At 71.7% G+C, this 56,397-nt stretch carries 52 protein-coding genes (1 of these 52 cut by a window edge); 20 read left to right on the top strand and 32 right to left on the bottom strand.

What is annotated here, in order from left to right; translation table 11 throughout:
- From ACIRQP_RS25400 to ACIRQP_RS25415, 4 genes are all read right to left on the bottom strand, one after another.
- A protein-coding gene (locus ACIRQP_RS25400) for a HesA/MoeB/ThiF family protein (protein ID WP_403893432.1) crosses the window boundary here: on the bottom strand, positions 1 to 1,006 show its 5' portion. It extends 155 nt beyond the left edge of the window; the window shows 1,006 of its 1,161 coding nt (coding positions 1-1,006); the start codon lies at positions 1,004 to 1,006; its stop codon lies off the left edge, out of view.
- Positions 1,003 to 2,298: a M14 family zinc carboxypeptidase gene (locus ACIRQP_RS25405; RefSeq protein ID WP_403893433.1), complete on the bottom strand. Its 1,296-nt coding sequence runs from the start codon at positions 2,296 to 2,298 to the stop codon at positions 1,003 to 1,005. The genes ACIRQP_RS25400 and ACIRQP_RS25405 overlap by 4 nt, the downstream gene beginning before the upstream one ends.
- Positions 2,299 to 2,308: 10 nt before the next feature.
- The gene (locus ACIRQP_RS25410) at positions 2,309 to 2,473 is read right to left on the bottom strand and encodes a hypothetical protein (protein ID WP_403893434.1); all 165 of its coding nucleotides are present in this window, start codon (positions 2,471 to 2,473) and stop codon (positions 2,309 to 2,311) included.
- A 119-nt stretch (positions 2,474 to 2,592) separates the two neighbouring features.
- The gene (locus tag ACIRQP_RS25415) at positions 2,593 to 3,564 is read right to left on the bottom strand and encodes an aldo/keto reductase (RefSeq protein ID WP_403893490.1); all 972 of its coding nucleotides are present in this window, start codon (positions 3,562 to 3,564) and stop codon (positions 2,593 to 2,595) included.
- Positions 3,565 to 3,940: 376 nt separating this feature from the next.
- On the opposite strand from ACIRQP_RS25415, the gene ACIRQP_RS25420 reads away from it, so the two are divergent.
- The 5 genes from ACIRQP_RS25420 (at position 3,941) to ACIRQP_RS25440 (ending at position 7,154) form a co-directional block, all read left to right on the top strand.
- Positions 3,941 to 4,396 (top strand): cyclic nucleotide-binding domain-containing protein, encoded by a 456-nt coding sequence (locus tag ACIRQP_RS25420; protein ID WP_403893435.1) that lies wholly within the window; start codon positions 3,941 to 3,943, stop codon positions 4,394 to 4,396.
- 318 nt (positions 4,397 to 4,714) lie between these two features.
- Positions 4,715 to 5,146, top strand: a complete 432-nt coding sequence (locus tag ACIRQP_RS25425; protein WP_403893491.1) for a fluoride efflux transporter FluC — start codon at positions 4,715 to 4,717, stop codon at positions 5,144 to 5,146.
- Positions 5,143 to 5,490 (top strand): DUF190 domain-containing protein, encoded by a 348-nt coding sequence (locus ACIRQP_RS25430; protein WP_403893436.1) that lies wholly within the window; start codon positions 5,143 to 5,145, stop codon positions 5,488 to 5,490. The genes ACIRQP_RS25425 and ACIRQP_RS25430 overlap by 4 nt, the downstream gene beginning before the upstream one ends.
- Positions 5,487 to 5,861: a fluoride efflux transporter CrcB gene (crcB, locus tag ACIRQP_RS25435; RefSeq protein ID WP_403893437.1), complete on the top strand. Its 375-nt coding sequence runs from the start codon at positions 5,487 to 5,489 to the stop codon at positions 5,859 to 5,861. The genes ACIRQP_RS25430 and crcB overlap by 4 nt, the downstream gene beginning before the upstream one ends.
- A 102-nt stretch (positions 5,862 to 5,963) precedes the next feature.
- Complete coding sequence (locus tag ACIRQP_RS25440) at positions 5,964 to 7,154, top strand: damage-control phosphatase ARMT1 family protein (RefSeq protein WP_403893438.1); 1,191 nt, start codon at positions 5,964 to 5,966, stop codon at positions 7,152 to 7,154.
- A gap of 161 nt (positions 7,155 to 7,315) precedes the next feature.
- On the opposite strand, the gene ACIRQP_RS25445 is transcribed toward ACIRQP_RS25440, so the two are convergent.
- The 3 genes from ACIRQP_RS25445 to ACIRQP_RS25455 all read right to left on the bottom strand — a co-directional run bounded on the left by ACIRQP_RS25445 (position 7,316) and on the right by ACIRQP_RS25455 (position 10,093).
- Entirely contained in the window at positions 7,316 to 7,855 is a 540-nt protein-coding gene (locus ACIRQP_RS25445) for an RICIN domain-containing protein (protein WP_403893439.1), read from the bottom strand.
- Between the two features lie 292 nt (positions 7,856 to 8,147).
- A complete protein-coding gene (locus tag ACIRQP_RS25450; RefSeq protein WP_403893440.1) occupies positions 8,148 to 9,194 on the bottom strand; it encodes a serine hydrolase in 1,047 nt (348 codons plus the stop codon).
- Complete coding sequence (locus ACIRQP_RS25455; protein WP_403893441.1) at positions 9,191 to 10,093, bottom strand: LysR family transcriptional regulator; 903 nt, start codon at positions 10,091 to 10,093, stop codon at positions 9,191 to 9,193. Before ACIRQP_RS25455 ends, ACIRQP_RS25450 begins: the two co-directional genes overlap by 4 nt.
- 174 nt (positions 10,094 to 10,267) lie before the next feature.
- Between ACIRQP_RS25455 and bla the strand changes: the two genes are divergently transcribed.
- Complete coding sequence (bla, locus tag ACIRQP_RS25460) at positions 10,268 to 11,212, top strand: class A beta-lactamase (protein ID WP_403893442.1); 945 nt, start codon at positions 10,268 to 10,270, stop codon at positions 11,210 to 11,212.
- 109 nt (positions 11,213 to 11,321) lie between these two features.
- Here the strand turns inward: bla and ACIRQP_RS25465 are convergent, their stop codons facing one another.
- Positions 11,322 to 12,521, bottom strand: coding sequence for an erythromycin esterase family protein (locus ACIRQP_RS25465; protein WP_403893443.1), 1,200 nt, complete (start codon positions 12,519 to 12,521; stop codon positions 11,322 to 11,324).
- 58 nt (positions 12,522 to 12,579) lie between these two features.
- On the opposite strand from ACIRQP_RS25465, the gene ACIRQP_RS25470 reads away from it, so the two are divergent.
- Together ACIRQP_RS25470 and ACIRQP_RS25475 are read left to right on the top strand one after the other, a co-directional pair.
- Positions 12,580 to 13,320, top strand: coding sequence for a TioE family transcriptional regulator (locus ACIRQP_RS25470; protein WP_403893444.1), 741 nt, complete (start codon positions 12,580 to 12,582; stop codon positions 13,318 to 13,320).
- A 115-nt stretch (positions 13,321 to 13,435) separates the two neighbouring features.
- Positions 13,436 to 14,479 (top strand): zinc-dependent alcohol dehydrogenase family protein, encoded by a 1,044-nt coding sequence (locus ACIRQP_RS25475; RefSeq protein WP_403893445.1) that lies wholly within the window; start codon positions 13,436 to 13,438, stop codon positions 14,477 to 14,479.
- Between the two features lie 55 nt (positions 14,480 to 14,534).
- On the opposite strand, the gene ACIRQP_RS25480 is transcribed toward ACIRQP_RS25475, so the two are convergent.
- The 6 genes from ACIRQP_RS25480 to ACIRQP_RS25505 form a co-directional block, all read right to left on the bottom strand.
- Positions 14,535 to 16,952: a glycoside hydrolase family 65 protein gene (locus ACIRQP_RS25480; protein ID WP_403893446.1), complete on the bottom strand. Its 2,418-nt coding sequence runs from the start codon at positions 16,950 to 16,952 to the stop codon at positions 14,535 to 14,537.
- A 240-nt stretch (positions 16,953 to 17,192) separates the two neighbouring features.
- Positions 17,193 to 17,513, bottom strand: a complete 321-nt coding sequence (locus ACIRQP_RS25485; RefSeq protein WP_403893447.1) for a MerR family transcriptional regulator — start codon at positions 17,511 to 17,513, stop codon at positions 17,193 to 17,195.
- 27 nt (positions 17,514 to 17,540) lie between these two features.
- Positions 17,541 to 17,879 (bottom strand): hypothetical protein, encoded by a 339-nt coding sequence (locus tag ACIRQP_RS25490; RefSeq protein WP_403893448.1) that lies wholly within the window; start codon positions 17,877 to 17,879, stop codon positions 17,541 to 17,543.
- A gap of 147 nt (positions 17,880 to 18,026) precedes the next feature.
- Positions 18,027 to 18,482 carry a DNA-binding protein gene (locus tag ACIRQP_RS25495; protein WP_403893449.1) on the bottom strand — a complete coding sequence of 152 codons (456 nt, stop codon included), beginning with the start codon at positions 18,480 to 18,482 and terminating at the stop codon, positions 18,027 to 18,029.
- Between the two features lie 65 nt (positions 18,483 to 18,547).
- A complete protein-coding gene (locus ACIRQP_RS25500; protein WP_403893450.1) occupies positions 18,548 to 20,935 on the bottom strand; it encodes a protein kinase in 2,388 nt (795 codons plus the stop codon).
- Positions 20,936 to 21,099: 164 nt separating this feature from the next.
- Positions 21,100 to 21,531 carry an ArsR/SmtB family transcription factor gene (locus ACIRQP_RS25505; RefSeq protein ID WP_403893451.1) on the bottom strand — a complete coding sequence of 144 codons (432 nt, stop codon included), beginning with the start codon at positions 21,529 to 21,531 and terminating at the stop codon, positions 21,100 to 21,102.
- A gap of 143 nt (positions 21,532 to 21,674) precedes the next feature.
- Here ACIRQP_RS25505 and ACIRQP_RS25510 point away from each other — a divergent pair, with 143 nt between their 5' ends.
- Both ACIRQP_RS25510 and ACIRQP_RS25515 read left to right on the top strand, forming a co-directional pair.
- Positions 21,675 to 22,940, top strand: coding sequence for an APC family permease (locus tag ACIRQP_RS25510; RefSeq protein ID WP_403893452.1), 1,266 nt, complete (start codon positions 21,675 to 21,677; stop codon positions 22,938 to 22,940).
- Positions 22,941 to 23,113: 173 nt separating this feature from the next.
- Entirely contained in the window at positions 23,114 to 23,800 is a 687-nt protein-coding gene (locus ACIRQP_RS25515; RefSeq protein ID WP_403893453.1) for a CBS domain-containing protein, read from the top strand.
- Positions 23,801 to 23,893: 93 nt separating this feature from the next.
- Here the strand turns inward: ACIRQP_RS25515 and ACIRQP_RS25520 are convergent, their stop codons facing one another.
- From ACIRQP_RS25520 to ACIRQP_RS25530, 3 genes are all read right to left on the bottom strand, one after another.
- Positions 23,894 to 24,646, bottom strand: coding sequence for an FAD:protein FMN transferase (locus ACIRQP_RS25520; RefSeq protein ID WP_403893454.1), 753 nt, complete (start codon positions 24,644 to 24,646; stop codon positions 23,894 to 23,896).
- A 116-nt stretch (positions 24,647 to 24,762) separates the two neighbouring features.
- Complete coding sequence (locus ACIRQP_RS25525; protein WP_403893455.1) at positions 24,763 to 25,212, bottom strand: FMN-binding protein; 450 nt, start codon at positions 25,210 to 25,212, stop codon at positions 24,763 to 24,765.
- Positions 25,213 to 25,222: 10 nt separating this feature from the next.
- The gene (locus ACIRQP_RS25530; protein ID WP_403893456.1) at positions 25,223 to 26,596 is read right to left on the bottom strand and encodes a ferric reductase-like transmembrane domain-containing protein; all 1,374 of its coding nucleotides are present in this window, start codon (positions 26,594 to 26,596) and stop codon (positions 25,223 to 25,225) included.
- A gap of 171 nt (positions 26,597 to 26,767) precedes the next feature.
- Between ACIRQP_RS25530 and ACIRQP_RS25535 the strand changes: the two genes are divergently transcribed.
- From ACIRQP_RS25535 to ACIRQP_RS25545, 3 genes are all read left to right on the top strand, one after another.
- Positions 26,768 to 27,502 (top strand): response regulator transcription factor, encoded by a 735-nt coding sequence (locus ACIRQP_RS25535; protein WP_403893457.1) that lies wholly within the window; start codon positions 26,768 to 26,770, stop codon positions 27,500 to 27,502.
- Positions 27,502 to 29,010 (top strand): sensor histidine kinase, encoded by a 1,509-nt coding sequence (locus tag ACIRQP_RS25540; protein WP_403893458.1) that lies wholly within the window; start codon positions 27,502 to 27,504, stop codon positions 29,008 to 29,010. The genes ACIRQP_RS25535 and ACIRQP_RS25540 overlap by 1 nt, the downstream gene beginning before the upstream one ends.
- Positions 29,011 to 29,349: 339 nt before the next feature.
- Entirely contained in the window at positions 29,350 to 30,069 is a 720-nt protein-coding gene (locus ACIRQP_RS25545; RefSeq protein WP_403893459.1) for a response regulator, read from the top strand.
- A gap of 60 nt (positions 30,070 to 30,129) precedes the next feature.
- On the opposite strand, the gene ACIRQP_RS25550 is transcribed toward ACIRQP_RS25545, so the two are convergent.
- From ACIRQP_RS25550 to ACIRQP_RS25565, 4 genes are all read right to left on the bottom strand, one after another.
- Entirely contained in the window at positions 30,130 to 31,863 is a 1,734-nt protein-coding gene (locus ACIRQP_RS25550; protein WP_403893460.1) for a GAF domain-containing protein, read from the bottom strand.
- A 168-nt stretch (positions 31,864 to 32,031) separates the two neighbouring features.
- Positions 32,032 to 32,799, bottom strand: coding sequence for a helix-turn-helix domain-containing protein (locus ACIRQP_RS25555; protein WP_403893461.1), 768 nt, complete (start codon positions 32,797 to 32,799; stop codon positions 32,032 to 32,034).
- A 76-nt stretch (positions 32,800 to 32,875) separates the two neighbouring features.
- Entirely contained in the window at positions 32,876 to 33,508 is a 633-nt protein-coding gene (locus ACIRQP_RS25560; RefSeq protein WP_403893462.1) for a hypothetical protein, read from the bottom strand.
- A gap of 50 nt (positions 33,509 to 33,558) precedes the next feature.
- Complete coding sequence (locus ACIRQP_RS25565) at positions 33,559 to 34,941, bottom strand: phosphoribosyltransferase family protein (protein WP_403893463.1); 1,383 nt, start codon at positions 34,939 to 34,941, stop codon at positions 33,559 to 33,561.
- A gap of 304 nt (positions 34,942 to 35,245) precedes the next feature.
- Between ACIRQP_RS25565 and ACIRQP_RS25570 the strand changes: the two genes are divergently transcribed.
- A complete protein-coding gene (locus ACIRQP_RS25570) occupies positions 35,246 to 35,866 on the top strand; it encodes a DNA polymerase ligase N-terminal domain-containing protein (RefSeq protein ID WP_403893492.1) in 621 nt (206 codons plus the stop codon).
- Positions 35,866 to 36,873 (top strand): non-homologous end-joining DNA ligase, encoded by a 1,008-nt coding sequence (gene ligD / locus ACIRQP_RS25575; protein ID WP_403893464.1) that lies wholly within the window; start codon positions 35,866 to 35,868, stop codon positions 36,871 to 36,873. Before ACIRQP_RS25570 ends, ligD begins: the two co-directional genes overlap by 1 nt.
- Before the next feature lie 45 nt (positions 36,874 to 36,918).
- Here the strand turns inward: ligD and ACIRQP_RS25580 are convergent, their stop codons facing one another.
- The 7 genes from ACIRQP_RS25580 to ACIRQP_RS25610 all read right to left on the bottom strand — a co-directional run bounded on the left by ACIRQP_RS25580 (position 36,919) and on the right by ACIRQP_RS25610 (position 43,757).
- The gene (locus ACIRQP_RS25580) at positions 36,919 to 38,373 is read right to left on the bottom strand and encodes an MFS transporter (RefSeq protein WP_403893465.1); all 1,455 of its coding nucleotides are present in this window, start codon (positions 38,371 to 38,373) and stop codon (positions 36,919 to 36,921) included.
- A 91-nt stretch (positions 38,374 to 38,464) separates the two neighbouring features.
- On the bottom strand, positions 38,465 to 39,436 hold the full coding sequence (locus tag ACIRQP_RS25585; protein WP_403893466.1) for an aminoglycoside phosphotransferase family protein: 972 nt from the start codon (positions 39,434 to 39,436) through the stop codon (positions 38,465 to 38,467).
- 61 nt (positions 39,437 to 39,497) lie between these two features.
- A complete protein-coding gene (locus ACIRQP_RS25590; protein WP_403893467.1) occupies positions 39,498 to 40,619 on the bottom strand; it encodes a beta-propeller fold lactonase family protein in 1,122 nt (373 codons plus the stop codon).
- A gap of 223 nt (positions 40,620 to 40,842) precedes the next feature.
- The gene (locus ACIRQP_RS25595) at positions 40,843 to 41,607 is read right to left on the bottom strand and encodes a methyltransferase domain-containing protein (protein ID WP_403893468.1); all 765 of its coding nucleotides are present in this window, start codon (positions 41,605 to 41,607) and stop codon (positions 40,843 to 40,845) included.
- Between the two features lie 63 nt (positions 41,608 to 41,670).
- The gene (locus ACIRQP_RS25600; protein WP_403893469.1) at positions 41,671 to 42,696 is read right to left on the bottom strand and encodes an MASE1 domain-containing protein; all 1,026 of its coding nucleotides are present in this window, start codon (positions 42,694 to 42,696) and stop codon (positions 41,671 to 41,673) included.
- Between the two features lie 76 nt (positions 42,697 to 42,772).
- Positions 42,773 to 43,207 carry a hypothetical protein gene (locus tag ACIRQP_RS25605; protein WP_403893470.1) on the bottom strand — a complete coding sequence of 145 codons (435 nt, stop codon included), beginning with the start codon at positions 43,205 to 43,207 and terminating at the stop codon, positions 42,773 to 42,775.
- Between the two features lie 22 nt (positions 43,208 to 43,229).
- Entirely contained in the window at positions 43,230 to 43,757 is a 528-nt protein-coding gene (locus ACIRQP_RS25610) for an ATP-binding protein (protein WP_403893471.1), read from the bottom strand.
- 221 nt (positions 43,758 to 43,978) lie between these two features.
- Here ACIRQP_RS25610 and ACIRQP_RS25615 point away from each other — a divergent pair, with 221 nt between their 5' ends.
- The 3 genes from ACIRQP_RS25615 to ACIRQP_RS25625 all read left to right on the top strand — a co-directional run bounded on the left by ACIRQP_RS25615 (position 43,979) and on the right by ACIRQP_RS25625 (position 47,200).
- The gene (locus tag ACIRQP_RS25615) at positions 43,979 to 44,827 is read left to right on the top strand and encodes a DUF5753 domain-containing protein (RefSeq protein WP_403893472.1); all 849 of its coding nucleotides are present in this window, start codon (positions 43,979 to 43,981) and stop codon (positions 44,825 to 44,827) included.
- 36 nt (positions 44,828 to 44,863) lie between these two features.
- Entirely contained in the window at positions 44,864 to 45,655 is a 792-nt protein-coding gene (locus tag ACIRQP_RS25620; protein ID WP_403893473.1) for an SAM-dependent methyltransferase, read from the top strand.
- Between the two features lie 90 nt (positions 45,656 to 45,745).
- Positions 45,746 to 47,200, top strand: coding sequence for a helix-turn-helix domain-containing protein (locus ACIRQP_RS25625; RefSeq protein WP_403893474.1), 1,455 nt, complete (start codon positions 45,746 to 45,748; stop codon positions 47,198 to 47,200).
- 46 nt (positions 47,201 to 47,246) lie between these two features.
- On the opposite strand, the gene ACIRQP_RS25630 is transcribed toward ACIRQP_RS25625, so the two are convergent.
- Positions 47,247 to 48,713 (bottom strand): protein kinase, encoded by a 1,467-nt coding sequence (locus ACIRQP_RS25630; RefSeq protein ID WP_403893475.1) that lies wholly within the window; start codon positions 48,711 to 48,713, stop codon positions 47,247 to 47,249.
- On the bottom strand, positions 48,710 to 52,381 hold the full coding sequence (locus tag ACIRQP_RS25635) for a protein kinase (protein ID WP_403893476.1): 3,672 nt from the start codon (positions 52,379 to 52,381) through the stop codon (positions 48,710 to 48,712). Before ACIRQP_RS25635 ends, ACIRQP_RS25630 begins: the two co-directional genes overlap by 4 nt.
- A 708-nt stretch (positions 52,382 to 53,089) precedes the next feature.
- On the opposite strand from ACIRQP_RS25635, the gene ACIRQP_RS25640 reads away from it, so the two are divergent.
- Complete coding sequence (locus tag ACIRQP_RS25640) at positions 53,090 to 53,605, top strand: GNAT family N-acetyltransferase (protein ID WP_403893477.1); 516 nt, start codon at positions 53,090 to 53,092, stop codon at positions 53,603 to 53,605.
- Positions 53,606 to 53,612: 7 nt separating this feature from the next.
- Here ACIRQP_RS25640 and ACIRQP_RS25645 read toward each other — a convergent pair whose 3' ends face one another.
- A complete protein-coding gene (locus ACIRQP_RS25645) occupies positions 53,613 to 54,224 on the bottom strand; it encodes a TetR/AcrR family transcriptional regulator (RefSeq protein ID WP_403893478.1) in 612 nt (203 codons plus the stop codon).
- Between the two features lie 192 nt (positions 54,225 to 54,416).
- On the opposite strand from ACIRQP_RS25645, the gene ACIRQP_RS25650 reads away from it, so the two are divergent.
- Complete coding sequence (locus ACIRQP_RS25650) at positions 54,417 to 55,106, top strand: SDR family NAD(P)-dependent oxidoreductase (RefSeq protein WP_403893479.1); 690 nt, start codon at positions 54,417 to 54,419, stop codon at positions 55,104 to 55,106.
- A gap of 126 nt (positions 55,107 to 55,232) precedes the next feature.
- On the opposite strand, the gene ACIRQP_RS25655 is transcribed toward ACIRQP_RS25650, so the two are convergent.
- A complete protein-coding gene (locus tag ACIRQP_RS25655) occupies positions 55,233 to 56,369 on the bottom strand; it encodes a PQQ-dependent sugar dehydrogenase (protein ID WP_403893480.1) in 1,137 nt (378 codons plus the stop codon).
- Positions 56,370 to 56,397: the final 28 nt, after the last annotated feature.

Consider the following 56,397-nt stretch of genomic DNA (forward strand, 5'->3'; position numbering starts at 1 on the left):
CCGCGTGGACGAGGAGATGTCCGGAGAGGCCGGCGGTCACGGCGTTGACGGGGTTCCACTCCATCCGGGGCGAGGCGGCCTCCTCGTCCTGACCGGCGGCGAGGCGCAGATCGCGGCGGTCGACCTCTCCCGCGCGGTGGCACTCCCAGCACGCCCCCCGGCCGGGCGTGTGGACGCCGACGGTGACGAGCGGACCGCGGTAGCCGGCGTCGAGCCAGGGGATTCCGGCGGCCAGACAGACGCGGTTGGCCCAGCGGCGGATCTCCGGCGGCCGGTCGGCGCAGAGCAGCAGCAGATCGTAGCCCGGTGCGAGCAGCGTGGCGATGTCGTCGGGACCGCGGACCGCGCGGTGTTCCGTGGTCAGTGCCACCCGCGAGTTGACCGCCCGCAGGGCCGCGTCGGCGGCGGTGGCCTTGGACCGGCCGATGTCGCTCTCGTGGTAGAGGGGCTGCCGGTTGAGATTGGAGAGCTCGACGACGTCGCCGTCGACGCAGTGCATCCGGCCCACGCCCGACGCGACCAGGCCCTGGGCGGCGAAGCCTCCGGTACCGCCGAGGCCGAGGAGCAGGACACGGGCCGAGCGCAGCCGGGCCTGCAACTCCCAGGCGGTCGCGTGCGGTGACAGATCCATCCACCGCAACAGCGTCACCCCGCGGCTGTACCGTACGCGGTCCTCGTCGGTCAGGGTGTCCGGCGGCTCCGCCTCCGCGTCCTCCAGGAACCCGGCCTCGTACAGCTCGGCGATCGCCTGGACGACCGCCCCCCGTTCGACATCCGGGTGACGGGCGAGCACCTCGTCGACCGACTCGGCCTGGCCCAGGGTCCCGTCGAGCGCCTCGGCCAGCGTCCAGATCCAGCCGTCGGGGTCGGCGACCTCGGCCCCGATCCCGTACACCACGCTCCCGATCCGTACGTTCCCGTCAACGGTGCGGTAGGCCCGGTGTTCGGGCTTGACCCGGGGGCGTCGTAAGCCGGACACCGGCGGCGGCGGCCCGTCCGGCTTCACGCCCGTACCGCCCTCGGCTCCCTGAACCGGGCGGCCAGCTCGGAGGCGGCCAGGACGATTCTGAACTGATGCTCCACCTGGTCGTGGACCGGGATCCAGCGGGCGCGGCAGTCCGCTTCGAACGCGTCGCAGCGCCGCGTGAGGAACACATCCAGGGAGGCGCGTACGTCGGTCACTTCCGCGCCGTCGGCGCCGAGCATCTGGTGCAGCAGCCCCGCCGTACGGACGACCAGCCGCCGGGCGGCGATCCGGAGCGCCATGATCCGCGCCCGGTTCAGCGGCGGCAGTCCGCCCGTCTCACGCAGGGCCGCCTCCGGCGCCCATTCGTCCGCCAGCCCGCCGCAGATGGCGAGGTACTCCTCGACGGGTGCGAGCAGCGGACCCACGGTGGCGGGCAGGCCCGGCCGCACCCGCTCCAGCAGGCCGGCGAGGAACAACGCGTCCTGCCGGAGCGTCTGGCTGATGGTCTCCAGCGCGCCGCGCGGGTCGGGGTGGACCGAGGTGTCGCCGACCTCCTCGACCCCCCACATCGGCGCTTCGACGACCGCCGTGACGGTGCCGTACGCGTGCGGATGGAACCAGGTGGAGGTGGCGGTGGCGGCGGGCAGTGAGTGGAACTGATCCGTCTCCTGGGGCCGTGGCATGTCATAGACGCCCGGCCCCGGGCTCGGCCAGAAGAAGGCGTCGTACGGTCCCAGCTCCAGCGGTATCCGCAGATCGGCGGCGGACCGGCCGAGCCGTTCCGGGAGGCCGGGCAGCCGGCGGGTCAGCTGGACGAAGCTGCCGCCCACGTCCACGCCGTGCAGCGAGCACTGGAGGTAGGGCCGCAGCTCGTCCTGGAGGTCGAGAAGGGCCCGGGTCTCGGGCATCGGTTCCGCGCCGGGCTCCGTGGGCAGCCACTCGGGCTGTTCCGCGAAGCCGGGCCGGAAGAAGTGACGGTAGTGCTGGTCGAAGGTCATCGGGCCCTTGAGCCAGCGCTCGTTGCGGCGGGCTCCGTCGGGATCGAGACAGAGAACGAAGTGCCAGGTCGTGTCCATGGCCCGGCCCGGCCCGTGGGGCCGGGCGAGATACCGGGCCAGTCGCAGGGCTGTCATGCCGCCCACCGGTTCATTGGCATGCGGCCCCGCGACCACCAGCGCGTGCCGGCTCCCCCGCCCTATGGACAGCAGCCGTATCGGCTCCCCGGCCCGTGAGTAGCCGATGCGCCGCAGGACGGCGCGGTCCGGGTGCGCCGCGGCCAGGCCACGGGCGCGAGAGGTCAGTTCGTCGACGGTGAGATAGCGACCCGGCACAGCGGCCCGTTCAGGAACCGGTCGAGTTACTGTCGCCCGTGGTCTCTCGTCGGTCGAGACGTCGGATCTTGATGGTGGTCGGCTTGGGACGTGATGTGCTGTCGCTCTTGGCCATTTTTCGCATGGACCGCTCCTTCGACACCACGGCGCCCAACTCCCCGTTGAGCACCCTCATGTGATGGTCCGTCACGGATTGGGAGCACGTCAACACCTGGGATGACGTGTAATGCGATGGGGGGATACGTGCCAGAGGCACCTGTCCGGCGGGTATCTCACTGTCCGTCAGCGGGCCCGTCAGGCAGATTCGTCGAAGTCCGTCAACAGGGCCTCGATCGCGGCCAGTTCCGGTTGTTCGAGCGCGGTGGCGGTCACCACTTCGAGGTTCTGGTCCAGTTGCCGGACACTGCTGGCGCCGATGAGGACGGAGGTCACGCGCGGATCGCGCAGCACCCACGTGAGCGCCAGCTGCGCCAGGGTCTGTCCGCGTTCGCCCGCGAGCTTGTCGAGCGCGCGCAGCAGGGTCAGCTTCCGCTCGCTGAGCGCGTCCCGCTTGAGGAAGTGACCCACGGCCATCCGGGAGTCGGCGGGCACCCCGTTGAGGTAACGGTCCGTCAGCTGCCCCTGGGCCAGCGGCGAGAAGGCGATCACTCCGGCGCCCACCCCCGCGGAGGCGGCGATCAGACCGTTGTGCTCGATGCCGCGGTCCAGCATGTTGTACGGGTGCTGGTTGATCAGCAGCGGGGTACCGAGGTCCTTGAGTATCCCGGCGGCCCGTTCCATCTGCTCGGGCGGGTAGTTGGACAGCCCGACGTACAGGGCCTTGCCCTGCCGTACGGCCGTGTCCAGCGCCCCCACCGTCTCCTCCAGCGGAGTGTCGGAGTCGAACCGGTGGGAGTAGAAGAGATCGACATGGTCGACGCGCATCCGGGTCAGTGACTGGTCCAGGCTCGCCAGCAGATGCTTGCGCGAGCCGAACTCGCCGTACGGCCCCGGCCACATGTCGTAGCCCGCCTTGGTGGAGAGGAAGAGCTCGTCACGGTAGGGGCGGAAGTCCTGCGCGTAGAGCGCGCCGAAGTTCTCCTCCGCGCTGCCGTAGGGCGGGCCGTAGTTGTTGGCGAGGTCGAAATGGGTGACGCCCCGGTCGAAGGCACGGCGCAGCACGGCACGCTGGTTCTCCAGCGGCGCGGTGCCGCCGAAGTTGTGCCACAGGCCGAGGGAGACCTGCGGCAGCCGTACCCCGCTGTGACCGCAACGCGTGAAGCGCATGCTCTCGTAGCGGTCGGCGGCGGCGAGATGGGGAGGCTGCTTCAACGAACTCTCCTGCTTCCATGTTCACGGCGAAAATCGAGGCCGCGACCCGGTCAGGTCACGACATGTCGAGGTCACGACGTGTCCATATGATCGCGCAGCCCAACGGGACCGGACTCGGCCGGGTCCGCGTTTCCGCGGCTCCCGCGCTGTCCGCAGCGAAGCGGTCACGCACGGTGGCCCTATCGGTGACCGTCGCGGCCCGAAGGGGAAAGCTGACGGAACCAGCACTTCCGAGCAGGCCACACGGTGGGGATACCATCTGATGTATGGCCGTACGTGCCGTATGTCCCGTCCGGCCCGGTCACACGGTTCGGCAAGGAGGTACCCCGCCATGGCTCCCGCGACGCGTTTGTTGACGGTGCTTCCCACCGGCCACAGCGAGCTGCTGATGCGACAGGCCCGCTATGTCTCCTTCCCCCAGGACACCAGGATCTTCGAGGAGGGCGATCCCGCGGACCGGTTCTGGGTGATCCGCTCGGGCGCCGTCTCCCTGGACATGTTCGTACCCGGCCGCCGGCGGGTGATGGTCGAGACGCTCGGGGTCGGGGACCTGCTCGGCTGGTCCTGGCTGTTTCCCCCGCACCGCTGGCACTTCGGGGCCGAGGCGTTCAGTCCGGTGCGCACCCTGGAGTTCGACGGGCGCGCGGTACGGGCCTTGTGCGAGGACGATCCGGCGCTCGGCTACGCGCTGACCCGCTCCATCGCGGAGATCCTCGCCCGCCGTCTTGAGGTGGCGCGTACGAAACTTATCGACCAGTACATGCGCCACGGCGGCCCCGGGCTGTGAGCTGTCGCCGTACCCGCGCACGGCCGGGGTCGTCGGGGCCCGGGTCGGCGCGGCCCGCGCCCCGGCGCTACCCTGGAATCAGTGGTGGCCCCGGCGGGCGACCACACGGCGGTGGGGCCCGCCGTACCCGAACCGCGGTGACCTACCGCCAACGGTCCCTACTTGCGAAGGAGCGCGCCCGCGTACGGGCGCCCGGCGAGTAGGAGACGTATGCCCAGGGAAAGCCCGCGGCCCCGAGCGTTGAACGAGCCCGGCGAGCCCACCGAGCCCGCCGAACTCACCGAGCCCACCGAGCCCGAACCCGGTCCCGGTCCGTCCATGGCCAGGGCCCGGCAGTGGCGTGCGCGGGCCGGAGCGCTGTGGCCGGTGGTGGCCGTCGTATCGCTCGGCGGTTCGATCGGCGCGGCCGCCCGCTACGGGGCTTCCCTGCTGTGGCCCACCGCGTCCGGCACCTTCCCGTGGACGACCGTGACCGTGAACGTGGTGGGGTGCGCGGTGATCGGCGTCTTCATGGTGGTGATCAGCGAGGCATGGGCCGCGCACCGGCTGGTGAGGCCGTTCTTCGGGACCGGCGTGCTCGGCGGGTTCACCACGTTCTCCGCCTACGCGGTGGACATCCGGCTCCTGGTGGGCTCCGGGCGGCCCGCCACGGGCATGGCGTATCTGGGACTGACGCTGGTGGCGGCCCTCGCCTCGGTGTGGAGTGCGGTGTGGCTGGCACGCCGCGTAGTCGCGTGGAGGCAGACATGAACGGGCTGATGGGCAGCGCCCTGCGGCTGACGGTCCTCATCGGCGAATCCGATGTGTGGCACCACAGGCCCCTCTACACGGAGATCGTGCACCGCGCGCACCGGGCGGGGCTGGCGGGCGCGAGCGTGTTCCGCGGGATCGAGGGGTTCGGCGCGTCCTCGCTGATCCATACGCAGCGGCTGCTGTCGCTGAGCGAGGACCTGCCGGTCGCGATCGTGATCGTGGACTCGGAGGAGAAGATCCGGGACTTCCTGCCGCGGCTGGACGAACTGGTCCGCGAGGGGCTGGTCACGCTGGAGAGCTGTGAGGTCGTCCGTCATGCCGGCCGGCGGGAGGCGCGATGAACTGGCTGCTGGTCGTGGCCGGGGCGGCCATCGGTGCCCCGCTGCGTTTTCTGACCGACCGGAGCGTGCAGCGCGGACATGACACCGTCTTCCCGTGGGGAACGTTCGCCGTCAACGTCGTGGGCTGTCTGATCCTCGGGCTGCTGACCGGCGCGGTCGCCGCCGGTGCCGCCTCCTCGCGGACACAGCTGTTCCTCGGCACCGGACTGTGCGGCGCGCTGACGACGTACTCGACGTTCAGCTACGAGACGCTGCGGCTCGTCGAGGACGGTGCGAAGCTCTACGCCGTCGCGAATGTCCTCGGCAGCGTGGTGGCCGGGCTGGGCGCGGCCTTCGCCGGGGTCGCCCTCGCCGGGGCGCTGTGGGCATGAGCCGCCACCGGTACGGTGCGGTGGTGGTCCCCGGGACGGCCGACGACGGCAGCGGCTCGACGGGTCCGCGCCGGACGGCCGATCGAGGAGTATGTGAAGGCGATGCCCACAGCAGACGACGCACCGGTGATCCTGGGCGATGAGCCCGGCTCCTTCGCCCGGGGAGTACTGGCCGACCGCCATCCGGCGCTCATCCAGCAGGTACGCGATGCCTTTCCCTGCACCCCCGCGCAGCACCGGGCGCTCGACGCCCTCCTGCGCTCGGTCACGGACGGGGTGATGGAGCCGCTCGCCCCGGACGCGCACGACCGCGCGCAGTGGGAGATCTGGGGGCATGACTCCGCCGGGGGTTCCTGGTTCGGCCGGTCCTGGTTCGACGTACCGTTCCTGTGGGCCGAGAGCTATTTCTACCGTGTGCTCCTCGACGCCATGGGCTACTTCACCGACGGCCCGTGGCGGGGCGTCGACCCGTTCGCCCCCTTCAAGGACGCCGAGCTGCGCGGCACGACGGTGGACGACGAACTCGCCGCTCTCGACGCTCTCGCCGGACGGGCCGCCGACGAACAGGCGCGCGCGCTGACGCACGCCTCGCTCTGGGGCAACCGCGCCGACCTCGGCTTCCGGATCGCCTCGGGCGCCGTCCCCAGCGACAGCGGTACGGACCCGCGCCTCGTCGCGGACGACGGCCCTCTGCTGTGGTCCCTGCTGCCCGTGGGCGCGGTGGCGACGGTGCATCTGATCGCCGACAACGCCGGCCGGGAGCTCATCCCCGATCTCGTGCTGCTCGACCATCTGCTCCACACCGAGCGCGCCTCCCGCGTCGTCCTGCACGTCAAGCCGTATCCGTACTACGTCTCCGACGCGACGATGACGGACGTCATCGACAGTCTGCGGCGGCTGGGCGCGGCGTCCGGATACGCCGCCGAGACCGGCAAACGGCTCTGGTCCGCCATGGCGGACGGGCGGCTCGCGGTGCGCGCGCACGGCTTCTTCCGCGCGCCGCTGCCGTACAGCGCGATGCCCGACGATCTGCGCCGGGACCTCGCGGGCGCCACCGTGACGATCCTCAAGGGCGACCTCAACTACCGGCGTCTGGTGGGCGATCGGTACTGGGCGCCGACGTCCTCGTTCGCCGGCCGTACCGCGTACTTCCCCGGCCCCGTGGCCGCGCTGCGCACCCTCAAGTCCGATGTGATCGTCGGCCTCGACGCCCACACGCTGGACAGCCTTGAGGCGAGCGGGAAGCCGTGGCGTACCAGCGGTACGCACGCGCTCGTCCAGGCCCGCCGCTGAGAGAGCCGCCGCACTGGTGCTCAGCAACGCGCTGGTGCTCAGCAACGGAGAAGGGCCGCCGACGGTGTCGGCGGCCCTTCCGAAGGCCGGTCCGGGGGTCACCCGCGACGGCCGTCCCGCCGCTCGTCAGCGTGCCGGACCGGTACGGCGCGTGGTGGCCGTCAGCGCTCCCAGACAGGCAGCCAGATGTCGTTGTCGGCGCCGGCACAGGTGTACTGGATCAGGGCGTGCCCCTTGCCGACACCGCCCTTGACGTTCAGGCACTTCTGGCTCGACTTGACGACCAGCTGGTAGCCGATGCCCTTCCGTACGAACTTCCACAGGGCGTTGGCGTCGTTGCCGCAGGGCCACTGGATCACCGGGGTGCTGTTGGCGTTGCCACCGCCCTTGACGTTGAGGCACTTTCCGCTTTCCCGGGACGCGAACTGGTAGTAGCCGCCGCCCTTGGCCGTGGCCTCCCAGCGCTCGTTCGAGGCGCCGGCCCAGGGCCACTGGATGACCGGCGTGCCGTTCGCGCTGCCGCCGCCCTTGACGTTGGCTGCCTGGCCGGGGTCAGAAGCCAGGCGCAAGCTGAGCTGCTGGACGGTGACCGCTCGGTCCGTTTCGGGCTGCGCCGACGCGGTGGGAGTCATCGAGGCGACAAGCATCGTTCCCGCGAGAGCGGTGGCTGCGACGGCCCAGTTCAGCTTGTATGCCGACATAAATTCTCCTGACACGATTCGGGCCGGACTGTCCGGCCCGGGAGGAGACTGCCGGATGGCGTCGCCGCGGAAGAGAGGCGGCAACGCCAAACCACCTCTTCGGGTGCCCGGTGTGGGCCGGACGAGTGAAACGACCGTTTACATCCGCCCCAACCGTCCCAATCCGAACGCACTCGCGACCGCGGTGCCGCGATCACACGTGTGCTCCTCGCCGCTCGCGGGCCGGAGGACCCGGCCCGAAGGTGGGAAGCTGGGAGGAGAGCCCGACGGCGAAGGGAGCGCGGTGTGGCCATCAGGGCCGACGAGCCCGCGGATCCGGACCACCCCCGGCTTCGCTGGCCGTCGAACGGCGCCGTCCTGCTCTGGGTCGTGGGGCTGACCGCCGCAGCAGAGCGGGGGCGAAGAGCCCGGTGACGGCCAGTCCGAAGACGCTGACCGAGGTGAGCGTCAGCGCCGCGCTCCAGTCCCAGCTGAGGGTCCGGGCGCCGACAAGCGCGGCCAGCACCCCACCGACCGAGAAGAAGGCGTGGAAGGCGGACATGACGGGCCGTTCGTAACCGCGTTCGACCTGGACGGCATGGGTGTTCATGCTGACGTCAAGACAGCCGTTGCCGAAGCCGAACACCAGCAGGGCCACGGCCAGCGAGTCCGGGGTGAGCCGGTGCCGCAGCATGTTGTGGGCCATGAGACCGCGCACGCGCTCGGCCGCTTCGGGGTGGATCGCCGAGGGCGTCCACAGGGCCTGGAGCAGTTCGACGTAGGCGCGTGCGCTGCCGCTGTTGGCACGGGTGGTGTCGAGCTGCGGCACCCGGTGTCCCCGGCCGCTGGTGCCGGCGTCGATGGCGAGAGAGTGGGCAAAATGGGCCTCGGCCGCGTCGAAGCGTTCCACGGGGGTGTCGGTCAGTTCGAGCATGCCGTGCCGGACGGTGAGTCCGCGGAGGCCGAGTTCGTGGAGGATGTCGGCGACCCGGGCGGGCGGGGTGAGATCGAACAGCGCGTCGGCCGCCGTTCCGTCACTGATGCAGGTGCTCAGATAGAGCAGATCGTCGATCGCGATCCGGGTGGGGTGGCGGAAGCGGCTCAGCCCGGTGGGGCCGGGTGTGGTGATCCGCCCGGGTTGAACGTCGAGCATCGTCGCCCCGTCGAGCTCGCCCCGTCGGATGCGCTCCGCCGTCGCCAGCGCGAGCGGCACCTTGACGAGGGAGGCGGCGGGCAGCTGGGTGTCCGGGTCGATCCCCAGTTCTTCTCCCGTGTGCAGATCACGCACGAGCAGGCAGCCGCGCAGGCCGCCGTCACGCAGTTGCCCGCGCATGTCGCTGAGCAGCGCCTCGGTGTTCACGCCGCCGCCCCTCCCGAGGCACCCGCCCGGATGCCCGCGCCGAGGAGGCGGGCGAGGGCGTCGCCCAGACGCGCTTCGATGTGCTGCGGATTGCCGTCCGCGGCGGCGGCGAGGGCGAACCCCCGGCTGAGTGTGATCTCACCGATGGGCCGCCAGTTCAGGGCGAGCTCGTCGGCCTGTGCGGGGGAACACAGCAACAGGTCGCGTGTGCACAGGACTTCCGCCGTGGCGGTCGTCAGGTCGGCCGCGGGAACGAGCTGCGCGGGCCGCAGGCCCACCGCGTCGCGCAGTCGCGTCAGCGGGTCACGGATGTGCGGCACGTCGTCTTCCGGCTGGATCCAGATACGGCGGGCCGGGCCGGCGAAGGCTCGTCCGATCCGCAGCGTCTCGACGTACACGCGCTTGACGCCGGGATCCTGGGCACCGGCGAGCCCGAGCGGGACGGACCACGTCGCCTCGTCCGCGGGCACCGCGAGCACGGCGGCACGCACCTGTTGGGCGTGGATGAGCTTCCCGCGCTCCGCCGGCGCCGCGACGCGGAGTTCGAGCGTGACCCCGTGACCCCGTGCCTCGGCGACGAGGCGGGCGAGACCGGCCGTGGAGCAGACGCCGGGCACGGCGAGCCGCCAGGGTTTGCGCTTGGCGGCGGCTGCCTCGTTCAGCAGCACCTCGGCCGACTGTACGAGCTGTCTGGCCGCCGGCAGCATGTCCCGGCCGAAGGGGGTCAGGACGGCCCGCCGTGACGTGCGCTCGAACAGCTGCTCACCGAAGCGCTCCTCCAGCGCGGCGACACGACGGCTGGCCACCGACTGGGACATCCGGGCAGCGGCCGCTCCGACGGTGAAACTGCCGTGCTCGCTGACGCTGACAAACGCGTGACACGCTCCCACCAGATCCACAGCCGCACCCTATGCCAGATCGGCATGGAACAGCGCATGAGCGTATTGGACCGCATGGCAGCCCGGAGGTGAGGGTGGTGCTGGCACTCACGATCACGACCACGCACCGGGATGGGGCCGTGTCACCCCATCCCCTATGCGCCTCGCGTGCGGGGCGCCCCGGAGGTTTCGACCATGCAGCACAGCCGTGCCCGACGCACCGTTCTCGGTGCGCTCGCCACGCTCGCCCTCGTCCCGCTCGTGGCCTGTGGCCAGGACAGTTCCGCGGCCTCGCCGTCCACCTCCGCCGTGTCGCCCCCGTCCGCCACGGCGACAGAGCCGAGTGCGGCCGCGAAGCCGTTCGCCGGCGAACTCAAGGAGCTTGAGCGCACGTTCGACGCGCGACTGGGTGTGTACGCCGTCGACACCGGCACCGGGCGCGAGGTGGCGTACAACGACGGCGAGCGATTCCCCTTCGCCTCCACGGTCAAGGCGCCGGCCGCCGGTGCCGTGCTGCGGAAGTACTCCCTGGGCGGCATGGACCGGGTGATCACGTACTCCAAGGACGATCTGATCGCCAACTCTCCCGTGACCGAGAAGCACGTCGAGACCGGGATGAGCCTGAAGGAGCTGTGTGACGCCGCCGTCCGCTTCAGCGACAACACCGCGGCCAACCTGCTGTTCGACGAGCTCGACGGACCCAAGGGCCTCGAAGCCGTACTCAGGGGCATCGGTGACGACGTCACCCTGATGGAGCGCCGCGAGCCCGAGCTGAGCCGATGGGTCCCGGGCGACACACGGGATACGAGCACGCCGCGGGCGCTGGCCACGGATCTGCGCGCGTTCGTTCTCGGAGACGTCCTCGGCAAGGACGAACGCGCCCAGCTCACGACATGGCTGCGGACCAACACCACCGGGGACGCGCTCATCCGAGCCGGGGTGCCCAAGGGCTGGGTGGTCGGCGACAAGACCGGAACCGGCAGCTATCACGGCGCCCGCAACGACATCGCCGTGGTGTGGCCCCCCGGCTCCGCCCCCATCGTCATGGCGATCATGTCGAACCGCGGCGACAAGGACGCCGAGCACGACGACAAGCTGATCGCGGAAGCGGCATCCGTGGTCGCGGAGGCGCTGTCGTAGCGGGAGACGCTGTCGCGTCAAGGAGAACCACGCGATGCACGCCCCCCGCCCACGAGCCCGCCCATGACTCCGGGCGCGTCTCCGGGCACGGTCCGGGCAGCAGCTCCGTTTACCGACCCACGTCCTTGACGAACACCATCCCGTCGTTTCCGGCCAGGTGGGCCGGGTCACACGCGGAGTATCCGAACCAGCCGGACACGCGGGGGGCGGGCCGCGTGTCGCCGAGGACGGTGGCCAGCCGGCGGGTATCGACGACGTAGCTGTTCTCCGGGAGCGCGTACAGGAGTCCTTCGACGGTGTCCGCCGGCGGGGTGTCCACCCCCTGGTGCCGGATCGTGCCGAGGGCCGTGGCCAGGAAGGCGTACTCCTCGCCCAGGTGGGCGCTCACGATCGCGCCGGCGCTCCACCACTCCAGCAGCGTTCCGCCCATCCGCATCGTGCTCTTCTCCCGCTGGAGATGGGAGTTGTGGGCGTGGACCATTGCCGGGCCACGCGCGGCGACGGCGAGGAGGTTGTCGGCCATCATCCGGTCCCGCAGGCCCACCAGCCGCGTCATGCGGCTCGGTGATGTGTCGGCCATCCAGAAGTGGTAGCGCAGCAGGCCGGTCGCGGTGCGCCCGTAAAGGCGCGCCCGGTCCCAGTCGTCCCGCGAGGTCGCGCTGATCACGTGCGGCGTCTGCGCGTCGAGCAGCGCCACCAGATCATCGGCGAGCAGCCGCAGCTCCCTGGCCTCGGCCGACTGCCCCACGGACCGGGACGGGTCCATCATCGCGGCGGGCTCGGTCCACCGGTCGTCGGCGCCGAGCAGACGGTCGAGCGTTTCCTCGGTGCAGGGGAGCAGGTCCGCGTCCACCCGGGCCGCGAGGCAGCCGTGGAGTGCGGTGAGGGCCTGCCGGGGGCTCGCGGCGCCGCTGATCTCCAGCGGGCCGTCGAAGCCGGCGAAGCGGAGCCGCTCGGACGCGGGCCGGCCGTCGTTGTACGCCCGTATCCAGCGCACGAGTTCGCGGTTGGCCGCGGACGCGCCGAACCCGTGGCTGAATCCGCGTTCCATGACCTCGTCGAGGGTGCCCGTACCCGAGGTGACGTAGTCGTCCACGACCAGACCCATCAGGCAGTCGCTCTCGATCGCGATCGTCCGGTAGCCCTCCTGCTCGACGAGCTGGCGGAAGAGCTCGTTGCGCAGGTCGAGCAGAGTGTCCTCGCCGTGGGTGGGCTCGCCCACGGCGAGCAGGCGCGGCCGGGCCGGAAGCAGCTTCATGACGGCCGCGGCCTCGACGGCATGGGTGGTGTCCTTGATGTCAGTAGCCATGCCTTCAACGGTATCGTTGAACCTTCGGTGGAAACTTTTCCGCGATATCGTCGGGCCCGTGGGACGAAACCTTCAAAACGTTGAACGGCTCAGGCCGATTGACCTGGCGCGCGGGCACGGTCTGTCCACGCAGGCCATCAGGAACTACGAGGAGGCCGGCATCCTTCCGGCCGCCGGTCGCACACCCCACGGTTACCGCGCCTATACCCCGCTGCACGCGCGGGCCCTGGACGCGTTCCTCGCCCTCGTGCCCGGCCACGGCCACTCGACGGCGACGTCGATCATGCGGGCCGTGAACCAGGGCGCGGTCGATGAGGCGTTCCGCCTGATCGACGAGAGCCACGCCCAGCTGCTCGACGACCGGCGGACTCTCCAGGCCGTGGAGGGCGCCCTCCGAGACCTGGACCCGGCACCCACCACGGCGTCCGGACCCGACGCGGCGGTGTCCGGGCCCGGCGGCACGTTCATCGGGCCGCTGGCGGCGGAGCTCGGCATCCGGCCCGCGACGCTGCGCAAATGGGAGCGCGCCGGGCTGGTGCGCCCGCGCCGCGACCCGCTGACCGGGTACCGCGTCTACGACGAGGCCGATGTACGGGACGCCCGGCTGGCCCACCAGCTCAGGCGGGGCGGCTACCTGCTGGAGCGGATCGCCCCGCTGATCGCCCAGGTGCGGACGGCTGGCGGGCTGGAGCCTCTGGAGGCCGCGCTGAGCGACTGGCACGGCCGGCTGGCCGCCCGCGGGCGGGCGATGCTGACCGGGGCCGCCGAGCTGGAGTCGTACCTCCGCGAGCGCGGATGAGACTTCGGCAGCCGGCCGAGGAGAACAGGGGGCACCAACGGTTCCGTCCGGCTGACCCGTCCGCGCCCTCGGGTGCCCGCTTGCCGCGGGTCGGTGTGCGCCGCACGCTGGGGTTATGGCTGTTCCCGCGTCCGCCGCGCCCGCCACGGAGACCTACGGCGGCTGGGCCGTCGAGACCCCAGGACCGATCAGCACCGGGCGGCCGCTGGTCCGCGTCAGCCGCCGCGTGCCCACCCCCGGCCCGGGCGAACTGCTGCTGCGGGTGGAGGCGTGCGGCGTCTGCCGTACGGATCTGCATCTGACCGAGGGCGATCTCGCCCCGCACCGCCCGGCGAGCATCCCCGGCCATGAGATCGTCGGCCGGGTGGCCGCCGTCGGCGAGGACGTGACGCGGTTCCGTACCGGCGACCGGGCCGGCGGTGCCTGGCTGCGCGGTACCTGCGGGACCTGCCGCTACTGCCGGGCGGGACAGGAGAATCTCTGCCCATGGTCCCTCTATACGGGATGGGACGCGGACGGCGGCTTCGCCGAACTGGCCATCGTCCCCGAGGCGTTCGCCTACCGGCTGCCGGAGAACCACGACGCCGCGCACCTCGCGCCGCTGCTGTGCGCCGGAATCATCGGCTATCGCTCGCTGCGCCGCAGCGCGCTGCCTCGCGGCGGGCGGCTGGGGCTCTACGGGTTCGGTGCCTCCGCCCATCTGGCCGCGCAGGTGGCGCTGGCCGAGGGCGCCACGGTCCATGTGCTGACCCGGTCGGAGCGGGCACGTGAACTCGCCATGGAACTCGGCGCCTCCTCGGCCGGTGACGACCGGGACCGGCCGCCGGAGCCGCTGGACTCGGCGATCCTGTTCGCTCCGGTGGGTGACCTGGTGCCGGTGGCGATGGAGGCCCTGGACCGGTCGGGCACGCTGTCGATCGCCGGAATCCATCTCACCGACATTCCGGTACTCAACTACCAGCGCCATCTCTTCCAGGAACGGAATCTGCGCAGCGTCACCTCCAACACCCGCCAGGACGGGCACGACTTCCTCGCCCTGGCCGAGCGCATCGGCATCCGCGTCACCGTCAGCCGCTATCCGCTGAGCCAGGCCGACCGGGCGCTCGCCGACCTCGCGGCCGGCCGGGTGAACGGCGCCGCGGTGCTCGTACCCGACTGACGCGCGTGCCGACCGACGCCCGTACCCGACCGGTTCACACCGCCACCGCGCCGACTCACGTGGTACCGGTACCGGGCAGTTCGAGCCGGCGCGTGGTGCCGGGGGCGATGACGGACTCGACCCCGCCGAGCACCACACGTACCGGACCCTCGCCCGCGTCCGGCACGACGATCCGTACCCACTGGGCGCGGATCCGCAGATCCACGTCCCAGTGATTGCGGTAGCGGATGCCCACCCCGAACTTCGACAGCTGGGGCAGCGGCGCCGGATCCAGCCAGAGCGCGTTGTCACGGGTCTCCAGACCGGTCAGCCCGCGCTGCACGAAGTCCAGGGTGCCCGCCATCGCGCCGAGATGGATGCCCTCCGCCGTGGTGCCGCCCTGCACATCCGCCACGTCCCCGGCGAGCGCCTCCTCGGCGAAGGCCCACGCGTCCTCACGGCGGCCCCGGGCCAGCACCCACGCGTGGACGAGGGAGCTGAGCGTGGACCCGTGGCTGGTGCGGGCGAGGTAGTAGTCGACGGTGGCCCGCCAGGAGTCGTCGTCGAGCCGGTGACCGAGCTGCCGGAAGAGCCCGGCGAGTTCCCGGGGCGAGAAGAGATAGCCGAGCATCAGCACATCGGCCTGCTTGGACGCCTGGTAGCGGTTGGCCGTGTCGCCCTCCGCCTCCAGGATCCGGTCCAGCCGCCGGATGTCGCCGTACCGCCGCCGGTACCCCTCCCAGTCGAGTTCGGCGAGGTCCCCGTAGCCGGCGAACTGGCTGATGACCCCCGCGTGGTACGGCACATGGAGCCGGTGGGCGATGTCGTCCCAGCCGTCCTGTTCCGACGGCGCGAGCCGGATGCGGTCGAAGAGCTGATGGCGGTGCGAGAGGGGCAGGGTCCGGCAGAGTTCGAGGGCCCGGGTCAGTACCCAGGCGGCGGTGACGTTCGTATAGGCGTTGTCGTCCAGTCCCGGCACCGTGGCCTCCGGGTAGCCGTCGTGGTACTCGTCGGGACCGACGACACCGCGGATGCGGTACCGCTCCAGCACCGGGTCCCAGACCGCGCTGCTCGCCCAGAACCGCGCGATCTGGAGCAGCATCTCCGCGCCGTCGGTGTGCAGGAACTCCGTGTCGCCGCTGGCCTGACAGTACTGCCACACGTTGTACGCCACCGCCGAGCCGACATGGTGCTGCAACCGGGAGTAGTCGGGCAGCCAGCGGCCGGAGCGCGGATTGAGGTGGAGTTCCTGAGTCTCCTCGCGCCCGTCGCTGCCGCTCTGCCAGGGGTACATCGCGCCCCGCCGGCCCACGCTGCGCGCCGCGTGGATGGCCGCGGGCAGCCGCCGGTAGCGGTAGCCGAGCAGGGACCGGGAGACCTCCGGGAAGTGCAGGTTGAGGAACGGCAGGACGAACAGCTCGTCCCAGAAGACATGCCCGCGGTACGCCTCGCCGTGCAGCCCTCGGGCCGGTACGCCGACGTCCAGTCCCGCCGTGTGCGGGGAGAGGGTCTGGAGTACGTGGAAGAGGTGCAGCCGCAGGATCCGGCCCGCCTCGCCGGGCACGTCCAGCGCCGCCTCCCGCCAGATGCGTTCCCAGGCACGGTGGTGCGAGGCCAGCAGCCGGGGGAAGTCGGCGGCACGCCGTACCTCCTGGACGGCGGTGGTCCGCGGGCCGCTGATCGCCGGGTCACGGGAGGTGTACAGCGCGACCGTCTTGTCGACGGCCACCGTCTCGTCGCGCCCGACGGGGATCGTGAGGGTCTGGACGGCCTGTCCGGCGGTGAGCCGCGCACGGGGCGTGAGGGTGCGGTGGTCGGTGACGCGGATACGCGCGGCGAGCGCGATCCGGATGTCGGAGTTGACGGTGCGGCACCGCAGCCACACCACGGTGTCTTCGTGCTCGGCGCCGCTGCGCACGTGGGTCAGATGCCGGCTCGCCAGCTCGCTGTACCGCTCCACTCCCGCGTTGCGCACATCGCCGTCGAGACCCGACTCCACCTCCACCTTCCCGGCCCAGCCCTCCGCGGTGAACGAGGTGCGCTGCGCGGCGAGATGCGGCTCGCCCATGTGCACCAGCCGGCACTGCTCCACGCGCAGCCGCCGGCCGGCGTCGTCCTCGTACACCGACCAGCGGGTCAGGGTGCCGTGCCGCAGGTCCAGGCTCTGCCGGTGGGTGAGGAGGTGGGGGCCGTCGGGTGAGAGCCACGGTCCCGGTGCGGCTCCCTCGGGGCGTACGCGGTAGCGCAGCGGAAGCCAGTTGGGCAGATTGACCATGTCCTCGTTCTCGACCTGACGGCCCGCCACGGTGGAGATCAGCCGGTTGTAGCAGCCCGCCGCGTACGTGCCGGGGTAGTGCGCCGGTCCCTCGGAGGTCTCCGACGCGGCGCCGCGGGTGCCGAAGTAACCGTTGCCCAGCGTGCAGAGCGCCTCGCGCAGGCGCTCCGCTTCGGGGTCGTACCCCTCGTAGGTCCAGGTCCAGGCGCGTGCGGTCACCCGCTTCTCCTGTTCACGCTTCCCCTGTTCCTCGCGGGACCTGGGAGATGGCCCATGGACCCATGGCACCACGGCTGACGGCCATGAGCACGGCGGGGCCGGGGTGAAGGTGCGAGTAAGGACCTCTCCCGGCGCCGCCGCCGGGCGCACCGGCTCGGGGTGTACGAGGACGGGCGGCTGGTCGCGTTCGCCACGAGGTTCGCTACGAGGTTCACCACGAGCGATTGCTATGAGCGATTGCTACGACGACGATCCGGGCGACGGCGACAGATAGCCGGCGAGGGTGCCGCGGCTGCGCCGGAGCTTGTCGATCCGCTCGTCCGTGGCCGCCAGCTCGCGGCCCAGGACGGCCCGCAGGTCCACGCACATGTCGAACTCCGGCGCCTCGCCCCTGGCGCACGGCAGCACCACGCGGATCACCTCCGTGGACAGGCCCGCGTCCAGCAGCGCACGCACCTGCCGCACGGTGACCACGGCGTCCTCGTCGTAGTCGCGGTAGCCGTTCGGACCGCGCCCGGCCTCGAACAGTCCCTGCTCCTGTCTTTCGTGGAGCTGCTGCACCGCGCCTACCGGGCCGAACCGCTCACCTCACCGTGAGCGCCCGTCAGCCCCGTCAGCCCCGTCAGGCCCTTCATCCCCGTCAGGCGCTCCTGCGCGTCCTACGGCAACGACGGAGTGCGCGCCGCTGCGGGCCGTCGGGCCCGCGCTGTGGTTCGCGGGCACCAGCAGCCGTCCCCGGTGGGGGCCGCGGCGCAGCGCCACCGCGTGCCCCGGACCCACCGCGTACCAGCGCCAGTCCGCGGCTTTGACCGACTCCGTGATGTCCCGCTGTGGTGACCAGCTCCGGCCGCCGTCCGGGCTGCGCTGCATATACACCCGGCGGACGGATCCGGCGACCGCGCCCGCCACCACCCGGCGCTTGGTCACGCCACCGATCGTCCGGCAGGTCACGAGCACCACATCCCGCCGAGCGGGCGGTGGGCGGCGCGCCCTGACGCTCCGAGGCGGCCCTGGGACCTGTCCTCAAAGTCCCGCCCGCCCCTCGGGCGGACGGCGCCACTTTGAAGTCACGCCCTAAGACTCCCCCGCCCCGTCCGCGTCGGCAGCGGTACGGCCGGCCAGCCGCTCGTACCGCTGCCGCGCCGCCTGCGGAGTGCCGAGACCGAGACCGAAGGCGATCTCCTGCCAGGTCATCTCGCGACCCCGGGCCATCTTGAGGAGCCCGGCTTCCAGTTCGTCCATTTCGCCGCGCGCCAGGGGGATGAGGCTCAGAGCGGCGGTGATGTCGGCGTGGTCCACCTCAGGCTCGCCGTCCTCGGACCGCGCGGCGCCGCTGAGCAGGAACGACACCAGTCTGATGGCCTCGTGCGGCGCGATGACGGAGGGATGGACCTGCCGGCGGCGCTGCTCGTCACTGGCCGCGTGCCGCTCGGCGATGCGGAACAGGGACGCGTGGACGCGGTGCGCGCGCGCCTGCTCCGGGTGCGGGGGTGTGAAGGGGTCGGTGGGCCGACCGGAAGTCGATGACATACCCCCAGGATCAGCGACACACAAGGTGATGTCAACCGATCATTGTGAACAGAACGTTCAATCCGTCAGCCCGTCTTCCCGTCCAGCCGGAACGCGTGGATGTCCGTCCCCAGGGAGACCGTGTACACGGCACCGCCGAGTGTCATCGGGCGGCTCTCGGCGCCGTCCGCGGTCTTGCCCTTCGGTGTCGCGGTCCACAGCAGGCTGCCCGTGGTGGCGTTGAGCACCGCCACCTTGCCCTTGCCCACGGGCACCAGAAGCCGGTTGCCGGGTGCGGCGGCGGGCGCGGCGGCGCCGACGCCCTTGGGCAGTGCACGGCGCCACATGAGCTTGCCCGTACGGAAGTCGTAGGCGTACGCGGCCGATTCGTCGGAGCCGTAGAAGACATCGTCGGCGAACGTGCCGGTGCGGAACTTCCCGTCGACTTCGATGCGCTCGTAGTCGCTGTCCTTGGGCTTCTTCGGGTCCCACCGCAGGACGCGGCGCGGCCCGTCGTCACCATCACCCACCAGGAAGTACGCCTTGCCCGCCCGGACTTCGCACGCCAGGACGGAGCCGGGGAAACTGATCTCCCGGAGCTGTTCGTTGCTCTCCGCCGCGTACAGCGCGGCGAGCGTGCTCTCCCCGTACGCCTCGGTCGTGACGAGGATGCCGTCCCCGGCACACAACACCGGTCCCACACCCGGTGAGGGACCGTCCGCGGCCCATTTCTCCTTGCCGGTGGTCGCGTCGAGAGCTCTGAGCACTGTCGGCCCGCCTTGGGGGGCGTCGGCCATGAAGACCGTGTTCCGGCCGTCGTAGGCGGGGATGGCGACCTGCGTGTAGTGCTTGGCCCAGCGCGGCTTGCCGTCGGTGGTGGCGAGGCCGGTGAGCCGGGACGGGCCGCCGGAGACTCTGACGGAGGTCCAGCCGATCACGGTGCCTCCGCCGACACCGGCGATGCCCCGGTACACATAGCCGTGTCCGTCGGGGTAGTCCTGCTTCCAGCCTTCGGCGCCGGTGGCGGGGTCGAGCCTGACCGCCTGGCGGTAGGAGGTCGCGCAGTAGACGCCGCTTCTCATCGTCGCACAACTGCCGCTGCCCAGCTCGTACATGCGCCCTTCGAGGGTGATGCGGGTGGTCCACTCACGGAATCCGCCGGGCGGGTCGGGGACGGGGCCGAGGACGCCGGTTCTGGGCGACGGGGACGACGAGGGGGTTCCGGGCGAGGCGGTCCCGGCCGACTTGCCCGTGTCACCGGCCTGTTCGTCCGTGCCCCTGTCCTGGTTCACCACCCACAGCGAGCCCGCGACGACGGCCGCCAGCGTGACGAGGGCGAGGGTCAGGGTACGCCGCCGGGGGAAGCCGCCCCAGGGTTGTTCCGGGCCGGTCCGCGTCTCGGGGGACGGGGACACGGGTGCGGGCACGGGGGCAGGGGCGGGCGCCGGAGCGGGTGCGGGCGCGACGTGTGTCTCGGCCCGCGCGAAGGCGGTGAGCCGCGGCGCGGGTCCGGGCTCGGCGACCGGCTCGGACTCCCGCGCCGGTGCGCTCACGGTGGTGACCTCCGCCTGAGGCCGTACCTCGGGCCGTACCTCGGGCGGCGCCTCCGGTGGCGCCGGGGATTCCGTAACCGCCGCCTCGATCGACGTCGTCCCCGTCGCGACCGCCCCCGACATCCCCTCCTCCGTCTGCTTGAGGAGGTCCCCCACCGTGGGGCGCTCGCTCGGCTCCTTCGACAGACAGGGAACGATCAACTCCCGCAGCTCGTCCGGGAGTCCGGCCAGGTCCGGCTCCTCGTGCGTGACCCGGTAGCCGCACACGAACGGGTCCGTCGCATCGAAGGGGCCGTGCCCGGTCGCCGCGAACACCAGCACCGAACCCAGCGCGAAGACATCCGTGAAGGGCCCCGTCGCCTCACCCGCGCGGAACTGCTCGGGCGCCATGAACGGCGGTGTGCCGACCACCAGACCGGTGCGGGTGAGCGGATCGCTGTCCACGGCCCGCGAGATCCCGAAGTCGATGACCCGCAGACCGTCCTCGGCGAGCAGCACATTGGCGGGCTTGAGGTCGCGGTGTACGAGACCGGTGCGGTGGATGTCGCGCAGCGCCTCCGCGAGGCCGGCCGCAAGGATCCGTATCTCCCCCGGGGTCAGCGGACCGTCGTCCGCCACCCGCGCGTGCAGCGTGCGTCCGGGCACGAACAGCGTGGCCAGCCAAGGCTGTTCGGCCTCCGGATCGGCGTCCACCACGGGCGCGGTGAAGGCCCCGCTGACCCGCCGCGCCGCGTCCACCTCGCGACGGAACCTGCTGCGGAATCCGTCGTCCTCGGCGAACTCGGGCCGGATCATTTTCACCGCGACCTGGCGTCCGGAGAGGGATCGTCCGAGATAGACGACGCCCATGCCGCCCGCGCCCAGCCGCGACACGAGCCGGTACGCGCCGACGGAGCGTGGATCGTCCCCCCGCAAGGTCACCACTGGCCCCCATGAGTCGTTCGCCGCGGTATCGAGGCCGGCCGTGGAAGCGGGCCCCGAGCGGAACCACCCTACCGGTGGGCGAGTCGTGCGAGGGCGGGAGGAGCGCACTCATCGACGATCGCGGAGGCCCGCTCCGGCCTGAGGCGCCGACGGGGTCGGTGTCAGCGCTCGGCGGTGGCGGACCGTGCCGACGCCGTCGCGGCCGCCGGTTCGGCTTCCTGAGGGACGCCGCCGGCCACGGCGATGTCGCGCAGTCCGAGACGCAGGTGTTCGACGTGGAACAGCGCCTGGTCGAGGAGCTCGGCGACGTGATGGTCGTACAGGGCGTAGATGATGGAGCGCCCCCGGCGTTCGCCGGTGACCAGGCCGAGATTGCGCAGCAGGCGGAGCTGGTGGGAACAGGCGGACTGCTCCATCCCCACCGCTTCGGCCAACTCGCCGACCGCGCAGGGGCCCTCCTGGAGACGGGCGAGGATATACAGCCGCGAGGGGGTCGCCAGCGCCTGGAGGGTGGAGGCGACGTCCGCGGGCCCCGCGGCGTCGAGACGCTCGCGGGCGCTGGCGTCGTTCCTTCTCTCTGTCCCATGGCCCATGTCGGCCATCCTACCGACGACCGGCGAAGAGCCGCCGGGCCAGGATGCGGCGGGCGGGGTCCGCCGGCTGTTCGGCCATCGATATCGTGCGTGCGCGGACAGGCAGTGCGCGGTGTTGCCCGGCAAGGGGCGAGGAGCGAGCGATGGGTACGTCGGCGAGGTCTGCCGGAGCGGGACAGCTGAAGCGGCATCTGGGTGTGTTCGACGCCGTGGTGATCGGGCTCGGAGCGATGATCGGCGCGGGAATCTTCGCCGCGCTCGCGCCGGCCGCCTCGGCGGCCGGGTCCGGGCTGCTGCTGAGCCTGGCGGTGGCCGCGGTGGTGGCGTACTGCAACGCCACCTCCTCCGCGCGACTGGCCGCCCGCTACCCGGAGTCCGGCGGCACGTACGTCTACGGCCGCGAGCGCCTCGGGGATTTCTGGGGTTATCTGGCCGGCTGGGCCTTCGTGGTCGGCAAGACCGCCTCCTGCGCGGCGATGGCCCTGACGGTGGGCGCGTACGCATGGCCCGGCCAGGCGCACGCGGTGGCGGTGGCGGCGGTGGTGGCGCTGACCGCGGTGAACTATGCCGGCGTACAGAAGTCCGCGTGGCTGACGAGGGGCATCGTCGCGGTCGTGCTGGCCGTCCTGGCCGCCGTGGTCACGGCCTGTCTGACCGGCGGCACGGCCGATCCCGCGCGGCTCGACCTCGGCGCGGACGCCACCTTCGGCGGGGTGCTGCGGGCGGCCGGGCTGCTGTTCTTCGCGTTCGCGGGCTATGCGCGTATCGCCACCCTCGGGGAGGAGGTCCGCGACCCGGGCCGGACCATTCCCCGAGCGATCCCGCTCGCCCTGGGCATCACGCTGGTCGTGTACGCGGGCGTCGCCCTCGCGGTCCTTTCGGTCCTCGGGCCCGACGGTCTGGCCGGGGCCGCCGCGCCGCTGGACGAGGCGGTCCGGGCCGCCGGGGTCCCGGGGCTGGTCCCGGTGGTGCGGGTCGGGGCCGCGGTCGCGGCGCTCGGCTCGCTGCTCGCGCTGATCCTCGGTGTCTCCCGTACCACGCTGGCGATGGCCCGTGACCGGCATCTGCCGCACGCCCTGGCCGCCGTCCACCCGCGCTTCGAGGTGCCGCACCGCGCCGAACTCGCGGTCGGCGCGGTCGTCGCCGTCCTGGCCGCCACCGCCGATGTGCGGGGTGCGATCGGGTTCTCGTCCTTCGGTGTGCTGGCCTACTACGCCATCGCCAACGCCTCCGCCTGGACGCTCACCCCGGCGGAGGGCCGCCCCGTCAGGATCGTGCCGGTCCTGGGCATGGCCGGCTGCCTGGTCCTGGCTTTCGCCCTGCCGACGGCCTCGGTGCTGTGGGGAGCCGTGGTGCTCGCGCTCGGCGCCGCCGCGTACGGCCTGCGCAAGGCGGCCGTACGCCGCTGACCGGGGGCTCCGGCTCCCGCGGAGCTCCGGGACCGCAGGATCCCCGCAGCCCGTGGGGGCTGCTGGGCCGCTCGGACGGGAGGCAGGGCCGGTCAGCCCCTGGGGCGGCGCGTCCGGCGGGCTCACGCTTGACGTGGGGGAACACGTCACGCGGCCGGATCGCAGGAGGGACCATGCACCACACGCCGCACACCGTGAGCGAGGTGATGACGCGCCCCGTGGTGGCGGTGAGCCCGCTGGCCGGATTCAAGGAGATCGTCGCGACCATGGCGCGGTGGAAGGTGAGCGCCGTGCCCGTGCTGGCCGGCGACGGTCGCGTGGTCGGGGTGGTCTCGGAAGCCGATCTGCTGCCCAAGGAGGAGTTCCGGGACGCGGATCCGAGCCGTCTGGAGCAGCTGCGCCGTCTCGATGATCTGCGGAAGGCCGGAGCGCTGACCGCCGAGGACTTGATGAGCGTCCCCGCTGTCACGGTCCGGGAGGACGCCCCCCTGCCCCGGGCCGCGCGGACCATGACCCGGGGGAAGCTGAAACGGCTGCCCGTGGTCGATGGCGAAGGCATGCTCCGGGGGATCGTGAGCCGTGGTGATCTGCTCAAGGTGTTCCTGCGGTCCGACGAGGATCTCGCGGAGGAGGTACGCGCGGAGGTGGTCGAGCGCCTCTTCCTGATGTCCCGCGAAAACGTCCGGGTCAGCGTCACCGACGGCGTCGTGACGCTCAGCGGCCGCGTCGGCGACACCGCGCTGGTGCCGGTGGCGGCCCGTCTGGTGCGCGCCGTCGAGGGGGTCGTGGATGTCGAATGCGATCTGGTGGGGCCGGGTGCCCCGTCCACGCCGTCGCCTTCGGCGGGATCGCGACTCTGAACCACGAGAGACGACACGAAAGACGACGCGAGTCGACGAGAGACGACGGGCTCGACGGGCTCGACGGGAGACAGCCGGGACCGGGCGGCGCGTTCAGCGCCCCGATACGTCGGCGCCCGTACCCGGCGGCGTTTCGCCGGGGAATCCGCTGGTGCGCCACGACCCGCCGTCCGGTGTCACCGCGAACCCTTCGTAGCCGTCGAGGGATTCCAGCCAGTCCCGTGCCGCCTCCCCCATGGCGAAGGCCGCGGTCGCGTACGCGTCGGTCATGGTGAGCCGGGCGCCGACCACCGTGACGGACGCCGGGCCGTCCGCCGGCGTGCCGTGGTGGGGGTTGAGGATATGGGTTCCGCGTTCCGTCTCGCCCGAGGTGGCGATGGCCAGGTCGCGGCCGGTGACGACCGTACAGAGCTCACCGGGGCGCAGGGGGTCCGCTATCCCGACGCGCCACGGGGAACCCAGCGCCGCCTCTCCCCCGAGTTGCAGGTCCCCGCCGCCGTTGACACAGGTGTTGTACGCGCCCGCCTCGCGCAGGATCCGCGAGGCACGTTCGACGGACCACCCCTTGACCAGCCCCGACGGGTCGAGGACGCCGCCCGCGAGATGGCTGAACCAGCCGCCGGTGTGCCGTACGGCCCTCTTGCAGAGGCTGAGGACCTCGTGTACCTCCGGGGAGCAGTCGTCGAGTCCGATCTCTCCGCGCGAGAGACGGCAGATGATGCTCTCGGGACGGTACGTGGAGTACACCTCGTCGACGTGGTGCAGCCAGCGCACCGCCTCGCGCAGCGCGGCCTCGACGGCGGGCGTGCGCGGGTCGCGTATGTCGAAGGTGAAGACGGTGCCCATCACGTGCTCGACACGGCGCCACGGGCCGCGACGTCCCGGTGCTCCGCCCCTACCCGCACCCGCACCCGTACCTGTACTCGTACTCGTACCTGTTTTCCGATCCGAAGGGGACACCATCAGACACCGGCCTTGTCGAGTGCGCTCTGCAGGGACTGGATATAGCCCTGACTGGTGTAACTGGCGCCCGAGACCGCGTCGATGTGCGCGCTGTGGGCGGCGAGCGCCTCTTGGGTCAGTCGTGGCACCGCGAAGGCGGCGATCTGCTGGTCGCGGCCGGATCCGGACGGTACCTGGAGAACCTTGACCTCGGTGAGCTTCCCGCCCTGGACGGTCGCGGCGACCTGCACCGTGCCGTACTGGGTGTCTACGGGATCACCGGTGTAGGTGCCGCTGACCGGATGCGCGCCGCCCGCCGGGGGCACGGACCGCGTCGGCGACGGGGTCGTCCCGCTCGGCGGTGTGCCACCGCCGAGCGCGGAGGTCACGGCGGTGTGGTGCGGCTTGAGCGCGAGCAGCACGACGACCAGGGAACAGGTCGACGCGGCGGTCAGGACGGCTCGTCGCACGGCGGTCTCCTCAGAACTCGAACGACTCGTGATGGATATGACGGCGCGGCACCCCGGCGCCGCGCAGCGCGCGTTTGGCGGCGTCGGTCATGCCGGGCGGACCGCACAGATACACCTCGTGCGCGGCGAGGTCGGGCACCAGCCGGCTCAGCGCACGGGCCGTCAGCGGCGAGGAGTACGCGGCCGGTTCGTCGACGACGTAGCGCACGACAGCGCCGCGGGCCGCCGCTATCGTGTCGAGTTCGGCGCGCAGGGCGAGGTCCTCGGGGCGGCGGGCGCGGTAGATCAGTGTCACCTCGCCGGGGAGCGTCTCGAACAGCGCCCGCAACGGCGTGATCCCGACACCACCCGCCAGCAGCAGCGTCTTCCGCGATGCGCTCCGGGCCGCGGTGAAGGAACCGTACGGCCCCTCGGCCCACACCCGGGTCCCCGGCCGCAGCCGGGCCAGCGCCGCGCTGTGCCCGCCCGCCTCCTTCACCGTGATCCGCAGATGGCGGGCGAGCGGCGGCGCGGAGAGGGAGTAGGGGTTGGCGGTCCACCACAGGCCCGGTGCCAGGAAGCGCCAGCGGAAGAACTGCCCCGGCCGCGCGCCCAGTTCATCCAGGTGCTCGCCGGTGAGATGGACCGACACGACGCCCGGCGCCTCGTATCTGAGGTCGGCGACGCGCAGCCGGTGGCGCAGCGCCCGGCGCACCGGGACCAGGAAGCGGTACCAGACGATGAGCGCGGCGACTCCCAGGTACAGCGTGTACCAGGCCGCCTGAGCCGGCCGGTTGGCGACGAAGTCGGCGCCGTTGCTCAGCTGGTGGAAGAAGGCGAGGAAAATGGCCAGATACGTGGCGAAGTGCAGGTAGTGCCAGGTCTCGTAGCCCATCCTGCGCCGCGCGGCCCGTGCCGAGACGATTCCGGTGCCCACCAGCAGCACGAAGGCGGCGGTGGCCTTGAGCATGTCCGGGTAGGCGCGCAGGAATGTGGTCGTCTGGTCCACCACCCCGGAGTGTGCGGTGAGGGAGAAGCCCCAGATGATCAGCAGGGTGTGGGCGAGCACCAGCGAGATGGTGTACCGGCCGCCCATCGCGTGCCAGCGCGCGAGCCGGTCGGTGCCGAGGCTGTGGTCCAGGAGCGGTATCCGGGCCATCAGGGCCACCAGCACGGCGCAGGCGTAGCCCGCCAGGAGCCCGGTGATCCGACCCGCGCCGGTCAGCCACTCGCCCGCGCCCACGACCGACGCCGTGTCGCTCCACCACAGGGCGAGGACACCGGCGGCACCGGCCCAGATCGCTCCCAGCGTCACCACGGGTACGGCCGGACGCGGCCGTCGCGGCAGCGGCACGCGGTCCGTGGTGCGGCGCGCGTGGGCGGCGCCGGTCGTCACGCTGGTCATGGGACCTCTTTCCGCCGGTGGCCGCCGGCGTCGTTTCCACCGGCGATCGCCCAGCCTGGCAACCCAACCTCTGAGGACCCTCTGAGTGCCCTCGCTCCGGGCGTATTCAGAGGAAACTCAGAGCGAGCCCCGAAGCACACGCCCCGTATCGCGGGAGATGCTGTACGGACCATGGACAACCACAGCCACCCGCCCCGTCTGTACGGCGCCGACGGAGGCCCGGTACGGGTCCTCGTCGTCGACGACGAGCCGGATCTCACCGAGGTCCTCTCCGGCGTGCTGTCGGGCGAGGGCTGGGAGGTGCGCACCGCGGCCGACGGCGCGTCGGCCGTCGCCACCGCCCGCGCGTTCCGTCCGCACGCCGTCGTCCTGGACTGGATGCTGCCCGACATGGACGGTCTGGGGGTACTGCGTGGGCTGCGCGGAGAGCTGGAGCACGTGTGTGTGCTGTTCCTGACCGCGCGCGACTCCATCGAGGACCGGATCGCCGGGATCACCGCGGGCGGCGACGACTATGTGACCAAACCCTTCAGCCTGGAGGAGGTGCTGGCCCGGCTGCGCGGGCTGCTGCGACGGGCCGGTATGGCGCGCGAGACGGACGGTGACCGGCTGCTGGTCGTGGGAGACCTGGTGATGGACGAGGAGGCCAGGGAGGTCACCCGCGGCGGTGATCTCGTGGAACTGTCCCGCACGGAGTTCGAGCTGCTCAGGTTCCTGATGCGCAACCCCCGCCGAGTGCTGTCGAAGGCGCAGATCCTCGACCGGGTCTGGTCGTACGACTTCGGTGGCCGCGCGCATGTCGTGGAGCTGTACATCAGCTATCTGCGCAAGAAGATCGACGCGGGGCGGCCCGCGATGATCCATACCGTGCGCGGTGTGGGCTACGTACTCAAGCCGGAGCCCTGATGCGGGCCCCGTCGCGACAGCTCTTGTCCCGCGCCTCGCTGTCACCCCGTACGCTGCGCGGTCAGCTGACCGCCGGGCTCGTCGTGCTCCTCGCCCTCGCCTGTCTGACGGTGGGCGTCACCACGGCCTTCGCGCTCGAAGGTTTCCTCGTCGGCCGTATCGACCAGCAGCTTTCCGCTTCCGGGGGGAAGTTCGCGGTGAGTCTGGAGCACGAGGCCACTCCGGACGGCGACAACCGCCCCGACACCCGTGGCCAGGCGAAGGGCACCTTCGGAGCCCGGCTGCTGCGGGGTACGCCCACCCGGGCGGCCGTCGTCAGGAGCGAGGGCGACGTCTCGGAGGTACGGCTCACCATGGGCGACCAGCGCGCACTCGCCGCGCTGCCCGTCGGGGGAGCCGCGCATACGCTCCGGCTGTCCGAGCTGGGGCACTACCGTCTCGCCGCCGTCAAGGGCGACGAGAGGGATGTGCTGATCACGGGGCTGCCGCTGCGCCCCGTAGAGGAAACCGTGCACCGGCTGGAGCGGGTGGAGGCGGCGGTCTTCGGCGTGGCCCTGATCGTCACGGGAACCCTGGCGGCCCTGTGGGTACGGCTGTCGCTGCGCCCGCTGCGCCGGGTGACCAGCACCGCGGCGAACGTGGCCGAGCGCCCCCTCGCCAACGGAGAGGTCGCCATGCCGGACCCCGTACCGGTCACGGACCCGCGCACCGAGGTGGGGCAGGTCGGAACCGCGCTCAACCGGATGCTCGGCCATGTCGGCAACGCTCTGGAGCGACGGCAGGCCAGTGAGGAACGCCTGCGCCACTTCGCGGCGGACGCCAGCCATGAACTGCGCACGCCCGTGGCCAACATCCGGGGCCACGCGGAGCTCGCGCTCCGGCACAAGGGCCCCGTACCGGGCGAGGTCCGGCGGGCGCTGGACCGTATCCAGTCCGAGTCGGAGCGTATGAGCCGGCTGGTGGACGACCTGCTGCTGCTGGCGCGTATCGACGCCGGGCGCGCCCTCGACCGCGGTCCCGTGGACCTCACGCGGCTCGTACTCGACGCCACGGACGACGCGCGGGCCGCCGGACCCGGCCACCGGTGGCTGCTCGATCTGCCGGAGGAGGCCGTGACCGTGACGGGCGACGAGCACCGACTGCACCAGGCCGTCGGCAACCTCCTCGCCAACGCCCGCTCGCACACGCCCCCCGGTACGCGGGTCACGATCCGGCTGGCGGCCGACGGGGACGGCGTCCGGCTGAGCGTGGCGGACGACGGCCCCGGCATCCCCGAGGAACTCCAGCCGGAGATCTTCGGCCGTTTCGTACGCGCGGACGTCAGCCGCTCGCGGGCGGCGGGCAGCACGGGGCTGGGGCTCGCCATCGTGTACGCGGTGGTCTCCGCGCACGGCGGCACGGTCGGCGTGGAGAGCGCCCCCGGGCGCACCGTGTTCACGATGGCTCTCCCCGCGTCGCCGCCCTGGAATCACGGCGCGGCGAACCGTGACGGCGCCCCCGGCGCCTGAAGCCGCACGCCTGACGCCTGACGCCTGAGACCGCACGCCTCACGCCTGACGCCTCACGCCTCACGCCTGACGCCTCACGCCTGACGCCTCACGCCTGACGCCTGACGCCTGACGCCTGACGCCTGACGCCTGACGCCTGACGGGCGAACGCGCGATGCCCGGTCTCGCTCCGCGTCCGGGGCCGGTCGGGGCCCGGTCAAGGGCCCCGCCCGGCCCCGGGGGACCTGGACGGCCCATGTGCGGGCCCCGTTCGGCCCTGGTACGCCCGCCGGGGCCCGCGCCACGATGGAGGAGCGGCGCCACGATGGAGACGGGCCCACGACGGCGCGGAGGACGGGCATGGACGAGGTACGGGACTTCTCGGCGCGGAAGCCGATCCGGGTGTTCCTGCTCGACGATCACGAGGTCGTCCGGCGCGGGGTGCGGGATCTGCTCGACGCGGAGCCGGACATCGAGGTCGTCGGCGACGCGGGCTCGATGGATCACGCCCTGGCCCGGGGCCCGGCGCTCCGGCCCGATGTCGCCGTTCTCGACGTACGGCTGCCGGACGGCGACGGGATCACGGTCTGCCGGGAGCTGCGGTCGCGGATGCCCGGCCTGGCCTGTCTGATGCTCACGTCGTTCGATGACGACGACGCGCTGCTCGACGCGATCATGGCCGGGGCGGCGGGCTATGTGCTCAAGGAGATCAAGGGGTCGGATCTGGTGGACGCCGTGCGTACGGTCGCCTCGGGCCGGTCCATGCTCGACCCGGCCACGACGACCCGGCTGATGAGCAGTCTGCGAGGCGAGGACGAGAAGGAGGAGCGGCGGGAGCCCGACGCGCTGTCCGGGCTGTCCCCCCGCGAGCGCGAGATCCTCGGGCTGATCGGCGAAGGGCTGACCAACCGGCAGATCGGTGAACGGCTCTATCTCTCCGAGAAGACGGTCAAGAACCACATCTCGCGGCTGCTGGCCAAGCTCGGTGTCGAACGGCGTATCCAGGCCGCCGTCCTCGCCACCGAGGCCGCCCCGCACTCCGGAGGCCCCGGCCACGGCCACGGCCCCGGGAGCCACTGAGCCGCCGCGCACACGGGGTCCGACACACGAGGTCCGACACACGAGGTCCGGCACAGGAGGTCAGCAGGGGTCGACGGGCACCGTCCACACAAGGCGAGTGCCGCCACGACCAGTGCCCTTGTGGTCACCCGCTTCGACCGTCATCCGGCCGCCCAGCGTCTCCGCTCTCCCGGCGAGGTTGTCCAGGCCGCTTCGGGGAGTGTCCGGGGCCATGCCGACCCCGTTGTCCGTGACGGTCACGGTGAGCCGGTGACCGCGGACGACGAGAGACACCTCCGCGCCGGTGGCGCGCGCGTGACGCGCGATATTGCAGAGCGCCTCGCCCAGGACGGCGAGGACATGGTCGGCGACCGCCGACGGCACATCCGTGTCGATGAGCCCCTCCATGCGCAGCGACGGCGTGAAGCCGAGGGAGCGTACGGCCTGCTCGACCACCACAGTGGCGCGGACCCGCAGCCCCTGCCGGGTACGCCCCGTGTCATGGGCACGCAGGCCGAAGATCGTCGACCGGATGATCTTGATGGTCTCGTCGAGATCGTCCACGGCGCGCAGCAGCCGCTCGCGCGCCGCGGGATGGTCCACGAACCGCAGGGTGCTCTGCAGGGTCATGCCGGTGGCGAAGAGCCGCTGAATGGCCAGATCGTGCAGGTCACGGGCGATCCGGTCACGGTCCTCCAGCAGGGTGAGCTGCTCGGCCGAGCGCCGTCGCCCGGCGAGTTCCATGGCGAGCGCCGCCTGTCCTGCGAAGGCCAGCAGCGGCGCCGTCTCGGCCTCGGTGAACGGGACCTTCCCGCGGAGCCTGGCCAGCATCAGGACGCCGCGCACTCCGTCCCGCGCGACCATCGGCACCGCGACGGCGGGCCCCAGACCGTCCCGCCGCGCGGGGACCGCGGTGCTCCTCGGATCGCTCTCGACGTCCAGGCTGATCAGCGGTTTTCCCGCATGCAGGGCGGCTCCTACGAACGAGCCCTCCCGGGGCAGCACCAGTCCGTCGTGCGCTTCGGCGTGGACTCCGGTGGCGAACGCGACGCGCAGGACATCCCCGCCGCCGTCCGGCAGTGCCAGCGCCCCCAGGTCGACCGAGAGGATACGGCGCGCGTGGTCGACGACCAGCGGGAGCACCTGGGTCTCGTCCGCACCGGACAGCAGACTGGCGACGATCTCCGCGTTGGCCTCCAGCCAGCGCTGCCGGTCCCGGGCCTTCTCGTACAGCCGCGCGTTCTCGATGGCCACTCCGGCGGCCATGGCGAGGGTGGACAGGACGGTCTCGTCCTCGTCGTCGAAGTCCTCGCCGCTCCTCTTCTCGGTGAGATAGAGGTTGCCGAACACGGTGTCACGCACGCGGATCGGCACGCCGAGGAACGAGTGCATGGGGGGATGGCACGGCGGAAACCCGTAGGACTCCGGATGGTCCGAGATCTCGGAGAGCCTGAGGGACTCGGGGTGACGGATGAGTTCGCCGAGGATTCCATGGCCTTCGGGCAGCCGGCCGATGGCGTCCATCTCGTCCGGGGTGAGGCCGACGGGCAGGAAGCTGGAGAGCGTCATCTCCTCGCCGATGACGCCGAGCGCGCCGTACTCGGCGTCCACGAGCACCACCGCGGCCTCCACGATGTGCCGCAGCACCTGCGAAAGATCCAGCTCCCGCCCGACCGAGAGCACGGCTTCGAGCAGGCTCTGCATCGATTGCGGTGTCCCGTGCCGGACAGCGTCGAGCTGTGCCTGCAACTCCTCCGGGAGGACGTCCAGCCGTCTCGGGGCACCCTCGGCCCACTTGTTCCCGTCGTCGCCCACGGTCCCTCCGTCGCGGCCGGGCCTCGAACCGCTGACCAGCCGCACTTCCACCCTAGGTCCTGTCCGGCCGGGCGTCGCGGGCCCGCGACGCCCGGCACGGCACCTCGCCGCGTTGTCGCCGCGTTGTCGCCGCGTTGTCGCCGCGTTGTCGCCGCGGGGAAGGACGGCTCAGACGGAAGGCCGGTGGCGGTGGCGCACCTGGATCCGGCGGCCGGTGACCTGCGTCGGGCTGACGGCGATCCACAGACCGCGGTCGCCCCCGGCCCAGGCGGTGGTGTGCGCCAGTTCCTCCAGCCGCAGCACCCGGTCGGGGTCGGTGACCGGCTGTGCCATACCGACGACGAGAACGCTCCAGCCCTGGCTGAACGCGTCGTCGATGTGGTCCACCTCGAAGGCGATCTCATGACCGGCGGCCGCCGCGGGCGCGGCGTCCGGAGCGGTTCTGAAGGCGACCAGATCACCGTCGACCGTGTAGTTCACCGGAAAGATCGCGGGCTCGCCGTTCCGCGTCACCGCCACTCTGCCCACCCCGTGGGTGGACAGCAGGGCCCAGGACTCCGCGGAGTTCAGCGTGATCAGTTCTGGGTGGTACCCGGCCGCACCGATTCCGGGCGGGAGATCCGTCGTGGCGCCGGTCAGCTCCGGGACGCTGGTCTCCAGCGCGTCGGCGAGGCGCAGCAGGAAACCGGTTCCGGGCGCCGCCGAGTGCTCCTCCAGATACTGGATGTAGCCGGGTGCCGAGCCGGCCCGTACCGCCACGTCCTCGCGCGTCAGCCCCAGTTCCCGGCGCCGTGCCACGACCCGCCGGCCCAGGTCCGCGCGGTGCGGCACCGGGTCTCCGGGCCGGAAATCGTCTTCCGGTGCCCCGTCCGTCGTCCGGCCCGTCGTCCGGGGTGTCGTGCCGCCCGTCGTGCCGTCCGTCGTCCTGTCCGTCATGGTGGCTCTCCAGCGGGTCGGGGATGATCCTCGTACGCCCCGGCCCGTGGGACCGGGTCATTTCCGCGTCGGCGTCTCAACGGTCGCTCCGGTGGGACCACTTGGGCTCGACCAGGGACCATTCCTTCTCCCACCGCGCGTCGAGCCGGCGGTCGAGCGACCGGCGGAACCCCGCCCGCGCGCCGCTCACGAGCGCGCCGGCCGTGGCCGAGGCCACGATCCCGGCGGTCACTCCGGTGATCAGGCCCGCGGACGAGTTCTCCGGGGGCAGGGTGACCCGGTCCGCCCTGTCCACCCAGATCCGGATGGACGTCCCCTTCTTCTGGCCCTCGAAGGCGACGGTCCGTCCGGTGTGTGTCCCGCTCGCGTCGGTCCAGGTGACCGGCGCACTGCCCACCGCGCCTCCGGGGAGGGTGACCGGTACGAGATGGCTCGCGTTCGCGGTCAGACGGGCCGTGACCCGGTGCTTTCCGGCGTCCTGGGAGTGTGCGACCGCTTGGTAGTGGTCGTAGGTGAGGGTGCCCGCCGCCCATCCCGCGAGCGGGAGGCCGATGATCAGTACGACCATCAGGAGCAGTTCGACGCAGAACCGCAGCCGGTCGACCGGCCGGCGCAACGGATTGCCTTTCCCGGCGGCTCGCGGATGTCCCGGCATGTGCTTCCGGTGCTTCCGGTGGTTCCTGGGGTCCTGTGGATCCGGCGTCCGCATGGTCCGGCCTCCTGAACTCGACTGGATGAGTTCCCGAGTTCCCCGTGGTGTCAGTGGCCCGCACGCTGCGCACTCGGCGACAGATGTTCCGTGAGCCAGTCGCGGGCCAGATCCGCCACGGTTTCGAGAGCGCCCGGCTCCTCGAAGAGATGGGTCGCTCCGGGCACCACGTCGAGACGGTGCTCGCAGTGCATACGTTCGGCCGCCCGGCGGTTCAGGTCGAGCACCTGTGTGTCGGCGCCGCCCACGATGAGCAGGGTGGGTGCCCTTACGTCCGCGAGCGCCTCGGCGGCCAGGTCGGGACGGCCGCCGCGGCAGACCACGGCCTTGATGTCCGCGTGCGGCTCGGCGGCGGACAGGAGCGCCGCCGCCGCTCCCGTACTGGCACCGAAGTAGCAGACCGGCAGCGCGTGTTCGGCCCCCAGCCATGCGGTGACCAGCGTGAGCCGCCGGGCCAGCAGCGGGATGTCGAAGACATTGGTCCTGTCGCGTTCCTCCTCGGGGGTGAGCAGGTCGAACAGCAGGGTGCCGAGGCCCGCCCGGTTCAGCCGCTCGGCCACCGACCGGTTGCGGGGGCTGTGCCGGCTGCTGCCGCTGCCGTGCGCGAAGACCACCACGCCCGGCGCGCCGTCCGGCAGTGTCAGATGTCCGGGCAGCCCGCGGCCGTCGATGGTCATCTCGATGTCCCGTTCGACGGCCCGGAGGTCGGACGACGGGTCCGCTGCGTGGCTGCCGCCGGCCTCCGTACCCTCCGTACCCTCCGTACCCTCCGTGGCGATCTTCGTGGCGCCCCCGGAGGAGACCAGGCGGTCGTTGAGCAGCTCGACGACCTCGGCGTCGCTGGTCTGGGCGAAGTCCGTGTACCACTGGCCGACCGAACCGAAGTAGTCCGGTGAGTACAGGCACACCACTTCGTCGGCCTCCCCGCTCAGCTCCGCCACCGCTCCGGGCGGGGCCACGGGTACGGCCAGCACCACCCGGGCCGCACCGCGTACCCGCGCCACCTGGCAGGCGGCGGACGCGGTGGAGCCGGTGGCGATGCCGTCGTCGACGATCACCACCGTGCGCCCGGTGAGCGCGGTGGGCGGTCGCTCCGCACGGTAGGCACGGAGGCGCCCGTCCAGCGCGGTCCGCTCGGTCAGCTCCACCGCGGCGCGCTCGCGCGGCCCGAGCCGGGCGGCCCGGACCACATCGTCGTTCAGGATGCGTACCCCGCCCTCGCCGATGGCGCCGAAACCGAGCTCGGGCCTGGACGGCACTCCGAGCTTCCGGACGGCGATGACGTCCAATGGCGCGTCGAGGACCCGGGCGACCTGGTGCGCCACCGGGATCCCGCCACGCGGCAGCCCCAGCACCACAGGGTCGTCGAGCTGCAGCCGCGCCACTTCCGCGGCGAGCTGTATACCGGCGGTCGTTCGGTCGGCGAAGCGCATGCCCGCCTCCTCTCCCGAAGCCCCGCTTCCACCGCACCACGCGGACCATCCGCCCCGATAGGGGCCAAGAGGCCCATGGGGGTACCGTCCGGCCCTGTCCCCAGGTACGGGCGCTGTTCCCCGGCACGGGCGACCGGTCCCCGGTATGGGCACCCCGGGACCGGCGGTGACCGCGGTTGCCGATGAGGAAGCGCTCCCCGATGCTCGGACTCAGGGTCGCCCGCGCGACACGCGGGGCCCGGAAACCTGCCGGAGCGAAGCCGTCATGGAGGCAGGACGCCATGAGTGACCATGAATGACGACCATGAATGACATGGACCGGCTGGCGCGGTACCGCGCCAAGCGGCACTTCGACCGCACGGACGAACCTCCCGGTGAGGGTGACCGCCCCGGGCAAGCGCCGTCGTTCGTCGTCCAGATCCACGAGGCGAGCACCACGCACTTCGACTTCCGGCTCGAAGTGGACGGCGTACTGAAATCGTGGTCGGTGCCGAAAGGGCCGTCCGACGATCCGCGCGACAAACGGCTGGCGGTGCCCACGGAGGATCACCCGCTGGAGTACCGGGAGTACGAGGGCGTCATCCCCGGCGGCCAGTACGGCGCCGGCACGGTCATCGTCTGGGACCAGGGCACCTACCGGCCGCTGAAGGACACGGACCCGGGCGCCTTCGCGCGGGCGTTGGATCGGGGCCACGCCTCCTTCTGGCTCCACGGGACGAAACTGCGTGGTGGTTACGCGCTCACCCGGTTCAGGAACGGCGAGGGCGGTGAGCGCGAGGCCTGGCTGCTGGTCAAGGAGACCGACGCCGAGGGCGCCCGTCGCGGACGGACCGCGCCCGATCCCCGGCGGGCGCGTTCCGCGCGTACCGGCCGTACCCTCCGCCAGGTGGCCGAGGAAGAAGTGCCCGGAAGAGGCGAGCGGTGATGACCGGACTCCTGGAGACGCTGCCGGCCGCCGAACGCCGGAGGCTGACCGACGCGCGGCCGGGTGCCGAGCTGGCGTCCCGGCCGATGCTGGCCACCCTGAGCGACCGGCGGGCGTTCGACGACGAATGGATCTTCGAGCGCAAGCTCGACGGGGTCCGTGTGCTCGCGGTACGGGACGCGGGCGGCGTACGGCTGCTGTCGCGCAACGGCGTACGGCTGAACAGCACCTACCCGGAGATCGTGGACGCCCTCGCCGCGCAGGACCGCGCCGACTTCACCCTGGACGGCGAGATCGTCGCCTTCGCGGACAGCCGTACCGACTTCGCCCTGCTCCAGAAGCGGATGGGCGTCTCCGACGCCCGTAGGGCCCGCGCCACCGGGGTGGCCGTCACGTACTGTCTCTTCGACCTTCTGCGGCTCGACGGCGCCGATGTCACCGCGCTCCCCCTGCGCTCACGTAAATCCCTGCTCCGCAGAGCCCTGGCCCACCGGCCCCCGCTGCGGTTCATCACGCACCGCAACCACGGCGGCCAGGAGTTGCTGGACGAGGCGTGCGCCCGGGGCTGGGAGGGGCTGATCGCCAAACGGGCCACCAGCCGCTACCAGCCCCGCCGGTCCCCCGACTGGCTGAAGCTCAAGTGCCTGCGCGCGCAGGAGTTCGTCATCGGCGGCTTCACGGAACCGTCCGGTTCGCGCATCGGCTTCGGAGCGCTACTCCTCGGGTACTACGAGGGGGGCCGGCTGCGCTACGCGGGCAAGGCCGGTACCGGGTACGACCGCGCGACGCTGCGGGATCTGCGCCGTCGGCTCGACGAACTGGCCGTGGACCACTCGCCGTTCGCGACCCCCGTCCGTGAACGCGCCGCGCACTGGGCGAGCCCCCTGCTCGTCGCCCAGATCGAGTTCACGGAATGGACGCGGGACGGGCTGCTGCGCCACCCCCGGTTCCACGGAGTGCGCGACGACAAGGATCCGGCCGAGGTGGTACGGGAGCGAGCCGCGTGACCGGTGACGGACGCTCACCCCCGCCCCGCGTCCGCGGTCAACCGGTCACCGCACCGTCGACAGGGGCGTCGCGATGTCCTCCAGCGCCCGGCGCTCGGCCCGTACCGCGAGGAACGCCGCCACCAGCCCCGCCGCGCACATGAGTCCGGCGCCGATCCGGAAGGCGAGCGCTGTGTCCCCGACCACCCCGGACGCCGTGAGGTCCGCGAAGACCAGCGGGCCGCTGATACCGCCCGCCGCCGTACCGAGCGCGTAGAAGAACGCGATCGCCATGGCGCGGGTCTCCATCGGGAAGATCTCGGAAACCGTGAGGTACGCACTGCTGGCGCCCGCCGACGCGAAGAAGAGCACCACGCACCAGCACGCGGTGAGTGTCGTGGCCGTCAGCGAGCCTCGGTCGAAGAGCCACGCGGTGCCGAAGAGCAGGACGCCCGACAGCAGATAGGTGCCGGAGATCATGATGCGGCGGCCGACCGTGTCGAAGAGCTTGCCGAGCAGCAGGGGGCCGACGAAGTTGCCGGCGGCGATGACCGCGAAGTAGTAGCCCGTGTGTCCCGTCCCGACACCGAAGAACGTGGTCAGGATCGTGCCGAACCCGAAGGTGATCGCGTTGTAGAGGAACGCCTGCCCGATGAAGAGCGACAGGCTCAGCACCGCCCGCCCGGGGTACCGGCGGAAGACCGTCCTGGCGATGAGGCCGAAGCCGATGCTCTTGCGCTCATGGATCGTGATCTCACCGGCCGGCGGAGGGAGTTTCCCGTGTTTCTCCGCCTCGATGCTCCGTTCGACGGAATCGACCAGCTTCTCCGCCTCCTCGCCGTACCCGTGGATGAGCTGCCAGCGGGGGCTCTCCGGTACGTGCCGTCGTACGAGGAGGATGGCCAGGCCGAGGACGACGCCGAGTCCGAAGGAGAGGCGCCATCCCAGGTTCTCGGGGAGCAGCTCGGTGTTCAGCATCACGATGGACAGCAGCGAGCCGCCCACGGCCCCCAGCCAGTAGCTGCCATTGATGATCAGGTCGACACGTCCCCGGTAGGTGGACGGAATCAGCTCGTCGATGGCCGAGTTGATGGCCGCGTACTCGCCACCGATGCCGAATCCGGTGAGGAAGCGGAAGACGAAGAACCACCAGACGTCGAAGGACAGCGCGGTCATCGCGGTGGCACCGAGGTAGACCGCGAGGGTCACCATGAACAGCTTCTTGCGGCCGTAGAGGTCGGTGAGCCGGCCGAAGAACAGCGCGCCCGCGCACGCGCCCGCCACGTACAGAGCGGCGGCGACGCCCGTGACCTGTGCCGATGTGATCGCCAGACCGCTGCCCGGCTCGGACAGGCGCCCGGCGATATTGCCGACGATCGTGACTTCGAGGCCGTCCAGAATCCAGACGGTGCCGAGACCGATCACGATCATCCAGTGCCAGCGCGACCAGGGCAGCCGGTCGAGCCGGGCCGGTACGGCCGTCGTGATGGTGCCCGGCTCCGGAGCGGCAGGCGGCGTCATCGCTTTCCTCCTGCCGTCGCGTACGTCCGTGCGTCGCGTCGCGTACGTCGCACTGAACCACTATCCGACGGCTGTCCCCGCCGCGCCGGTTCTATCCGCGCGCGGACAGCCAGCGCAGGGACGCCAGTCCGAGCCCGGTCATCATGCCCTCCAGCCTCGGATCGCCCGTGGAGTCCATGGAGCAGGCGGCGGCCAGGAGGAACCCCGCCTGCGCCGAAATGAGTACGTCGACCGACTCGGGGTCGACACCGGTCAGCAACGGATGGCGTGCGGCGTACGGTTCCGGATCGATCCCGGAGAGCGCCACGCTGCCGAGCAGCATCACCACATCGGCGTGTGCGGGCCCGATCCAGGCGTGCGGCCAGTCCACGACGACGACACGGTCGTCGGTGAGCAGGACGTTGAACGGGTACAGGTCTCCGTGCGTGAGGGTGTCTCCGGCGGTCGCCTCGCCGAGCCGCGCCTCCAGCGACAGGTGCTTCTCCAGTTCGCGGGCGGCCCGGGGCGCGATCTCGGTCAGCTTCGCCAGCGCGCGGGGTTGGTTCGTCAGCCGCTCCCAGCCGCCCAGCCGTGGCGCCGGGAGGGTCACCGCGAGACGTGGCGCCGGGGTGAGCCGTCCGGCCAGGTCGGTGAGGGCGTCGAGGACCCGCTCCAGTTCGGGCTCGCGCCACGGCTGCGCGGGAAGGCTTCCGTCGATGTCCTCGAAGACGAGCGCCACCCATTCGCCGTCGTCGTAGCTGCCCAGCAGCCGCGGCGCGGGCACCCCGGACGGCAGCCCGGCCGCCACGGCGCCTTCCCGGCGGTGGAACGCGCCCACCGCGGTCGCGGCGACCGTATCGACGGCCTTGGCGAACGCCCTGCGGCCGTCGGACAGTTCCAGCCGGACCGCGAGGCCGTCGGAGAATCCGCCCTGCTGGCTGGTGGCGGCGGTCACCGTGCCCTGGAGCACGTTTTCGATCCCCGCCTTCACCGCTCTCGGCAGGCGCTCCCAGGGAATGCGCCGGCTTCCGGTATGTGAGGGAAGAGGCACAGGTGTGCCCCAGGAGGTGTGGTTGGTCGGCATGGACCGACCCTAACCGTTCGCCGGATGCGGCCCGACACCACCGCCCCCGCCCACGGACCCGCTACCGGCCGCCGGTCCGGGTCAGGGAGACGGACCCGGCCCCGGGCCCGGCACCGGTCGCGGAGCCGGACGAGGCCACCGCCATGCCGTACGGGCTGCTGCCGAGCATCAGGGTCGCGGTGACCTTGAGGGTCTCGGGGTCGATCACCGTGAGGGTGCCCGCTCCCTGGTCCGTGACGTAGACCGCGTGCGAGGTGACCGCGATGTCGAACGGCTCCGTTCCCGGCGGGCCCACATTGACGGTGCCCGTGACGCGGTGGCTGCCGGTGTCGATGACGGAGACGTCGCCCGGACCGAGGACGGCGACGTACGCCTTCTTTCCGTCCGGTGCGAGGGTCACGCCGAAGACCCCCTCGCCGACCGGAACCGTGGCCGTGACCTTGCCGGTGCGGGTCGAGAGGACCGAGACGCGGGCGGTCGTCTCGTTGGCGACATAGACGGACGTCCCGTCCGGGGTGACGGCGACCCCCACGGGCGAGCGGCCCGCCGGGAAGGTACCGACGGCCCGGTGGGTACGGGTGTCGATGCGCGAGACGCTGGCCGAACCGGAGTTGGCGACATAGGCCGTCCCGCCGTCGTGGCTGACGGTCACGGCCACCGGGGAGACACCGACCGGGATGGTCGCGGTCACCCGGTTGGTCCGGGTGTCCAGTACGGAGACGTTGTTCGAGCCCCCGTTGGTGACATAGAGGGTGGAGCCGTCCGGGCTCAGCGCGACACCGCTGGGCTTCTTGCCGACCGGGACGGTCGCGACGATCTTGTTGGTCCGGGTGTCGAGCGCCGAGACCTCGGCCGATTCACTGCCCGCGATATAGGCGCGCTTTCCGTCCGGGGTGATGGCGATGCCGTCGGGGCCGGTCCCGGCCGGCACGGTCGCCACGATCCTGTGGGTGCCGGCGTCGATCACGGAGACGGTGTTGTCGAGTTGGTTGGTCACGTACATGTGGTGCCCGGCGCCCGGCTGTCCGGTCGCGGAGACCCCCGCGGCCGTTCCGCGCGCCGCCGTCCCGGGCGGGGAACAGGACATCAGCAGGAGCACCGCGCCCGCGCCCAGGACCGGCCGGAGCACCCTCGTGCGCGGTTGGCCGGCGGGGTGGGCTCGGGGGTGGCGGGCGGAACGCATGGTGCCTCCTGCGCGTGGGAACCGCGTCGGAATGTGATGCCGGTGCCTTCAGTGCCCAGTGACCGCTGACAGCGCACTGGCCGCACACCGACGACCGATCGGCCGGTATGCCCGTTTTCGGATCACCCGCTGCGCCGAACGTACCCGACGGTCCGTCCCCTCGCCATCGACGTCTTCAGGCCAACCGGACAACGGCGGCTTCCTCGCCGCCTGATCGTCGCCATCACGACGAAGGTCTGCGGCAGACCACGCTGATCAGGGTGAAGGAAGCGAAGAACGGCCCCTCGGAGAGAGCGGCGAACCAGCGGCGACCGCGCGTTTCGTCGATGACACCGTCCTTGATCGCGCGCTGCACATTGCGGCCCAACCCCAGTGTGTGGTCGGCGTCCTGGAAGTCACGGAAGACCGGGGTCGTGGCGAGCACGGTCTCCACGGTGAAGCCGGCCCCCGTGGCCAGGCGGGCGAGGCTGCGGCCGACAGTGGCGTTCCGGACCATCCGCGAGGTGGTGTAACGCGTGAAGGCACGGCTCGTGTCGAGGTCCTCCGCGTCGACGGCCAGGGTGTCCCAGTCGGGTTCGGTCAGACCGATGAGCGCGCCCGGCCGGGTGGCCAGGTGGAGTTGGGCCAGGACATCGGCGGGCTCGGCGACATGCATCAGGACCCGGTCGATCTTCGCCCGGTCCGCTGTGCCCGGTTCGACGGGGAGGGCGTGGGCTTCCCCCTCGCGGATCTCGACCGCGGGGAGAGCGTCCGTACTCCGCCGGGCCTCGGCGAGCATGGCCGGGTCACGGTCCACGCCGATCACCGTGCCGCTCGGGCCGACGCGTTCCGCCAGCGCCGGCAGGTCGGTGCCCGGACCGCATCCCACGTCCAGCGCGGTCTGGCCCGGCCGGACGTCCAGCAGATCGATCAACTCCCGCTTGTACGCACGGCCCGCGTCGGCGGCGGCGGCGCGCAGCATGTAGGCGGCCTGGTCGGGTCGGGACACACCGAGACTCGTGGACACGGATAGAGTCAAGCACTCCGGCCCGGCGCGTGAGAGCCGATCGGGTCATCCGCTCTCCCCCTCTCTCTCCGGCGGCCTCAGTCGCGCCATCTCCGCCGGCGCGAGCCGCTCCACCACCTCCGCCAACGCCTCACACGCCTGCTCGATCTTCACCCGGACGTTCCGCTGCTCGGTGACGACCGCCGCCACCAGCAACGAGGTCAGTGCCACCGACCCGTTGAGCACCTGAAGGCTGATCAGCCGCTCCGTCAGGGTGTGGTGGGCGAAGGCCCCCTCGCGCTCGGTCGTCTCCAGGACCGTCATGACCGAGACGAACAGTGCGTACGGCGCGCTCCCCGCGAGCTGGAAGCGCAGCGCCGCCCAGATGAGCACCGGGAAGAACAGGAAGACCAGGGTGAGGGACATCCTGACGGCCAGCGGGGTGATGATGGCGGCGGCCACCACCACGGCCGTCCCCTCCACCCAGCGGTCGAGCCGCAGGGGCCGCCGGATACGGCAGACGACGAGCAGGAAGGGCGTCACCAGCAGCACCCCCATGGCGTCACCCGCCCACCACGCCAGCCAGGTCGGCCAGAAACCCACCGGGAGTCTGCCGTGGAGCACCAGCATGGACGTTCCCACCGTGGCGCTGATCAGCATCCCGGCCAGGGCGCCCAGGAACACCAGCGCCAGCCCGTCCCGTGGCCGGTCCAGCTCGATACGGAAGCCCACACGCCGCAGCAGCAGATAGGAGCAGAGCGGTGCGAGGGTGCAGCCCGCCATGACCCCGGGCGAGACGGCACTCAACGGGTCGAGTGTCAGGAGGTGGAAGAGGACGCCCAGGGTGATCCCCGGCCAGATCCCCGGACCCATCAGGAACAGACAGGTCAGCGCGATGCCGGTGGGCGGCCAGAGGGGTGACACCGCCGCGCCCTCGACACGCACCACGCCCTCCAACGTGCCGATGCGCGTGCCCGCGTAGTAGATGACGGCGACGCCGAGGATCCGGAGAGAAGCCACGAACAGACCCCGGAACTTCTCGCTGCGCGCCACAACAGCCATCAGACAGTGCCCGTCGCCCGCCCCGGCCATGACACGCACCGCCGGACCGCGGACATCACCCTCTCCCGGCGCCGGTCGGGCAGCGGAAGTGATCGGGCCTGTCGGGTCAGCCCGGTTCGAAGATCTGCTCGTCCTCGTAGACGAGACTGTCCGAGTCGGTGCAGGCCGCCACCGTGACGGCGGATACGACGCGCAGCCCCAGCTGGTCGGCGCGCTCGCCCAGTTCGGCGCCGCCGCAGTGGGCGAGCACCAGCGTGAACGCCTGCCTCTCGTTCATGATGTACGGCTCTCCGTACCCCAGTTCGGCAGCGGCCTCGGGGTCGCTCCGCGCGATCTGCCACGCGCGGTGCATCAGCAGTCCGGGATCCTCGATCACGAGCTGACGGGTCTCGGTGACGGTGACGGCCAGCCGGGCCGCGGCGGAAACGACGGTACGGGCAGGCCGGGCGGGACGGCAGATGGCGCGGACGGGGTCGACGGCCTGGGCGGGACGGGGGAGGCTCGCACCCTCATCGGATACAGAACATGACAGAGCGGACACAGGTGGCTCCTGTCGGGAGGGATCAGCGGTCGCCCGCGGTGAGGGTGGCCCAGCACCGCACGCGGTACGGGCAGGGCAGAGCGGTGGTCCGCCCGTGGTCGGCCGCCAGCGCGGCGATGACTTCGAGGCCTCTGCCGTGGTCGCCGGCCAGTTCGTGCGGACGGCTGCTCGCGGCCGGTCCCCCGTCGTCCACTGCGATGTGCACACTGCCGTCCGGACGCCGTTCCAGATGAGCGCGGATGGGGCCACAGGCGTGCAGTACGGCGTTGGTGACCAGCTCAGACATGACCAGCAGGATGTCATCGACGATGCCGTCGGTGACGTCATCGGTGGTGCCGTCGGTGATGCCGTCACCGACCGGATACGACCAGTCGGCCAGCGCGGCGCGGGCCCACTGCCGGGCGCGCCGGCTCGCGTGGTCGCCGCGGTCGAGGCTCAGGGAGAGCCGACGGGTGTCGCCCCGTGAGGACTGGTCGTCCCGGGAGGACTGGCGGACGACCCATGCGGTCCGGCCGGCGGGAAGACCGCCGAGAAGCCGGACGCTGGTCATGCGGGCCTCCGCGAACGTGCGGAACGGTTCCGGAAACGAGACCCGCCATGGGCTTCGATCGGCCCCTTCCCGGAGGATGCGGCTCGGACAGATGGGGACATACTCATCACTGTCGGAGCACCGTGCCTGATATGCAACGTGCGGAGTGTGCAGGGCGAGCAAGGTGCGCACGGTGTCGCACACCGCGAGACCCGGGAGCACTCCGGAGAGGGGCAGAGATCATGAGACCGAGGTCCGGGCCCACCGTGCACCACGCGGTCCTCGCCGCCCGGCTCCTGTCGCTGCGCGTGGGCGCCGGTCTGTCGCAGGCGCAGGCGGCGGCGGCGCTGGGCGCGCACCGGACGACGGTCATGAGAATCGAACGGGCCGAGACGGCGCTCGACGCGGGCCAGGTACGGACCCTGCTGGAGCGCTACGGGGCAGGCCAGGAGGAGATCAGGCAGTTCCTCGGCGAACTGGCCACCGCCAATCTGCCGGGCTGGTGGCATCCATGGCGGGACGTGATGCCCCCGTGGGCCCTGGACGTGATGAACGTGGAAGCCGCGGCCCGCATGGTCCGTGTCTGGCACCCGGCGCTGGTGCCCCCGCTGCTCCGCACCCCCGCGTACGCCCGCGCGGTGGAGGAGGCGCTCGGCGCCGACCGTTCACCGGCCGACCGCGCCAGGCGCGTGGAGCTGCTGACGGAGCGCCGGGCCCGGTTGACGGAGCGGGGGGCCCGGATCTGGGCACTGATGACCGAGACGGCGATGCATACGCGCGTGGGCGACAGGAGCATCATGGAAGAGCAGCTCACCGCGCTGCGTGAGGCCGCCGCCCGGCCGGACGTCACCCTCCAGGTCGCACGGCTGACCGATCCACCGCATCCGCTGACCGGCGTGGCCGGTCTGACCCTGTACCGGGTGGATGTGCCCGAGATCCCGGACCACGTGGTCCGGGAGAGCCCGGTGGGACCGGCCGACGTCTGGAACGACACCGGGACCGTGACGGCGTACCGGACGCTCATCGACCAGGCGTGCGCCGCCGCCCCGCATCCGTCCACCCCGCTCCCCTGTCCGATGCCCGTTGCCTGACCGCCCGTACCCGAACCGTGACCGAAGGGATCTACCGTGCCGGATGAGACTCCCCGTCGTATCGACACGACCGTTCCGCACTCCGCGCGCATCTGGAACTACTGGCTGGGCGGCAAGGACCATTTCTCGGCCGACCAGGTGGCCGGGAACGCCTACCGCGAGGTCTTTCCCCTGATCGAGACGTTCGCGCGGGAGTCGCGCGGCTTTCTGCGGCGCTCCGTCACCTATCTCGCGGCGGAGGCGGGGATAACGCAGTTCCTCGATCTCGGCGCCGGGCTGCCGACCGTGAACAACACGCACGAGGTCGCGCAGCGCATAGTCCCCACCGCGCGCGTCGTGTACGTGGACCACGACCCGCTGGTCCTGCTGCATGTGCACGCGCTGCTCACCTCCACCGCCGAGGGCGCCACCGCGTACATCGAGGCGGACATGCGGGACACGGACGCGGTGCTGGACGGCGCGGCGGAGACCCTCGACATGTCGCGGCCGGTCGCGCTGGTCATCTCGGACGTGCTCGGCCACATCGTCGATCTCGACGAGGCCCTGGCCCTGGTCGAGCGGCTCGTGGACCGGTTGCCGTCCGGCAGCCATCTGGCCCTGAGCCACGCGGCGGCGGCGGACGAGGGACACGCGGCGGCGCAGGAGACGTACAACGCGTCCGGGGCCGTCCCGTACATCCTCCGCACACCCGAGCAGATCGCCAGGTTCTTCGACGGGCTGGAGCTGGTCGAACCGGGGGTCGTGTCCTGGCCGCACTGGCACCCCGACGCCACCACCACCTCGGTCGCGGAACGGGGCGGGTGGGGAGGCGTCGCCCGTATCCCCTGACCACGGCCCCTCGCCCCCGGACCACACCCCTCGCCCGCCGGCCGCCGTCCAGCACGTGCGGGCGGGCCGTATCTCGCGGAAGCTGTGCGGATGGACAATGACGGGCTGGTGGCGCGCCGGCTGATCGAGGCGGCGGCACGCTCGGGAGCCTCGCTGATCGCGGAGACCGCGGCCGCGGTCTCCGGATGGGCGGTCTTGGTGGACCCGGCCATGCGCGCCGTCTACAGCTCACCGGACCGCGCCGCCGCGGCGGGGATCAGCGCCGCGGCGGGAACAGGAAGCGTGACAGGGGCCGGCGGCGAGCGGGCGCGGTCCGGTGACGCCGACGACGGCCCCGATACGACGGTCCGGCAGGTGGTGGGAGCCACGCTCGTGGTCCACGCCGGCCCGGATGTCTCCGCCCGCCGGGTCGAGCTGGTGACCCGGACCACGGCCGGACTGCTGGAGGTACGTGCCCGCCGCGCCGAAGAGCTGACGAGCGCGGAGATGCGACTGCACGCTGTGCTGACGCGCCTGCTGCTGCGCGGCGAAACCGGTCTCGCGGCCGAGGTCGTCGGCGGTCTGGCCTCACACGCCACCGTCTACCGGCTCTCCGGCGGGGCGGATCCGCAGGCCACGTACCAGGCGGTGTGGCGCGCGCTGCTGCCCACCGGCGCCCGGCAGGGCGCGTCCACGCTCATCACCCTCCTGGACGGTGAGCTGGTCGTCGTGGCCCTCCATGACGCCGCGCGGGACGACGGACGGGTCCTGCGGCTGATCGCCCGTTCGGCGGAGCGGCACGGGCTGCTCGGCGGCGTCGCGGACCCGGCGCCGCTCGACATGCTGGCCGCCGCCTTCACCGAGGCCGGGCAGGCACGCGCCGGGGCGGCGGCGGGCCGCCGGCTGGTCCCGGCGGCCGGGCTCGGAGACCGCGCCCTGCTGCGGATCATCCCGCCCGACCGGCTCACCGCATGGGCGTCCTCCCTGCTGGGCCCGCTCACCGCGCCCCAGCGCCAGGCACTGGAGGGGTGGCTGCGCACCGGATCGGTCGGGGCCATGGCACAGATGCTGGGGATCTCGCGCGGCACCGCGCGGTCACGGCTGCGGACGGCCGGCGAGCGGCTGGGAGGTCTGGACACGCCCCTCGCCCTGGCACAGCTCTCCCTCGCGCTGCGTGCCCCGGAAGCCGACCCTGCGGAGGCGGCCGGGTGGGCCGGCGCGGACCCGCCCGCCGCGCTCCCCACGGAACTCGTGGACACCGCGCTGGCACGCCGCTGGGCCGGCGCACTGACCAAACCGCTCGACACGCCGCAGCGGATCGCCCTGGGCGTCTGGCTCGGCCATCTCGGCAGCATCGCCCCGGCCGCCGAGGAACTCGGCCTGCACCGTACGACGCTCCGGCGGTGGCTGGAGGAGATCGGCCGGCTGCTGGACGTGGACCTGTCGTCCGCCGCCGTCCGCGCCGACCTCTATCTGGCGCTGGAGACCCTCGCCCGCCCGGACGGTCCCCCCGGCGCGCTGCCACGCCGGGGAGGCCGGACGTACCACCGGCCCATGGCTCGCTGAGGGCGGCGTGTTCACGCTCGGTGGACGGCTTCCTCAGACGGCTTCCTCAGACGGCTTCCTCAAGCGCCTTTCTGAACGAGTCCGCGGTCGTGGTGACGATACGGGGGCTGTCGATCAGCGCCTCGTCGATCACGCGGGCGAGACGGCGGGGGACCGATGGGCTGCGGTCCCGGATCGGAACGGCGGGCTCCCGGAGCAGTACCGCGAGGGGGTCGACGGTGGGCGGGAAGTCGCGGGGTGTGGCACCGGTCAGCATGCGGTACAGGGTGGCCGCCGTGGCCCAGACATCGACCTCGGGCTTGGCGTACTTGTAGTCGACGACCTGGGTACGGGGCATGTACGCCACCGTGCCGGCCACCGTACCGGTGCGGGTGAGACCGGACAGACCGGCCCGGTCGAAGGCCTTGGCCAGGCCGAAGTCGCTGATCTTGACGGTAGGTGGCGTGCCGTCCGCGGTGAGGAGGATGTTGGAGGGCTTGATGTCCCGGTGCACCAGGCCGCGTACGCTCCCCGCGCCACCACCCTCCGCCGAGGGCGCCGGAGGTGCCGAGGGGTGCGGCCGGGGCAGTGGTGCGGTGTGGGCGTGGGCGAGGCCGTCGAGCACCTGTGAGGCGATCGCGACCGCCTCGTCCGGCGGCAGCGTGCCGCCCCGCGCGGCCAGCCACTGCCCCAGGTCGCCGCCTCCGCAGTACTCGCAGGCCAGATAGAAGCTCGCGCCGTGTGATCCGCTGTCGTGGAACCCGACGATGTTGCGGTGCCGCAGGCCGCGGATGCCCTCGATCTCCCGCAGGAAGTTCGCCCTCGCGCGGTGGCCCACCGCGATCTCGGCCAGCAGCACCTTCAGGGCCACCAGCTCACCTGTGCCGAGGTGGCGGGCGAGATGGACCACGCCCTGTCCGCCCCGGCCGAGTTCACGTACGAGTTCGTAGTCGCGCAGGCCCGCGAGACCGTCGTCCTCGGCGGCACGGGACAGCAACCCCCGCACGATGGTCCGGGGGCTGTTCCGGCAGGGGTCGCAGACGATGTCGCCCGCGCGGCCACGGTCCGCCCGGTCCGCCCGGTCACGGTCCGCCGGTTCCACGTCGCGACCGCAGTGCGCGCAGTACGCGCGGGTCGTCACCGGTTCGCCGGCGGCCGCCTCGGCCGCGATCTCGACCCGCAACAGGGTTTCGCCCATGCGCACTTCGTCACCGTGGGCGAGATCGCGTTCCGGGAACTCCACGCGCGCGGCCTGCTCCGGGGTCTCGTCCGGTTCGCGGCGGCCGATCTCCTCGCCGTTGACGAACGTACCGTTGAGGCTGCCGAAGTCGCGCACGCGTACGTCGGGAGGGTTGATGTCGAAGAGGCAGTGATGCCGCGAGACCCGCATGTCGTCCTGGGGCAGCCGTGGCGAGCAGTCGGAGGCGCGGCCGACCACGCAGGTCGCGCGCTCCTCGAAGGAGAACTTCCTTCCCTCTGACGGGCCGGACCGTACCGACAGTGTGACGGACGCGACCGCCCGCGCGCCGCTCACGACGATCCTCGCGAGGCCCGCGACAACCGTGAGACCCCTGGGAGCCGCGAGAACCATGTCGACGGGGTGGACGGCGTGGATGACGCGGGTGGTGTGGACGGCGGAGCCTGGGGAGACGGTGAGAAGTCGTACTCCCAGTCCAACTCCCAGACCCGCGTGACGCCTTCGTGGTCACGCGACAGGACGACGCGCCCACCACCCGTGATCGCGAGCCACATGATCCCGGACGAGTGGCCGTCCAGCGTGCGCAGGCAGGCCCCGGTGTCGAGATCCCACACCCGCAGCAGACCTTCGGCGTCGCCGCTGACCGCGAAGCGGCCGTCCGCGCTGACCTCGGCACTGCGTACCGCGAAGGCGGGAAAGCCGCGCTTGATCCTGGCCGTATGACGGCACCGGCCGGTACGCAGGTCCCAGGTCCGCATCGTGCGGTCCTGGCTCACCGAGACTCCGACGCCGCCGTCCGCGGAACAGGCGACGCCCACAAGGGTCTCCCGGCCGTGGCCGGTCATCGTGTGGCGGCAGAGCCCCGTCCGGACGTCCCACACTTGTACGGTCCCGTCCCAGCACCCCGCCAGCAGCACGTCACCGCTGCCGCTCAGCGCGAACTCGCGCCATTTCCCGCCCGCCAGGACATGGAGGCAGCGCCCGGCCCGCACGTCCCAGATCCGTGGCCCGTCGTCCCCGTAGGAGAAGGCGTACCGCCCGTCGGCGCTCATCTCCAGCTTGGAGACAGCGGCCGTGTGTCCCGTGAGTTCCCGGACACACGTATCGGTGTCCAGGTCCCAGACACGGATGATCCGGTCCTCCCCGGCGGAGAGACCGACCCGGCCGCCGGCGTCCAGCGCCACCTTGTACATCCGTCCGGTGGTGCCGCGCAGCGTGTGCCGGGAACGTCCCGACTCCACGTCCCAGCCGCGGACGGTGCCGTCCGCACCCGCCGACAGCACGACCCGGTCGTCACCGGTGACGGCGAGATCGCGGAAGGTGTCGACGTCGCCCCGCGCGACGAGGCGCCGGCCGCCGTCCCGCAGGTCCCACAGGTGGAGTCGTGTCCCCTCCGAGCGCGAGACCAGTTCCAGCAGACCACGGCCGGAGTTGAGCGGCAGCAGGCCGGCGGCCTCGTGCGCGCTGTGGGGCCCGAATCCGATGATGGGCGGGGTGGCGCGGAGCCATGCGTCGGACAGGGTGGTGCGCCGCCCGGCGCCCGTGACGTCCTGCCAGCGGTCGAGCAGTTCCCGGTGGCGCCGGTAGCCCGGTACGGCTCGCGCCCGGCGTAGCTCGTCGGCCGCGGCACCGGCCCGGCCCTCGCCCATCAGCGCCGTCGTACGGTCGAGAGCGCGGCGCACCACCTCGCTCTCCCGTACGCGTTCCGTCGCCGCGCGCGGAAGCGGGTAGCTCCATGGCGCGGGCGGACCCGGGGGTGCCGGCTCCCTGAGCGTGAGTCTGCCGCGGTCGCCGCCCGTCAGCGCCAGGCGGCCGTCGGTACTGAAGGCGACCGAGTAACTGCCTTCCCGCCACGACCGCAGGCATCTGCCGACGGGCAGTTCCCACAGTTCGGTGGTGTTCGTGGCGCCGCCGAGGGCGTAACGCCCGTCGGCGGTCACGCCGTAGTAGTAGCCCAGTCCGCCGGGGCGGATGACGGTGGAGCGCTCGCGGCCCGTCGCCACGTCCCAGATCCGCACGCCGGAGCCCCCGGTGCTCGTGACCGCGGTGCGCCCGTCGGCGCTCAGCGCCGCATCCCGGAACCCGGTCTCGATGGTGCGCAGGACCCGGCCGGTGCCCGGATCCCACACGAGCAGACCGTCGTCCGGTCCGGTCGTCCACCGGTCGCGCGTCAGCGCGACGCGGCCGTCCGCGCTGAGGGCCAGCCCATGGCCGGTCCCGCCGACGGGCGTGCCGTCCGGTCCGGTCTTCAGCTCGCGCAGGCAGCGGCCGGTCGTGGTGTCCCACACCTGCACGACTCCGTTGGTGTGCGCGGTCAGCGCGATCAGGCCGTCCGCGCTCATCGCCACGTCGCCGGGGCTGAATTTCGCCGGGTTCGCCCCGTGGTCGAGGGTGTGGAGGAGCCGGCCGGTACGCAGATCCCAGATCCGCGCGGCGCCGTCGGGCGACGCGGTGATCGCCCGACCGGCCTCCGCGTCGGCCGCCAGACCGTAGATCCCGAACTCGCTGTCCGTCGCGGTGATGACCCGTACACAGCGGCGGCCGACGAGGTCCCAGACGCGGACCGTCCGGTCCGTGGCGGCGGAGACGCCGGTGCGGCCGTCCCGGCTCACGGCCACCCCGTACACGATGCCGGCGTGACCGGTCAGGGCCATGGCCGGACGGGTCCGTGGTGCGCGGTCGGCGCGTCCGAGCGCGTCGGCGATCTCCGCGTCGCCGGGCGCGCGCTCCGCGGCGGTCCGCAGCAGTTCCGCCGCGGACTCGGCGTCGCCGCGCTCCAGGTGCACCAGGCCCAGCAGATACTCGGCACGCCCCCCTTCCGGGTGAGCCGCGCGGACCCCTTCCAGATCGACGATCACCTGAGCGTCGGTCAGCCGGCCTGCGCGCCACATGTACAGGCCCCGGTTGTACACCGCGTGCGGGTTGTGCGGATCGATCTCGGAGGCCCGCTGCCACAGGGCCTCGGCTTCCTCCGCCCGCCCGAGGTCCACCATGGAGAGAGCCTGGTTGGACAGCCCGTCCGCGAGCCGCACCGCGGTCAGCGGTTCCGGCCTCGGGTACGGCTCCCCCAGGGCCGCCGCGTAGACCTCGGCCAGTTCGGCGGCGAGTTCGCCCATGTCCCTGGGCCGGTCCGCCGGGACCCAGGCGAGACAGCGCTCCAGCAGGGTCACCAGGCCGGCCGGGATGGCCGGGATGGCCGCGATCCGTTCGTCGGGGTGATCCTCCGCGACGAACGCGGCGAGCACCTCGGCCCCGGTCTGCCCGTACTGGCACGGCGGGCGGCCGACGAACATCTCCAGCACGGTCAGCGCCCACGACCAGGTGTCGGTCGCCCGGGTGAGCTGTGTCCTCGGCCGCCCGGAGTCCTCTGTCCATACGGCGGCCTCCGCCTGCTCGGGGGAGCAGAAGGCCGGTGTCATCCCGCCGTACCCTGCCAGTACGCTCGCGCCGGGCGGCACGACGGTGCTCTCCCCCGCCACGGCGCGTGCCCTGGCCAGTCCGAAGTCGGTCACCTTGGCGGTGCCGTCACGGGCGAGCAGCACATTGGCGGGCTTGACGTCCTGGTGGATCAGCCCGTGCCGGTGCGCGTGCCGAAGCCCCCACGCGGTCTGGACGGCGATATCGAGAATGCGGCGCAGGGCCTCGCGGTGGCCGCCGGTGTAGAGGTGTCCGTCGCGCACGGCCTCGGCCAGGCTGCCCCCGTCCAGCCATTCGGCGAACACCCCGGGCACACCGCTCAGCGTGCGCACGTACACGCAGTTCACCGTGTGCGGATGCTCGCCGAGACCGACCCAGGTCGCCGCCTCGGTTTCGAAGTCCCGCAGCCCCTGTTCCGTGGCCGCCAGGGCGGGCCGGGGTACCTTCACCGCCAGTTCCACGTTCCAGTCGCGGTGCAGGACGCGGTAGACCAGCCCCATCCCGCCGCTGCGGATCACATCCCGGACCTCGTAGAGAACCAGGATCAGCTCGCCGGGACGCCACTCGTCGGGTACGTGCCTCGCCACTCGCCCACTTCTCCGTCCGGAGTCCACCACAGGCAACACGTCACAGTCTGCCCAACCGCTCTCGGACGGACCAGCGTTCGGATCCGGTCGCCCCGGCCGACGGAGCCTGTCGCCACGGTACGCAGCCGTACCCAGCAGCGGGAAGCGACCCGATCGGCGCAACTCCGATGTCCGGGATGTACGGCGCGATGTCGCACGGGCCGATCGAGCCGCGCGGTCGCGGCCAGGCACCCGGCACTCGCCGGACAGCCCGCCTCGCCCGACATGCGTATCCGGGAGGTTCGGGTTTCGCTGGAGGTGCTGTCCGGCCGCGTACATCCATCAGCCACCCCCGTGTCCGGGGCCGGACAGCTCGACGCGTCACCACGCCCTCGCGCCGTTCCTCAGCGGCTGGGCGGACGGACGCGACGGAACGGGACGCTGTGCCCGGGATGCGACAGCACGTCATACCGGTCAGACTGACGGCGCGGGAGACGACGGTCCAATGAGGCAGCCAGACTGTCCTCACTGGACCGTCCCCCGTCCAGTCGACGACGCGTACGACGGGGTCGCCTCCTCGGGCGGCGTGCTACGTTCCCGCGGATTGTCCATCGGTTTGCGCGGATCCGGATTTCCGTGTTGATCCGGAGTCAGGATGAGAGCGGGAGAGCGTCAGCTCGCGAGGCAGTACCGTCACGAACCCACCAGGGAACGGATCTTCAACCCGTCATGCGTACACGCGATCAGTGGATCACTCGCGCCGAGACCGGCGCGGACATCCCCGCCATCCGTGACATCAGCCTCGCGGCCTTCGAGACGCCGTCGGAGGCCGACCTCATCGACGCCCTGCGCGCCGACTCCTCCTGGATCGACGGCCTGTCCGTCGTCAGCACCGACGAGGACGGCAACGTCGTCGGCCACGCGCTGCTGACCCGCTGCCACATCGACGACACCCCGGCGCTGTGCCTGGGCCCCGTCGCCGTACGGCCCGAGCACCAGCGGACCGGCGCCGGTTCGGCCGCCATCCGCGCCGCTCTGAAGGCGGCCAACGACATGGGCGAGTATTACGTCACCGTCCTCGGACACCCGCCGTACTACCCGCGGTTCGGCTTCACCCGCGCCTCCACACACGGTATCGGCCTGACCATCGATGTCCCGGACGAGGCCATGATGGCCATGACCCTGGACGAGTCCCGCCCGCTGCCGAGCGGCACCGTCCGCTACCCGGCGCCCTTCGGGATCTGACACCCGATCATGGCCGTGCGCCAGGGAGTTGGGTGTGCGGGGCGGGCGGCCGTAGACCGTCCATCAGCAGGTTGAGCATGCGAGCCGCTTGGTCGCGTTGCTCGGGCGCCCCTGCGACGACCAGGATGCCGGCCAAGGTCGCCCCCACGTCGGAGGCGTCGACGTCGGAGCGAATGTCGCCCGCGGCGGCCCCGGCATCGAGGAAGGTGCTCACGATCGCGACCAGCTCCGCGCGCATCTGATCGAACTCGAGCCGCCCGGAGGAGACGATCGCGCGCAGCGTCTCGATCATGCCGTGCTTCGTCGCGGCCCAGTCGGCGAACAGGTCCATCCACAAACGCATCGCGCGCGCCGGCGGGTGGGCTGCGAGCAGTTCCTCGGCACCGGTCCGGAGACGTTCGACCTGGTCGCGGTAGACGGCCTCGACGAGGGCCTCCCGCGTCGGGAAATGGCGGTAGAGCGTGGCGATCCCGACGCCCGCCTCCTTGGCGATCGCGTCGAGCGGGACTCGTCGGTCGCCGGACGCGAAGGCTCGGGCGGCGGCGGCGACCAGGTTGCGCCGGTTGCGGCGAGCCTCCGCGACTCGGGCGCGTGGTGGAGCTGCGTCAGTGGGGGACATGGTTGCGGAGTCTACTCCGATTGGATAGATTCGAATCCAATCGGAGGACCCTCCGATTGGTTCTCCGTCGGGACCGGAGGCCGGGATCCGCCGTGATCCGGCCATCGGGATCCCCGCGACCGCGAGTGGCGCCACAGAGCCGTGACGCGCTGTCGGTCCATCGTCGACGGGTTGGAGTAAGGGGCTTCGCATATGGGCGCACTCATTGTCTTCGGTTACGGTCCTGGAATATCGCACGCGACAGCGGAGCGATTCGGACGCGAGGGTTACTCCCTCGCATTGGTCGCGAGGAACGCCGAGAGACTCGCCGAAGGGGTTGCCCGCCTCAAGGCCGGTGGCATCGACGCCACGGCCTACCGGGCTGACGCCGCGGATCCGGCAATGATCCGGCAGACGGTCACACGCATCCGGAATGATCTCGGGGCCGTATCCGCGGTTCTCTGGACCGCCTTCAGAAGCGGCGGCGTGACAGACGTCCTCTCGACTGATCCAGGCGACGTCAACCGAGTGTTCGACGTCGGGGTCACCGGATTGCTCACCTGTACGCGGGAAGTGCTCGACGATCTGAAATCAAGTGCGGGTGCCGCGATCCTGGTCGCCAATGGCTCCGTGGGTGAACACACGTCGGAGAGCGATGCGTTCACGAAGTTCCTCGGCATCGACGGTGTCGCCCTGGAGAATGCCGCGAAATCCAAACTCGTCGGTATCCTCGCCGAGCGTCTGCGCGAATTCGGTGTCTATGTGGGCGAAGTGACGATCGCCGGATCCGTCAAAGGGACGCCGACGGCAAGTCCGACCGCGATAGAGCCGTCGGAGATCGCCGAGAAGTTCTGGTCACTCACGCGGACTCGCGACACAACCCGCGTTCGCATGGTCGAGTAGGGCGCGGCGTCCCGGGCGGCCGGGACGAGCGATCGACGCCACCAGTGCGAGAATCAGGCCCGGTGCTGATTTCTCAGTACCGGGCCTGACGTGGTATTTCATCCATCCGGCCGACGTGAGTGGTGGTTACGCCGGGTCGATGCGGGAGACGTTGCCACCGATGGCGAGCACGTACAGCTCACCATCGCCGCCCTCCACGAACGAGACGACCTCGCCGTTACTGACTCCGAGGTCGCTCTGGCCGGTCACCTCGCCGTTCTCTATTTGCAGAGCGCGGACAGTGCCGTCGCAGTAGTCGCTGAACAGGTACTGCCCCTTGAGGTCCGGGATCGCGTCGCCGCGGTAGACGAATCCTCCGGTCACCGAGCAGCCCAGCCCGTTACGGTCGTACTCGTGGATCGGCGGCACGTGGTTCGCGGGCTCCGTGCCACCCCGGAAGGGGTGGTTGCCCTCCATCTGGGACCAGCCGTAGTTCTCGCCGCCCTTGCTGTCCGCGGGGGCCCAGTCGATCTCCTCCCAGGCGGTCTGGCCGACGTCGCCGATCAGCAGGTCGCCCGTGCCCGCGTCGAAGGAGAACCGCCACGGGTTGCGCAGCCCGTACGCCCAGATCTCGTCCTTCGCGTTCGGGTCGTCCACGAACGGGTTGTCCGACGGGATCGCGTACGGCTCGCCGCCGCTCGGATCGATCCGCAGCAGCTTGCCGAGCAGTGTGTCGAGGTTCTGCCCGTTGCCGTGCGGGTCGCCGCCCGAGCCGCCGTCGCCGAACGCGATGTAGAGATAGCCGTCGGGGCCGAACTTGATATCGCCGCCGTTGTGGTTGGAGTACGGCTGCGTCTGGGTGAGGACGGTGCGCCGGGTGTCCGGCTGGATCTCGCCGTACTCCACGGCGAACTCATCGATGGTGCTGGTGCCTTCGAGGTCCGTGAACGAGATGTAGAAGTGCGCGAACTCGTTGTCGAACGCGATGCCCAGCAGGCCGCGTTCGCCGTCGGTGGTGGTCTCGCTGGATATGTCGAGGACCGGCTCGCCGAGCCCCTGATCGCCCAGGACCCTTACGGTGCCCGCGCGTTCGGCTATCCAGACCGTGTCGCCGGGCCCGGCGGCGCCGGCGACTGGATTCTGGGCTGTGGCCACATTCTTGAGCGCGACCGCCGCCGCCGGCCGTGGGGCGGCGGGTTCGTCGGCGGACGCCGTGGCTAAGGTGAGGGAAGCAACGAGGCAGATGGTGCCGATGATCGCCGAGCTTCTGGTGCGAACTTTCACCGTGACCCTCCTGGAGGCGGTGAGTGGG

The sequence above is a fragment of the Streptomyces sp. NPDC102274 genome, from assembly GCF_044766385.1.
GTDB lineage: Bacteria > Actinomycetota > Actinomycetes > Streptomycetales > Streptomycetaceae > Streptomyces.

Bases quoted from the DNA above. Each gene is read 5' to 3' on its own strand.
- bla (WP_403893442.1), top strand. From the start codon at position 10,268: ATGCAGCACAGCCGTGCCCGACGCACCGTTCTCGGTGCGCTCGCCACG.
- ACIRQP_RS25505 (WP_403893451.1), bottom strand. From the start codon at position 21,531: ATGGGCCATGGGACAGAGAGAAGGAACGACGCCAGCGCCCGCGAGCGT.
- ACIRQP_RS25565 (WP_403893463.1), bottom strand. From the start codon at position 34,941: ATGCGCTTCGCCGACCGAACGACCGCCGGTATACAGCTCGCCGCGGAA.
- ACIRQP_RS25625 (WP_403893474.1), top strand. From the start codon at position 45,746: ATGGACAATGACGGGCTGGTGGCGCGCCGGCTGATCGAGGCGGCGGCA.
- ACIRQP_RS25440 (WP_403893438.1), top strand. From the start codon at position 5,964: ATGCCCACAGCAGACGACGCACCGGTGATCCTGGGCGATGAGCCCGGC.
- ACIRQP_RS25585 (WP_403893466.1), bottom strand. From the start codon at position 39,436: ATGCCGACCAACCACACCTCCTGGGGCACACCTGTGCCTCTTCCCTCA.
- ACIRQP_RS25415 (WP_403893490.1), bottom strand. From the start codon at position 3,564: ATGCGCTTCACGCGTTGCGGTCACAGCGGGGTACGGCTGCCGCAGGTC.
- ACIRQP_RS25515 (WP_403893453.1), top strand. From the start codon at position 23,114: ATGCACCACACGCCGCACACCGTGAGCGAGGTGATGACGCGCCCCGTG.
- crcB (WP_403893437.1), top strand. From the start codon at position 5,487: ATGAACTGGCTGCTGGTCGTGGCCGGGGCGGCCATCGGTGCCCCGCTG.
- ACIRQP_RS25555 (WP_403893461.1), bottom strand. From the start codon at position 32,799: ATGACGGACAGGACGACGGACGGCACGACGGGCGGCACGACACCCCGG.
- ligD (WP_403893464.1), top strand. From the start codon at position 35,866: ATGACCGGACTCCTGGAGACGCTGCCGGCCGCCGAACGCCGGAGGCTG.
- ACIRQP_RS25475 (WP_403893445.1), top strand. From the start codon at position 13,436: ATGGCTGTTCCCGCGTCCGCCGCGCCCGCCACGGAGACCTACGGCGGC.
- ACIRQP_RS25425 (WP_403893491.1), top strand. From the start codon at position 4,715: ATGGCCAGGGCCCGGCAGTGGCGTGCGCGGGCCGGAGCGCTGTGGCCG.
- ACIRQP_RS25540 (WP_403893458.1), top strand. From the start codon at position 27,502: ATGCGGGCCCCGTCGCGACAGCTCTTGTCCCGCGCCTCGCTGTCACCC.
- ACIRQP_RS25560 (WP_403893462.1), bottom strand. From the start codon at position 33,508: ATGCGGACGCCGGATCCACAGGACCCCAGGAACCACCGGAAGCACCGG.
- ACIRQP_RS25545 (WP_403893459.1), top strand. From the start codon at position 29,350: ATGGACGAGGTACGGGACTTCTCGGCGCGGAAGCCGATCCGGGTGTTC.
- ACIRQP_RS25510 (WP_403893452.1), top strand. From the start codon at position 21,675: ATGGGTACGTCGGCGAGGTCTGCCGGAGCGGGACAGCTGAAGCGGCAT.
- ACIRQP_RS25650 (WP_403893479.1), top strand. From the start codon at position 54,417: ATGGGCGCACTCATTGTCTTCGGTTACGGTCCTGGAATATCGCACGCG.
- ACIRQP_RS25465 (WP_403893443.1), bottom strand. From the start codon at position 12,521: ATGGCTACTGACATCAAGGACACCACCCATGCCGTCGAGGCCGCGGCC.
- ACIRQP_RS25600 (WP_403893469.1), bottom strand. From the start codon at position 42,696: ATGGCCGGGGCGGGCGACGGGCACTGTCTGATGGCTGTTGTGGCGCGC.
- ACIRQP_RS25530 (WP_403893456.1), bottom strand. From the start codon at position 26,596: ATGACCAGCGTGACGACCGGCGCCGCCCACGCGCGCCGCACCACGGAC.
- ACIRQP_RS25590 (WP_403893467.1), bottom strand. From the start codon at position 40,619: ATGCGTTCCGCCCGCCACCCCCGAGCCCACCCCGCCGGCCAACCGCGC.
- ACIRQP_RS25495 (WP_403893449.1), bottom strand. From the start codon at position 18,482: ATGTCATCGACTTCCGGTCGGCCCACCGACCCCTTCACACCCCCGCAC.
- ACIRQP_RS25420 (WP_403893435.1), top strand. From the start codon at position 3,941: ATGGCTCCCGCGACGCGTTTGTTGACGGTGCTTCCCACCGGCCACAGC.
- ACIRQP_RS25640 (WP_403893477.1), top strand. From the start codon at position 53,090: ATGCGTACACGCGATCAGTGGATCACTCGCGCCGAGACCGGCGCGGAC.
- ACIRQP_RS25580 (WP_403893465.1), bottom strand. From the start codon at position 38,373: ATGACGCCGCCTGCCGCTCCGGAGCCGGGCACCATCACGACGGCCGTA.
- ACIRQP_RS25610 (WP_403893471.1), bottom strand. From the start codon at position 43,757: ATGACCAGCGTCCGGCTTCTCGGCGGTCTTCCCGCCGGCCGGACCGCA.
- ACIRQP_RS25520 (WP_403893454.1), bottom strand. From the start codon at position 24,646: ATGGGCACCGTCTTCACCTTCGACATACGCGACCCGCGCACGCCCGCC.
- ACIRQP_RS25535 (WP_403893457.1), top strand. From the start codon at position 26,768: ATGGACAACCACAGCCACCCGCCCCGTCTGTACGGCGCCGACGGAGGC.
- ACIRQP_RS25410 (WP_403893434.1), bottom strand. From the start codon at position 2,473: ATGAGGGTGCTCAACGGGGAGTTGGGCGCCGTGGTGTCGAAGGAGCGG.
- ACIRQP_RS25570 (WP_403893492.1), top strand. From the start codon at position 35,246: ATGAATGACATGGACCGGCTGGCGCGGTACCGCGCCAAGCGGCACTTC.
- ACIRQP_RS25645 (WP_403893478.1), bottom strand. From the start codon at position 54,224: ATGTCCCCCACTGACGCAGCTCCACCACGCGCCCGAGTCGCGGAGGCT.
- ACIRQP_RS25430 (WP_403893436.1), top strand. From the start codon at position 5,143: ATGAACGGGCTGATGGGCAGCGCCCTGCGGCTGACGGTCCTCATCGGC.
- ACIRQP_RS25445 (WP_403893439.1), bottom strand. From the start codon at position 7,855: ATGTCGGCATACAAGCTGAACTGGGCCGTCGCAGCCACCGCTCTCGCG.
- ACIRQP_RS25615 (WP_403893472.1), top strand. From the start codon at position 43,979: ATGAGACCGAGGTCCGGGCCCACCGTGCACCACGCGGTCCTCGCCGCC.